Below are 57,671 nucleotides of genomic sequence, written 5' to 3'. Positions count from 1 at the left end.
TGCGCAAAGGGCATGGAACCAGACTCGAACCAGCAGTCGAGCACGTCAGGCACGCGCACCATCATGGACTGGCCCGTGGGATCGTCCGGGTTCGGACGTGTGAGCTCGTCGATGTAAGGACGGTGCAGGCTCGTGGGGCGGGTGCCGAAGTCACGCGCCAGCTCGTCAAGAGAACCGTAGACGTCCACGCGGGGATAATCCGGGTTATCGGATACCCACGCCGGGATCGGCGCTCCCCAGTAGCGAGTGCGGGAGATGTTCCAGTCACGGGCGCCCTCGAGCCACTTGCCAAACTGTCCATCGCGGATGTGCTCAGGCAGCCATTCGATTTCCTCATGGTTGAGCTCCACCATGCGGTCACGGAACTCCGAGACCTTAACAAACCACGCAGGCAACGCCTTGTAGATGAGCGGCTCGCCTGAGCGCCAAGAGTGCGGATAAGAGTGCTCTATGGTGACGTGACGAAGGACGCGACCGGCAGCCTTGAGATCCTTGATGATGTTCTTGTTGGCACCAAAGACTAGCTGGCCGGCGTAAGGAGGTACCTGGGAGGTGAACTTACCATCCTCGTCGACGGGGATCACCAGCTCGATTCCGTACTTGTTGCAGCTACTCATATCGTCTTCACCAAAAGCCGGGGCCTGGTGAACAACACCGGTGCCGTCCTCGGTGGTGACATAGTCTGCTTCGATGATCTGGTAGCCGTTCTTCAGATCCGGGAAGAAGTCGAAGATTGGCTGGTAGCGGAAGCCAGCGAGCTCAGAACCCTTGAAAGTAGCAAGAACCGGCGCGTCTTTGCCCAGCTCCTTGGCATAGGCCCCACGCAGGGCATCTGCCAGAATCAGAGTCTTTCCGGCGAAAGCGCCCTCAGCGGTGACCTGGACCAGAACATAATCAATGTCAGGATTAACGGCCAAAGCCGAGTTGGATGGCAGCGTCCACGGCGTGGTGGTCCACGCGATGAAGTCGGCCTCACCAAGCTCAGGGTGCTCAGCCAACGTAGTCTCCGCCGCAGTCCCCGGCAATGCGCCAACGACCGGGAAGGTCACCGTGAGAGTCGGATCCTGACGCATTTTATAAGAGTCATCGAGACGCGTTTCCTGATTAGACAGCGAGGTATGCTCTGCCCAAGAATAAGGAAGAACCCTAAATCCCTGGTAGATAAGGCCCTTGTCGTAGAGTTCCTTGAAAGCCCACATGACCGATTCCATGTAGTCAAGGTCCATGGTCTTATAACCGTTGTCGAAGTCTACCCAACGCGCCTGGCGCGTGACGTAGTCTTTCCACTCATCGGTATATTCCAGCACGGACTTGGCGCAGTACTCGTTGAACTTGGCCAGACCCATCTCCTCAATCTGAGCCTTGTCGGTGATGCCTAGCTGCTTCTCCGCCTCTAGCTCAGCAGGAAGACCGTGGGTATCCCAGCCGAATACTCGCGGCACATAATTGCCCGCCATGGTGCGATAGCGCGGAACGATGTCCTTGACATAGCCGGTAAGTAGGTGACCATAGTGCGGCAAACCATTAGCAAAAGGCGGGCCATCGTAGAAGATGTACTCCGGGCAATCCTCAGTCCTGGCCAAGGAAGCCTTGAAAGTGTCATCGTCCTTCCAGAACTTCTGGACCTGCTCTTCCATATCCGGGAAACGGTGGGAACCGCCTGTCATGTCGACCTTGGGATACACCCCGCCCACGTTGTTTACGCTCATCTGTGCAATCAATCCTTCACTCGTCATCTACGGTGCACAGGGACGCATCCACAAAGATGCGCGGTACCACCCTGTTTGGCGCCTGCTCTAGGTGCCCGCTTGATTGGCAGTGAAGGAGATTTCGGTCCCACCCGCTCGGTTCTAATGATGCCTGCGCTTAGCGCCGACACTTTCTTCCGAAATGCTCCCACGGTGATAGCCGGATCAATGCATCTGCGAAGAGTATAGCGCGCTTGTCAACACACAGTGCACTTGAGGTGGGCACCCAGCGCAGAGTCACGCATTCTCTTCAACTTGGAGTGCACAACAGAATCAAGCAGAGGGAGGGCTTAGACAGAGGGGCTGTTTGGACCAGGTTCCCCTGAGTCGCTCGTGGTTTTTCCAATGCCGGGAAACTCGCGACTGTGGCTGCGAGAAGATGGATGGTGCTCAGGCTCTTCTTCCTCGTGTGTGCCGGAGACAGCCTCAAAGGCTTCCACTTGAGCTTTCTTTGCTTTGTCTTGACGCTGTTTGCTCGTCCAATCGATAACAAAAAGAATAAGCCCTAGGCCTGCAGTGACAAATAGCACGACGAGCGACCACGTAGCGGGGTTCAAAATGTAGTTAACAAAGGCAACGAAGGACACGAAGGCCAACACGAGGGTGGCTATGAGCATGTGGGTGCCCTTCCTACTCAGGGGTGGTGGCTGCGATAAAACCACAATAGCGCCCCCAGCCACTAAGTGGCGGGAGCGCTACACGGAGAGCGGAGATAATCTACCGCTAGTTATGGGACTTTCCAGCGTCACCGTTGGGGGCAGCGGTGCCGCGGGTCTCCAGCTCCTCGAGCTGGGACTGCAGGAGAGTCTTGAGGCGAGTGCGGTACTCACGCTCGAAGGTACGCAGCTCGGAGATGCGAGCCTCGAGTGCAGTCTGCTGCTGCTTCACCGTGTTCATGACCTCGGTGTGCTTCTTCTCAGCATCTGCCTGGAGCGCGGCAGCCTTGTCCTCTGCCTGGCGGATACGGGCCTCAGCACGGGCGTTGGCCTCGGATTCGGTTTGGCTAGCCTTCGCCTCAGCGTCAGAGACGAGCTTCTTGGCGCGGTTACCAGCGTCGAGCAGCTGTGCATCGTACTTCTTCTGTGCGTCAGCCAGCTGAGCCTTGGAGCGCGTGTCCGCCTCAGAGAGCTGCTTCTCGGCAGCAGCGCGGGCATCCGCCAGCATGGAGCTGGAATCGGCCTTGGCCTCGGAGGTGAGACGATCTGCCATTTCCTGAGCCAAGCCCAGGACGCGGGCGGCCTGCATGTGGGTATCCGGAGTGGCAATGCCACTAGCAGCAGCGGAACCAGCCGCAGCAGCGGTGCTGGCCGCAGCTACGCCGCTGGCCTTGGCCGGCGTAGCCTTCTTCAGATCCTCGACCTGCTTCTTCGAGCGCTCCAGCTCGCGCTTGGCCTGTGCGGCCTCAGCGCGTGCTGCCTCTAGCTCCTTCTTGGCCTGCGCGGCTTCCTCACGCGCAGACTTTAGATCGGCATTTCCTGCGGAGGACGCCGCCGCGAAAGCGGAGCCTGCAGGGCGCTCGGAGGCAGAAGCCTGCTTGGCCTTAGCGGCCTCAGCAGTTGCGGTCTTAGCCTGCTCCTGGGCGGTGCGAGCCTCGTCCTTAAGCTTTGCAATCTCCGACTTGGAGTCCGCCAGCTTAGTCTCATATTCCGCGCGCAGCTTGGACTCAACCTCGTGGCGAATCGCAGCCTCGTCAGCGCCCTTGGCGGGAGCTGCACCGGTACCTGACTTAACCTGGGAGGTGAGATCCTCGACCTGCGCCTGCAAATCATCGTTCTCATCCTGCAGCTGGGCAAGGGTGTCCTCTACGAGATCGAGGAACTGATCTACCTCGTCCTCGTTGTAGCCACGCTTGCCAATCGGCGGCTTGCTGAAAGCGACGTTGTGGACATCAGCTGGTGACAGTGGCATTGACTTCTCTTCCCCTTCAAGTCGGTTCGGCCCCGGTAGTTCCAGAGCTGTGAAGATGCAAACCCTTCCCGCGCTAACACACGGGTCGAATCCACAATCAATCTTGTGCGGTCAATAATACGTATTGTCTTAAATCATTGTAACCAATCGCTAACATTATCCCACGTTGGCCACAGTCTCAATATCAACAAAAGGGTTGGGGTTTAGGATTTGGGCCCCTAGCGCCTCTCGACGCACGCGCGCCCTATCCTCTCGCACCCACGGACGTACACAGCGTTTTAAACGCTGGCGGCCCGAATCTATCCAAAGAAGATGATGCGCAGAACGATGGAAAGCAAAGACAAAATGAGGAATAAAACGATGATGGAAACATCGAGGGCGACCCCACCCAGGCGCAGCGGGGGAACTATCCTGCGCAGGGCCTTAACTGGCGGATCCGTGACTACAAAGAGCGGTTCAGCCAGGACCATAAACCACCGCGGCGGGTTAAATTGCCGCGAGAAAGACTGGACCATCTCGATGAGGATGCGGGCGATGAGAATCCACGTATAGATTCTCACCAAGAAAATTAAAATGATTCCAAATTCAGTCACGTTTAACGAGCCTATCGGAACTACCCCCGTCTTTGCAGATTTAGGCCAGTCCCGTTGCGTCTCGCCGCACGCCGGCCCGAGAGCGCGCCACTAACGCAGGCCGGCCTCGTGCTCAAGTTCCGCGTTGCTGAAGTCTGCGTCCTTGGGAACGATGGCAAAAACCTTGCGGTCAGTCTTTAGCACCTTGGTCAGGTTGATCATGCGCCCTTCCAAAGCGAAGCACAGGCCTGCTGCAAAGTCGACGAAGCGCTTAGCCGCACCGCGCTCAGCATCGGTCAATTCGAAGACTACGGCATCTCCCTCACGGAAGGGTTCGCCCACTCGGGCCGCGTCATTGAAAGAAGTCAGGGAGATGGCAACGATGCGGGGCACGAATTGCTCCTCCTCAACAACAGCGACAGAGCCATAAGCAGAACGCGGGGCATAGGCCGCAGCACCGTTGCTCTCGTAGCGACGATCCTCCGCGAAATAAGCCTCGTCAGCTTCGACGTCCATCGGCCCCAGGCCGAAGAACTCTTTCGTCTTGTTGAAAAATTCCATTGATGGGTCTCCCTCGTGACCGAGAACGCTAGTGCCAGAATCCCAAAAAATACCGGCAACTAAAGTTGCTATTGTTACTGATGTTACTTGAGTGATTTATACCGTGAAGTGCGCGTTTACGATGATTTTCAAACTACTGGCCGAGGCCCCATGATGCCGGTTCCGACACGCACAATATCGGTGCCCGCGGCGATGGCAGCACCCATATCCGCACTCATTCCGGCAGAAAGCAAAAGCTTGCGACCCAAGCCCTCCGTCATCTCATCGGTGAGCGCACGCGTCTGTTCAAAAACCTCACTCGCATCGCCGCCGAGAGGGGGAACAACCATGAGGCCCTGGAGACTAAGGTGCTCTAGTTTTTCTACCTCAGCCACCAAGTCACCGACGCCCGCGACAGGTACGCCACCGCGTGCAGTGTCAGCATCGGCAGAAACCTGAATGAAAACGTTTAGGCCCCCTTCCCTCTCACCGCGTTCACATGCAAGGGCTACCCCGCGGTCGAGGGCTTGTGCGAGCTTTAAAGAATCCAAAGAATGTACGCTTCGAGCCCAGCGCGCAACGTGATTAGCCTTCTTCGTCTGCACTTGGCCAATCATATGGAAACCGATCTCGGGCAACTGCGCCGCCTTGGCTCGGGCCTCTTGCTCGCGATTCTCGGCCACATCTGTGATGCCAAGCTCCCCCAGTAAGGCGATGTCTTCCGCGGGATGGAACTTCGTCACCGGCAAAAGCTGCGGTTGTTCCCTGCCCGCCGCTTGAGAAAGCTCCGCAATGCTGGCCCGGGTGCGCTCCAACCCCCGACGCAGCTCCTCTTTGCGCTTGCTCGCCGCTTCCAGTGTCAAGGCAGTGGATTCCTGCTTGCTCATTAGTGTTTTTCCTTCAGTCCTTTTCTATGCTTCTATCGGCCTCTGTTACAGGCCTAGTCTTGCGCCGCCTCGAGCCAGATAACCCCAGCTTGCCGGCCGGTTGTTCCCTCGCGCCGATAGGAGAAGAAGTCCTCATCCTCAATGGTGCAGCGCGGATCAGAGTGAATCGCCGTTACGCCGAGCCCGAGCAATTGGCGCACAAGTCCACGGCGCACATCGACGCCCCATGACCCCTTAGGGGTGCGCACCTTAGACCCGGGCAGGTGCTTGTCGACGTCTACTGCCATCGCTTCTGGGACCTCGTAATTCGCCCCGCACGCAGCAGGCCCCATGAGCACCTGGATAGCTGCGGGCCGCGCGCCAAGGTCCACCATGGTGCGAACAGTCTCCGTGATTATACCGTTGCGCGCGCCCAGCCTGCCCGCATGGGCTGCGGCTATCACCCCAGCCTCGACGTCGACAAGCAGGACCGGGGTGCAGTCAGCCACCAGCACCGCCAACCCGAGGCGGCGGCACTGAGTAACTATGGCATCGCTCGCGGGCACTGGGTCCTCGCGCGGGCCCTCGACCACAGTGACTGTGTTGGTATGGAGCTGTTCCATCCACACGATGTCCTCGAGGCCTAGGACACGTGAGAGCCGCGCCCTGTTTGCTGCGACGGCCTGTGGATCATCACCCACGTGATCTCCCAGGTTGAAAGAATCATAGGGAGATGCGGAAACCCCGCCGGCACGGCTCGTAAAAACCATGCGGACGGGGCGGGAACGCGCATCTGGCGCGGTGAAAGGTGCTTCCTCGTTTACTGGCATGCACTCCAGATTAGCGCGTTAGAGTAACGCTTAGCGCATGAAGGAAGGCACGTCGAGGTCATCATCACCATCGTCATCGTGGCGCGCGGCAGGGCGTGAGAGACGGTAGTCATCACGACCCTCCTCGCGGCGATCATCGCGCTGGAAACGCTCGGAGCTGGTAAAGAGGCCGCCCGACTCGCCCCCACGGCTAGGAGCCTGGGGCTCGCGCTCGCCAGCGCGAGGCTCATAGGAGTGGCGCGGTGCGTAGCGGTCCTGAGCCGGATCCTCGGCATAGGCTGGTGCCGGGGCCGGGGTAACGGGCTCGGCCTCGCCACGGTCGCGGCTATCAAAAAGGGAACCGGGCTTGCGCTCCGCCTCCGCCTTATCCTGCTGCTGCGCCTGAGCGGCCATATTAGCCTGGGCATCGAAGCCGGTTGCGATGATGGTAACGCGCACCTCGTCACCCAAGGTGTCATCAATGATGGTGCCGAAGATGATGTTGGCATCCTCGTCCGCGCGCTCTTCAACCATCGATGCCGCGGAGTTGACCTCGTGCAGGCCTAGATCAGAGCCGCCAGCGATGGAGAGCAACACGCCCTTGGCGCCTTCCATGGTGGACTCAAGCAGCGGCGAGTTGATGGCCTGCTCTGCGGCGGTCATAGCGCGGTTGTCGCCGCGGGCAGAACCGATTCCCATGAGGGCGGAGCCCGCATCCGACATCACGGAGCGAACGTCCGCAAAGTCAACGTTGATCATGCCCGGAATGGTGATGAGGTTCGTGATTCCCTGCACTCCGTTATGGAGCACCTCGTCCGCGGCGCGGAAGGCCTCGACGATGGAAAGCTCCTCTCCGCCTAGCTGCATGAGGCGGTCGTTGGGGATGACGATGAGGGTATCGCACACCTCGCGCAGCTCCTCTATGCCGGCCATGGCCTGGCGGGTGCGGCGCGCACCCTCGAACTTGAAGGGACGGGTAACCACGCCGACGGTCAGCGCGCCCATCTTCTTCGCGATGGAGGCGACTACCGGCGCAGCACCGGTGCCGGTTCCGCCTCCCTCACCCGCGGTAACAAAGACCATGTCGGAGCCCTGCAAGGCTTCCTCAATCTCGGTTTTGTGATCCTCGGCGGAGGTCTTGCCCACCTCGGGGTTGGCACCGGCGCCCAGGCCACGGGTGGCCTCGCGTCCGATATCGAGCTTGGTATCGGCATCAGAGAAGATCAGGGCCTGGGAGTCGGTGTTGATGGCGACAAACTGAACGCCTTTGAGGCCTTCTTCTATCATCCGGTTAACGGCGTTAACGCCGCCACCGCCGACGCCGACGACCTTGATGTCCGCAAGGTTGTTGCTGGAAGAGATCATGTGAGGTGTGCTCACCTTTCGCTAATAAAAACTGCAGTTGCGTAGACCGTAAACGAGGAAAAATGCATTCCGCATCCGTGCGCCCCTTTAAGCCAAGAAGCGGTTGCTTCCATCTTCGATGAATGTGGCGGAAAATTCGCGTTCATTTCGCCGCGTGTCGGTACCCTCAAGGACTACTTTAGGGTTGCTGACGTGCGGGTATTCAGATCACACCCGCCACATCCGCCACAGCAATGCTTGGCGACGTCGCCCTTTAGTCCCGCGCGGTGACTAGCTCCGGGTTGGAAATATTCCAGTGCTGACCATCCATCTTTAGCACCGTGGCAAAGGCACGGGCCTTGTTTGCATCATCGCCATCACTGGCCCCCCAAAAGACACTGCGCCCATCCCGCAAATTAAAGCTAAGAGAGTAGGCATCTTTGACTTCGAGGCTCTCGACCTGCGCACGCAGCTCCGGGGAAAGAGCGGAGATAGCAGCGGCTGCTTGGGCCATCTGCTCACTGCCAGGTTCAACAGAGCCTGTTATCTCTACAGTGCCTTCCGGCGGGGTCTCGCGCACAAAACCTTCACCGGCGCCGTCGATGAGCTCGGAATCATCGCCTTCTTTCTTGAAGGCGATGGCCTTGTGTTCAACCAGCTCAACCTTGAGTTTCGAGGGAAAAGAGCGAGACACCGTGGCCGATTCCACCCAGGGCAAGGAAGCAACCCCGGCCGCCGCTTCGCGCGCATTGACCCGCACGAGGTTTGTCCCTATCCCAACCCTGGTTGCCTCCTCCACTGCGGCGCTGTCGATGTGTTCATTGCCTTCCACAACAAAGCCGCCGACACGCAGGATGGGGAAAACCCACAACGCGGCGCCCACAAGTAGCCCTACAGCGACTATCGCGGCGATGACGCCTGCAATCCTTTTGGCGGGGCTTCGAACGCCCTTGTCCTTGCGCACTTTAGCCCTTCAACTTATCCAAGATTTCAGCGGCGACTAGAGTAACCGAGCCGGCCCCGATCGTCAGGACGAGATCGCCAGGGTGCACCAAAGAAACTACGTCTGCCGCCGCCGCTGAGAAGTCTGGCTCAAAAATGACCTGCATGTCCTCCGGCATTTTATCCGTGATAATTCGCGAGGTAATGCCCTCGACCGGCTGCTCGCGCGCACCATAAATGTCTAGAACCACCGCGGCATCCGCCAACGAAAGTGCCTGAGCAAACTCAGCGTCGAAGGCCATGGTGCGCGAGTAGAGGTGTGGCTGGAAGCACGCGATGACGCGCCCACCTTGGCCTGCCGCCTCTACCTTTTGGCGCGCGGCCTTGAGCACCGCAGTCACCTCCGTGGGATGGTGCGCATAATCGTCGAAGACCTGCACGTCAGGGCCCTCATGAAAGGAGACGGCCCCTCGGAACTCAAAGCGCCGGCGCACGCCGCTAAACTCCTCCAAGCCCTGGGCGAGTTCTGTGGCATCGCCTCCGGCCAAAGCTGAGGCCGCCAACGCGGCCACGGAGTTAAGAACCATGTGGTGGCCCGGAATCTGCAGCCCGTACTCCGCGTGTTGCTCCGCGCTGCCTGGCAGGCGCAGGCGAACCGCTACGTGCATTCCAGTCTCATCGATGTGTTCGCCAACGAGAGCGCCGGCCAGTGGAATCTCTGGGTACTTCTCCCCCGCCTCCTCGCTGCCATAGCCCAGCACGTTGACGCCTCTTTCGAGAGCACGCTGCCCGATGGCTGCTGCATGCGGATCTTCTAGGCACACCACTAGGTATCCGGTTCCTTCGGTCACGCGGTTTGCGAAGTCATCGAATACCTGGAAATAAGCTTCAGGAGTCTTAAAGAAATCGAGGTGATCGGGTTCAGCGTTGGTGATGACCGCAATATCCGGGCTGTAGCGCAGAAGTGAGGCATCCGATTCATCGGCTTCCGCGACGAAGGCTTTACCCGTACCAGAGTGGGCGTTGGTACCGGCCCGATTGAGCTGCCCGCCGATAGCAAAGGAAGGATCCAGGCCCGCACGCTGCATAGCACTCACGGTCATCGAGGTGGTCGAGGTCTTGCCATGTGTGCCAGCCAGCAGAATCTGTGTGTGGCCGACCATCAGAGCAGCCAGGAGATCAGAGCGACGAATGACTGGGATCCCCCGCTTCTTGGCTTCTACCAGCTCGGGATTGTCCTGTGGAATGGCGGCAAAGGAAGTGACTACTGTCGTAGGTTCTTGGCCCGCGAGCTCAAGGTTCTCAGCACGGTGACCAATGGCGACCTTGGCTCCCATTGAACACAAGACCGCAACCGGGGTGGAATCTTTAACATCGGAGCCAGTAACTACGCAATCGCGGGCGGCGAGGATGCGAGCGAGTCCCGACATCCCAGAACCGCCGATTCCAATGAAGTGCACCCTCGTGAGGTCATAAGGCAAAGCGTCTGCCATGTTACTTTCCTTTCTCTTCAGTGCCTGCTGTTTTGCTTCCGCGCCCAGGCTTGCGGGACTTATCGTGTTCTTGTTTCACTTCGCGCCCTGCTCTAGTGACGCTGCTGGCAATGCGGTCTGCCAAGGTGTAGGCCACGTCCCCCGCGCTAGCGCGCGCGACGGCTTCTTGCATGGCCGCCAAGCGCTGCGGATCCCCGAGAATTGAGCGAACCTGGTCAATCAAGCGTTCTGCACTCAACTCGGCATCGGGGATGTGCACGGCCGCACCGGCCTCGACGAGCTCACGGGAGTTAAAAGCCTGCTCACCGTTGCCAAAAGGCAGCGGAACATAGATAGCAGGAAGCCCTGCTGCGCTGACTTCCGCCACTGTCATGGCCCCAGACCTGCACACAACTAGGTCCGCGACTGCTAAGGCCCCTGCCATGTCTTCGATATAGGGAAGGGGAACATAGTTCTCGTGGGCTGCGGGAGCCTGGTTCTTCTTACCGTAGGCATGCAGAATCTGATAGTCCTTGCTCAGGTTCTCAACAGCACCTGCCAGAGCGCTGTTGATGCTCACCGCGCCTTGAGAGCCGCCGGTGACCAAAATCGTCTTCATGTCATCGCGCAGGTTCCATTTCTTCCGCGCAGCAGCAGCCACGCTGCCATCTGGATCGGTGGCTAGGCCAGGGCGCACCGGGATGCCAACGACCTCACCGGGCATCCCGGAATCCGCGTGGGCATTGAGCCCAATTCCCCCCAGCCTGACGCCCAGTTTATTGGCCATTCCGGTCAAGGCGTTGGTCTCTAGAACATAGAAAGGCACACCCAATGACTTTGCGGCGAGGTAGGCCGGTGCAGCGACGTATCCGCCGGTGCCAAAGACCACGTCTGCATCGACGTCCTTGAGCACTTGGCGGGTCTGGCGAAAGGACTTGGCCACGTTAAAGGGCAGTTTCAGAAGGTCCCCATTGAGCTTTCGCGGGACTGGCACCGGGGTTATCAGGCGCAAATCAACTCCGCGCCCCGGAATGATGTCCCGCTCAAGGCCGCGGGACGTGCCGAGCGCCGTGAGCCGAGCACCGTGTCGATCCCGCAATGCCTCCCCTACTGCAAGCGCTGGTTCGATGTGTCCGGCAGTGCCACCACCTGCGATGACGACGGAAATGGGCAGAAAATTCATAGAAACTAGGCTACCAGCGCGCCCTGCCTAGAAGATCACTCGCCGCGCGAACGATGGCGGATGCGCGGATCACGGCGCACCCGCGGGGCTTCTGCACCCCTAGACTCGCGGCGCGACGTTGATTCGCGGTAGGAAGAACGGCCCTGCCCGCGCTCGGTGACGGGACGCCCGTAGCGCCGACGCCGCTCCCCTTCTTCGTGGGCCGCAGAGCCACGGGGTCGTGGCTGGGAAGCTGTGCGCGAAGATCCATTCGGCACGCTCGCGGCTGGGCGCGAGCGCCTGCCATTGCCGCGCACTATAACCTCCGGCGCCGTGCGTGGCTCCGGAATCCCCAAGACACGGTCGAATATAGGACGGCCAAAGTTCTGCATGGCTGAGACCTGCATGGGCTCGTGCCTGGCTACGTTGCACAATATGCCCATAGAACCAATCGTGATGATGGCTGCCGTGCCGCCCGCGGAAATCATGGGCAACTGAATACCGGTAACCGGCAAGAGGCCGATGACGTAGCCGATGTTATAAAAGGCCTGGCTGACCACGCCGACAGTCAATGTGGCTGCCAGCAGAGCCTGGTACTGATTGCGAGCCCTGCGAGCGGTGCGGATGCCAACATATCCCAGCGTGGCGAAGAGGAGGATAACTAGAGCACCGCCCCATAGACCCAGCTCTTCCCCGATGACTGCGTAGACGAAGTCATTCTTGGCTTCCGGAAGATAGAACCACTTGGCGCGGGACTGGCCTAGGCCCACGCCCCAGAACCCGCCGTCGGCAAGCGAGAGGAAGCCCTGATAAGCCTGGAAGCCAGCGCCCTGGGTATCTTCGATGTTTCCGCGCAGAGCATCAAAGTAGGTGTGGAAGCGGTGCGAGCGAAACCCGCCGCTAAAAAAGAGAAGCACAGCACCAAGGATGCCCAAGCCCGCGATGGGAATAAACACCCGCCAGTTGACGCCGGCGAAAGCCAGGGTGAAGATGACAACTAGGGCAAAGGACATGGCCATGCCGATGTCGCCCTGCGCCATGATGAGGATCAACATGAATCCGGCGATCACGGCATAGACCAGAAATGGATTAGATAGTTTCCAGCCATTCCACACTTTATCCGCCAGCGCTGAGGCGCCGAACAGGCCGACGACGACGCGAGCAACCTCGGAGGGCTGAAGGGTTAAGGGTCCGAGAACGATCCACGACTGGGAGCCGACGCTTTCCCTACCTGTACCAATGCCAGGGATAAGAACAGCGATGAGCAACAGCACCGCCACGACCAAAGCTAGGGGCACGATTTTCCGCAAAGAATCCGGCGGAATGCGCAGGCCTACCCAGAAGGCAACCAGGCCCAAGGCGACCAAGAGCATCTGGCGCATGGCCTCGCTCCACACCGTGCCGCTCTCTGCCAAAGAGGTGGCCATCGAGGAGGAGAAGGCCATGAGGATACCTATTGACACCAACGCGACCACGCAAAAACGCAGCAAGGTGTAGTCCAGACCCGCGCGGGTACTCAAGTGCGCGCGTAGTTCCACAAGGCGTTGGGACAGCGACTGATTTGCCGGCCCAGGCACCTCGCCTTGGGGCTGCGAAGAAGTGGCTGTCATGGTGTCTCCTACCTACCTGGAAGAACAACTACAACTAACGCGATACAACTAGCGCGGGCGATACTTGTGTTGTCAAAGTTTCTCGTGGTGCTGACGAGTCTATAGCTTTTGAGGTTCCTAGTGGTCGAGGCGCCGCGCAGCGTGGGCAAACATGTCGCCACGCTCGCCCATCCCGCTATACATATCCAACGATGCCGCAGCAGGGGCCAAAAGGACGGTATCCCCGGCCACGGCGTGATGCAGAGCAAAGGAAACTGCTGCGTCCATCGCCTCCTGCGGGTCAGTCGAGTCGATGACTTCCACTGGGACATGCGGCGCGAGTTCCTGCAGCGCCTGTGCAATGAGATGCCGGTCAATTCCCAAGACGACGGCAGCCTTAATCTGCCCGGCGTGGCTCGCGATAAGGCGATGCACGTCCGCGCCCTTGAGTTGGCCACCGGCCACCCAGACAACGGAGTCCAAGCCGCGCAGCGCCGCGTCAGCCGCGTGAGGATTGGTCGCCTTAGAGTTGTCGATGAAGTCCACCCCCGCGTGCCGGTGCACTATTGCGCCTCGGTGACCAGCCACGGTGAAGTCATGTAGCCCTTGATCAATAGATTCTGGAGCAGCACCGGCCAGTGCCGCCACTGCAGCGGCTGCGGCTGCGTCAAGGGCGCCTGCCCGACCGGGAGGCTCAATTCCTTCGATGGGGCCGAGTTTTACTCGACCTGGGGTTTCCAGATCTTCGGCGACGAGGGCTTGCCCGGCGATGCCAACCTGGCCAGGACCGGGCTCCCCCGCGCCAAAAGAATAGAGGTGGCTGGCCAACTGCCCGTGCTCTTTAGCGAGCTCGACATAGTGGCACACCCTAGAGTCATCGCGCCCATAGACAGCGACCTGGCCGGCTAGGACCTTCGCCTTGGCGCGCGCATAGGCGTCGAAGGAGCCGTGCCAATCAATATGATCCTCTGCCAGATTAAGCAGCACGCCCACAGCGGGGCGCAGCTGCGAAGACCAGTGCAGCTGGAAAGATGACAACTCGACGGCCAGCACCTCAACGCGCGGGGTAGCGCGCAAGGCGTCGAAAGGAGAAGTCCCGATGTTGCCCACTGCCAAGGCGCGGCGGCCAGTGCGCTGGGCGTCGACCTGCATGATCTGAGCCAGCATTCCGGTCGTTGTGGTCTTCCCGTTCGTGCCTGTTACCACCAGCCACTTACGCGGGGCACCAAAGACGCCCGCGCGATCCAGCCGGTAGGCCAACTCGACATCGCCGATGACCTCCCGATCTGCTTGTGCGAAACCCACGAGCAGGGGCGTATCGGGGCGCCATCCCGGCGAAGTAACAACGAGATCGAAATCGCCGGTGGCTTGCAACGCTTCCGCGGGGCTAAGCGTGTCAACTCCGAACTGAGCTTCCATGGACTGACGTGCGTCCGCATTTCCATCAGCGACCGTCGTATCAATTCCTAGCTCGTGCAGGACGCGCACGCATCCCCGCCCAGACACACCCGCCCCGGCAACGAGAACCTTGCCGCGCAGACTGGCGGGAACACGCGAGGCATCATAGATGTCCATCAGGAGGATTAACCGAGCCTTTCAGTAGTCATTGGGGAGAATCCAGTGGAGAAGCCATTGGGAACTTGGAAACTAGATCCCAAGTCCGGATTTGAGAAGCCAGTCACCGTAGAAGATGGCGGTGCCGGCCATCGCGGCCATTGCCGCCAGCAGCCAGAAGCGAATGACGACGGCGGTTTCCGCCCAACCGCCATTTTCAAAGTGGTGGTGGATGGGTGCCATACGGAAGAAACGCTTGCCGGTGGTGCGGAATACTACGATCTGGATAACAACGGAAACAGTCTCCACCACGAAGATTGCTCCGATGATGACCATGAGCAGCTCGGTTTGAGTGGTCACCGAAAGCCCGGCTACAAGGCCACCCAAGGCGAGCGAACCGGTATCACCCATGAAGATCTTGGCTGGGGCGGCGTTCCACCACAAAAAGCCTAGGCAACCGCCCAGTCCGGCAGCGGCAAGAACCGCCAAATCCAGGGGATCGCGGACTTGGTAGCACCCAGCGCTGAGCGCGGTGGCGCAAGAATTGCGGAACTGCCAGAAAGTAATGATGGTATAAGCGCCCATGACCATCGCCGTGGTACCAGCAGCTAGGCCATCCAGGCCATCGGTCAGATTGACGGCGTTGGACCATGCCGCGATGAGCAGGTACATAAAGATTAGGAAGATAATCGTGCCTACGATCGCGCCGCCGACTGCGATATTGAAGGTATCAATCTCACGGACAAAGGAAAGATTCGTAGACCCCGGCGTGAGCCCGTTGTCATCCTTAAATTGCAGAACCAGCCAGCCAAAGCCCAGTGCGAGAACAAGCTGACCCAGAAGCTTCGCAGTCTTGTTGAGGCCGAGGTTACGGGCTTTAAAAAGCTTGATGAAGTCATCGGCGAAACCAAGAGCACCCAGGCCCAGCGTCAATCCGAGTACAAGGAGCCCGGAGGCAGTAAAGCCCCCTATTCCCTGTATCTCGCCGTAGATGCCCACCACGACATAGGCAACGACGATGCCCGCCAGGATCGATAGCCCGCCCATCGTTGGCGTACCGCGCTTGCGCAGGTGAGACTTCGGCCCATCTTCGCGGATCTCTTGCCCCTTGCCCAAAGCGGAAAAGTAGCGGATGAGAACCGGGGTGCTAAAGATCGCGACGAGGAAGCTCACGACTCCGGAAATAATAATCTGAGTCACTGGTTAAAGTCTTTCTAATTCTTTTTAGTCACGGCGGTAACTAACGTGTGGAGAATGCGCTGCTTATCGGCGCTGCTTGTGGGTGGTAGCACTTAACGCACAAGAGCATCAGCCACCTTCCATAGATGTTGGGCATTGGAAGACTTGACCAAAACAACATCCTTAGCGCTGCGCCGATCCCAATCCTCCGCGGAGATCGGCGGCGTGCGCAAAATATCCTCGACGGCTTGAGCCGCCTGCTCGACATCCGCGCAGACAGTAGTATTTATACCCTGTGCCTCGGCGGCCTGCGCCATTGCCTGCGTATTCGGGTTCGTTCCTACCGCGACGAGATACTGCACGTTGTACTTGGCCAGCTCAGCCCCCAGCTCGCTGTGCGCCTCCTGAGCCTCGTTGCCCAGCTCCCCCATCTGTCCCAGCACCGCAATTGATCGCACGTCAGGGCGGGCGGCCGAGGTATAGGCCAGAGCCGCAATCGCCGCGCGCATCGATTCCGGGTTCGCGTTGTAGGAATCATCGATGATTGTCACGCCATCGGCGCGGGTATGCACATCCATCCGGTGCTTGGAAGCTATACGATGCCCCGATAGAGCGTGCGCAACAAGCGCCGGATCCACACCGGATTCGATAGCCCCTGCCACTGCCGCGACGGCATTGGAGACTTGATGCTGACCAAAGACCTGCAGCTTTATCTCAAAGGCCTCGCCCTGCGGGGTATGCAGGGTAAAGGATGCGCGGGCGACGTCGTCAAGCTGGACGCCCGTGGCATAGTACTGTGCCTGCGAGGCCGGCGGAGTAGAAGCGGAGTAGTAGACCACCTTTGCCTGGGTGCGCGGGGCCATGGCGGATACAAAATCATCGTCGGCGTTGAGCACCGCAACTCCGCCTTCGCCGGCGGAAGGCAATGCCTCAACGAGTTCGCCCTTTGCCAAGGCAATGTTCTCACGGGAGCCAAACTCGCCCAAGTGGGCGGTCCCCACGTTAAGCACGATCCCCACCTTTGGCGCGGTGATGGACGCCAAGTGCCGAATATGCCCAATTCCCCGCGCCGACATCTCAGCCACAAGGTACTTAGTATGCTCATCACAGCGCAAAGCCGTATAGGGCAGCCCGACCTCGTTGTTAAAAGAGCCAGGGGGTGCAACCGTATCCCCCGCAGCGCGAAAGATGGTGGCGATGAGATCCTTTGTGGATGTCTTTCCCGCGGAACCCGTAATACCTACGATGCGCAGTTGGTGCTGAGCGGCCAGGCGTTGGGTGACGGCACGCGCGAGCGCAGACAGCGCCGCTACAACCGCCGCGGCCGAACCATCAACGTCGTGCGCATAGATGTCAGCATTAGCGCCCTCCCCGGAGATTTTGCCGTGTGGCTCAACCACAATGGCGGGGACGCCCACCTGCCGTGCGGCTAGGACGGCCACCGCGCCCTTTTCTATTGCCTGCGCGGCGAAGTCATGGCCGTCAACATGCTCGCCGGGCAGGCAGAGGAAGAGCCCGCCAGGAGTTACCTTGCGAGAGTCGAACTCGACGAACCCGCTCACCTTTTGGTGCGGATTATCCACGTGGTCGAGCGTGCCGCCGGTGATATCGGCGATCTCCTGCAATGTCAAGGGAATCATTTCTGCTCCTCTATGTCAGTGACGCCATTTTCGTCACTTCTCGATTGCGCGGATGGGGAGTTCCCAGCCGCGCGGGCAATCCGATCCTCGATTGCCTGTGAAAGTTCCTCGCGGTCGTCGAAGTGATAGATGTGGTCTCCGATGATTTGGCCTATTTCGTGGCCTTTACCCACGACAATAACCGCATCTCCAGGCTCTGCCCATTCGACAGCAGCCTGAATTGCCTGCGCCCGGGAGCCAATCTCACGGACCTCCCGCGCGCCACCTTGGTGCCGCGCGCCTTCGAGTACCTCAGAGCGAATGAGAGCAGGGTCCTCGCTGCGCGGATTGTCATCAGTGACAATCACCAAATCAGCACGCTGGGCCGCTGCGGCACCCATCAACGGGCGCTTGGTGGTGTCGCGGTCACCGCCGGCTCCGATGACCACCGCGATCCTGGCAGAGTCTGTTGAAAGCTGCCCGCGCAGGGTATCGAGCACCGCAGCCACGGCCGCTGGCTTGTGGGCATAATCCACGATGGCGAGGAAGTCCTGGCCCTGATGGATAGCCTGCATCCGCCCAGGCACCGAGACATGAGCCAGCCCTGCAGCGAATACTTCACTATCGACGCCAATGGCGCGCGCCATTCCCAGCGCCAATGCCGCGTTCGCGATGTTGAACTTCCCTGGCAAAGGCAGACGGAAGTCCACCTCGCCATGAGCGCTGCGCACCTCTACCTCTTGGACGCCGGATGCCTCCGCGCGAACCTGCTGAGCAAAGTAGGTTGCTTCATCCTCCTGTGCAGGATCAGTGGCCACCGAGCTAACCTCGAGCCCTGAGTCGCGGGCTACGTGCTCCATCTCTCGGCCCCACTTATCGTCGATGCAGACGACGGCCTGGCGGGCAGCCTGCTCACCGGAAAACAGGCGAGCCTTGGCGTGGAAGTAGGCCTCCATGGTCGGGTGAAAATCTAGGTGATCCTGGCTCAGGTTAGTAAAGCCTCCCACCGCAAAGCGGGTTCCGCGCACTCGTCCTAGCTCCAATGCGTGCGAGGAGACCTCCATGACCACGTGTGTCACGCCCTGCTCGAGCATGCGCAGGAAAAGCTCCTGGAGCGTCGGAGCCTCCGGCGTGGTCAGCTTAGTTGCCACAGGCTCGCGATTAATTCGGGTGCCGGTGGTCCCAATGAGCCCGACCGAAAAGCCGGCGTGAAGCAGACCCGCCTCAAGCAGGTAGCTGGTGGTGGTTTTTCCGGACGTTCCCGTTACCCCTACCACGGTCAGACGCGAGCTCGGGTGATTATAAATCTCGGCCGCTATCGTGCCGAGCACCGCGCGTATATCCTCCACGGCTATTATCGGGCGCTGCTCCCCTGCCTCTGAGAGAATCTCTAGGCCCGCGGCATCCGTGAGGATCGCCGCAGCTGGAGTGTCTGCCGCAAACTTGGCACCGTGCGCATGGGTTCCGGGCAGGGCTGCAAACAGCGCTCCTGAAGCGATACTGGTGGAATCAAGGCCACACGAGGAAACCTCAACACGCGCGTCACCGATAACTCGCCCGCCGGAGATCTCCGCAAGTTTGTGGAGTGTCACTGCCATTTTCTTCTTCTCGCTCCCTGTATTCCGAGGATTTCCTTTTAAAGCAATTCTTATAAGTCTTTATTATTCGCCTCTGTGGCGCCTCATGCTTGCGATCACTGCGCTCGCAGTGTCAACTGCTCCGCTGGTTCAGTGGTCGGAATGTTGTCGCGGTTGAGCAGCCAGGAAGCGATGTCTTTGAACACGGGCGCAGCCGATTGCCCGCCCGATCCATCATCGTTGACCCCGGACTTCGGCTCGTCGAGCATGACCGCGACGACGAAGCGAGGATCGTTGGCCGGCGCGATGCCGGCAAAGGTAATCCAGTAGGCGGAATTGGAATAGCTACCGGTGTTGGGATCAACTTTTTGCGCCGTACCCGTTTTGCCCGAGAGCTGGTATCCCTCGATCGAGTTCCCGCCGGCCGTTCCGTTTTGGATGCCACTGGGATCCGATTGGAACACAGAGCGGAACATCTCAACCGTGGTCTTCGCAGTCTCGGGGCTCACCACCTGGGTGGTCTTAGGCGCGGGCCCCTCGTGCTCTCCGTCCTCTCCTGCAATCGAGGAGATGATGCGCGGCTCAATCCTTTCACCGCCATTGGCCAAGGCCTGGTAGACGCTGGCCATCTGCAGAGTTGTCCATGACTGACCCTGCCCGATGGGCAGGTTGGCAAAAGTTCCGCCTGACCACTGCTCTAGAGGCGGCACCAGCCCAGAAGACTCGTTAGGGAGCTCAATACCGGTGGTCTGGCCCAGGCCAAATGCCTCGAGATATTGCGAATACTTTTCCTGACCAAGCTTTTGGGCGAGCATGAGCGTGCCCACGTTGGAGGACTTACCAAAGATACCGGTGGTGGTATAAGGCTCCACGCCGTGCTGCCAGGCATCACTCACGGTGACGCCGGCCATATCAATGGATCCAGGAACCTGATGCACTTCGTCCGGGGTGGTCACCCCTTCTTGCAAAGCTGCGGCGGCAGTGATGACTTTAGCTACGGATCCGGGCTCATAAGGGTGGGAGACGGCGCGGTTCTCGAAGTCCTTGCCTTCCTTAAACTGCTTTTCGACGTCCTTATTAGGATCCACCGTTCCCGTGTTCGCCATGGCCAGGACCTCGCCCGTGGCCACATCGAGGACCACTGCCTGCGCTCCATCGGCCTGAGAGTTAGCCTTGGCCTTCTCCAGCTTCTGCTGGACGTAGGTCTGGAGATCTAGATCAAGGGTTAAGGTGATGTCCTTGCCCTCGACTGCGGGAACCTCGTCGCGCAGCGTACCGGGGATGACCTGTCCGTCAGTCGATACGTCTTCGGTGGAGCGCCCGTCGATGCCGGTCAGCAGTGAATCCCCGGATGCCTCGAAGCCGAATTGTCCTTGACCATCCATCGACACCTTGCCGATGACGTTCTCGGCGATAGAACCATTCGGGTACTGCCGAATGTCCTGATGGTCTGCCGCAACACCATGAAAGCGGTTGGATATGCTCACCGCAATATCGGGGTCGACGTTGCGAACGAGGACCTCGTACTGGGTATCCGCCTTGAGCTTGGCTAGGATCTGCTTTGATTCGACGCTGCCTGTGGCCGCCCCAGCTTCCTTGATCATCTCCGGAATTGCAGTGGCCATCTCGTCGAGAGTTTCTTGTACAGACTTGTCGAGCGCCGCCTCGCGTGAAGCCTCATCCATGCCGTTAAACTTGCCCTCGGCCACACCCTCGAGTTCTGCTTGCTCTTTGAGCTCCGAACGCAGACGCGTGGGAGACACCGTCAGCGACCTCGCCTGCATAGTGTAGGCAAGACGTTGACCATCGCGGTCTACTACTTCGCCACGGCGCGCGGGATCAAGATAGACCCGCGAGCGCTGTTCGACGGCCTTCGCAGCTAGGTCCGGACCCCACACCAATTGAATCCAGCCCAAACGGCCCACGAATACAACAGTGAGTACCAACAATGCCGCGATAACGACCCTAAAGCGCTTGCGCATGATGCCCTTTTGCGTGGGGCTCGCCGCGCGGGCACTTGTTCGCGGCTGCGCGCTGGCCTGGGGACCCGGTGCTGGCCGAGTGCTACGGTTAGCACCATAGCGACGGCCGGCATCACCTGCTCGCCGACCACCCGGATTCGGTGGAGTCACAGTCCGCGGTCTCCTTCCCTTGCACTCACTTGAACGATCTGCCACATATTTCCAGCAAATCTGCTGATGTCATTGTGCCCTAGCAAGCGCTAAGGCTCGCGCAACCACGCGCGAGCCGGGCGATATTGCTACAGCCAGCATCACTTCATCTGCTCTCCAAGTGCGCTTCTCTTATCTACCGGTTTGCATAGGGCGCGTTAGCGGGAAAAGCAGGTGCCTCGGCGGCATCATCTGCTCCCGAGTCGCTTCCTGCAGCAGGCTGATTTCCGGCCTGCTCTGCCCTATCGCGCTCACTGTTCTCGCCTCGCTGCGCATCATTGCCCGCGTGCTGATGGCCCTGCGGAACAGCCGAGAGACTGTTGCTGATGTCTGAGGTCTCGCGCGGATCGCTCGAGGCCTGTCCGGGGCGAATCGGCTCTCCGTTGACGTCGTAAAGCGATTCCATTCCAGGCTGTGCCTCACGCTTGGTGTGCACCTCGCCGGAACCATCGACCTCGACTATGCCAGGCGTGGTGGGCACGCCCAGATTCCTGTCCTCTGCACGACGCGCAATATCTGCCGAGGAACGGACGTTCTCCAAATCGCGGTTGAGTGTCTCCAGCTGGTTGCCCAGATCGGACTCTTGGACCGTGAGCTGCTGAATCTTAAAGGTCTGCGCCGCCGAGACCCCAGAAAGCGCTATCGAAACGATCACTCCGACAACGAGAAGGAGGATAGCTACTCCGCCCAAGCGCGCGAGGTGCGCATACTTGGCCAAGGGCTGGTGTATCTGGCGTCCGCGCCTGCTGACGACCTGCTTAGAGCCTAACCTCCGCGTAGTGCGGCGTGGCAGCTCCGGCCGGTGGACAGTTCCCGCGCGACGTGGCGTCCCCCCCGGCGCGGAGTAAGTTCCGCGCTCAAGCAACGCCGCGGAAGCATCTCCCTCGCCTCTGCTCGTGAAGTCACGGCTAGCGCCCATGGTGCGGCGGCCCTCTCTAACGCTGTATCGGCTCTCAGTATCTCTGGCTTGTGTGGCACTCATCGTTGACTCCTCGGGGCATGAAAGTCTGGTTGGCCTTCTACTCGCTCGATAGCCCTGACCCGCACAGATGCGGCTCGAGGGTTCTCTTCTATTTCCTGCGCACTAGCCTTTTCCGCTCCACGCGTTACCGTGTGAAACTTCGGGGCTGTGCCGGGAAGGTCCATCGGCAGCCCGGGAGGCGTGGTTGAAGCGGTCAACTCTTTGAAAGCCGCCTTAACAATGCGATCCTCCAAAGACTGGTAGCTCATGAACACAGCCCGACCGCCGAGCGCCAGCGCATCCGTTATCACCGGAAGCACGTACTCGATGGCCTCCAGCTCGCGGTTTACTTCAATCCGCAAAGCTTGGAAGGTCCGCTTGGCCGGGTGCCCCCCAGTACGGCGGGTGGCCGCGGGAATGGCCGCGTACAAGAGCTCAACTAAACGCTCCGAAGTCTCAAAAGGCTGCTTCTGGCGCTCCTCCAAGATCGCGCTGGCAATCTTGCCTGCGAAGCGCTCATCGCCATAAGTCTTAAGGATGCGCGCCAAGTCCCCGTGACTGTAGGTGTTGAGCACGTCAGCGGCGGTCATTCCCTCTGAGGGGTCCATGCGCATATCCAAGGGCGCATCCGCTCGATAGGCAAAGCCCCTTTCCAGCTGATCTAGCTGCATGGATGAGACTCCGAGATCAAAAAGTGCTCCCGCCACGCCGTTTTCACGGGCGACGGCACAAATCTCGGAGTCTGCCTGCGCGATCTTCTCCCCCACTTCATCGAAGCGGGCATTGATGCCTAGGAAGCGCTCACCAAAGGGCGCCAACCTGCGCGTGGCTGCGGCTAGCGAAGCCGCGTCTCGGTCTACGCCAATGACGCGCACCTGAGGGAAGCTGCGGAGAAAATACTCCGTGTGTCCACCCGCGCCGAGGGTTCCATCGACGATGACGGCATCTGCGCCGAGCTTGTCGACGCCAGGTCTCACCAACTGCACCATGCGCTCACGCATCACAGGAACGTGGCCGTGATTATGCACTACGTCATAGTCAACTCCCTCGCTAGCACCGCGGTTGCCATTGAACCCGCTCTCCGCCTGAGAAGCCTTGGTCATTTTCTTCACCGCCTTTCCGTGGTTGCACTTTTCCTACCGAGATTTTTTGCTTCAACTTTTATTTGGGCTAGCCCCAATAGACCTTGGAATAGAAGTTAAGTGCGTATAGGGCCCTGTCCGAGGCAGGTTTCTGATATCGGGGAAGTACACCAGAGCATCCACCTCGGGCAGAGTCCTTACACACACTTGTCTTTGTGTCAGCGGCTAGCTCACTAGAGCAGACCAGCCAACACATCATCAGCATCTGCTGTTGAATAGGCATCTTCAGTTTGCGCCTGGTACTCGGCCCACGCGCCCGCGTCCCAGATTTCAAGGAAATCGACTGAACCTACGACCACACACTCCTTGCTCAGGTGCGCGTACTCGCGATGAGCCGCCGACAACGTAATCCGCCCATGTCCATCCGGCCTTTGCTCATCCGCACTTGCTGCCAAGTTACGAATGAACGCGCGCGCATCAGGATTTGTGCGTGATACTGCAGCCGCTTTCCTCGCCCGTGAGGCAAACTCCTCCCGCGGATACACCGCGAGCGAGTGGTCTTGGCCCTTGGTGACCATCAGGCCACCGGCCAGTTCCTCACGAAACTTCGCTGGAAGCGTCAGCCTTCCTTTGTCATCCAGTTTCGGAGTGTAGGTTCCGAGAAACATCCCGGGTCCCCCCTCCTTAACTCGTGACGCCAGATTCCTCTAGCGGCGAAAAGCACGCCTGAGAGACATAACTTCCTCCGCTGCGCCCCACTCTACCCCACTTTCCCCCACTTCCAATACCCCAGAGGCAGATTTCCCCATAAACAAATCCTAAAAACCGAGTAAAATGAGGGGTTTCCTTGTGGGAGAAAAGCCCGCAAAGCTTCCTCGATCCCACTCCTATGCGGCACGGCAGATCACCACTGCCCCATGTTTAAGAACTACCCCACATCATCTCTTCTGACCCTAGAGCCACGCGCGAACAGGAACAATTGCCCTTTCATCCGCATTGAAGAATAAGCATAACCCCCGCAGGTGCCGCCTCAATCTCCACCAAAATCTAGTATGTGGGGGAAAGTGGGGAGATAAGGGAGAGTACAAGAATGCTCAGCAAACCAGGCATGAAAAAGGCTCCGGCCCTCACTGCACTTTCGTGCGGTGAGGGCCGGAGCCTTTTCCAGAAACCTAGAAGCTGGAAGCTCCTTGGTGAGAGAACAATGAGGCGGGGCTTTCGCCCCTACCCCATGTTTCTACTTCTCCTCGAAACGCCGACGGAAATTCTCCTCGAGCTTGCCAGAGACTCTGCCGCTCTTCTGCGGAGCCCGCTTCCTCGACCCCGAACGAGGCGACCGTCCCCCTGCCGACTCCCCCGAGCCGCGAAGCATCCATACCCCGGAGCCAAACATGAGCAGGAAGCCCACTATAGAAATGCCGATGAACCAGATGCTCTGTTGGGCCAAAGCGACGCCGCCCACCAACATTAGGAGACCGACGACGACTAATGCCACGCCCCGAAGGGTTAATGCACCGCCTCTGGGGTTACCAAAGGAGGAAGCCGTGCCAACTGAGGCGCCAAATTTTGGATCATCCGCGAGCAAAGACTGCTCAATTTCGCGGAGAGCGCGCTGCTCCTGCTCTGAAAGAGACACTGTTCCTCCAACCAAGTGTGGGTTTTATATATCTACTAGCTTCAACGCTTAGACTAGCGAGTTAGTTCCCACAAATACAGACGAGTTCTTTTTAACCCCTAGAACCAAGCGAAGCGCCGGCCGGATTAGCACCCAATACCGCGCTTGGCTAAGCCGCTAGGTCATCGAACTCCCCGTCAGAAACGGTTGCGTCCAAGAACTGCGCCGCAAGCTCAAGCACCGCAAACACAGTTTCTGAAGAAGGAGCATCCTCCAACCCAGAGGCCACACGCGAGCGAATACGGGAGTAACGCGAGAACTCTGCGGCCCATACTTTATCCGCGGCGGAAACCAAGGACAGCTGCTCCCAGGCGCTACTAGGAAGACGGCGCCGCTTAGCCACCGGAGAGACCGCGACGCGGGCGCCGGCGGTGCGTAGACCAGCCTGGTAAGCCAACTCCAATGCCCGGTCCCAGCGTTTCTCCGCGGCAAAACCGCGAGCAGAGGCAATCAACTCGCTAGCCTGCCGAAGGAAGCGATCTCGCTTCAACTCCCCCGGTGCTTGACGCCCAGCTCCCTTGAGCCTGGCCGTTGCGGAAATAATCTGAGCCATCATCTTCCTCCTTTACACTCCACGCTTTTGCTTCACTTGGTTTCTTTACTTAGTTTCTTTGCTTGGTCTTTGACACAGAGACTAAGCAACAACCACGACAACTACCCTCATTTTAGAGCGTATGTTCTAATTTATCAAGGGTTTACCCTCCTTAGGCGGCCTGTTTTCGAACACAGGCTCCCTGGCGATTCTCAATAGCGCGCAGACTGAAGAACAATTCTCTTCCGAAACCGCGGATTAGGAGTGGCTAATCTGCTGTTATTGAATACGTGAGTATCACGATCCGCCGCCTCAGCCCGCAGGAGTTTTCCTTGCTGGCCCCACAATTGGTTGAGATTTATATCGAAGCCATGGGCTATAGCCCCAGCATTCGTTCCAATAGAGTGAGCTCGTGGCGCGCTGAAGTCATCAAACCTGGCTTTAGCGCGATCATCGCAGAGGACGGCGAGGGGATCCTCGGCATTGCCTATGGCTTCCTCGGCTCCCCCGATACCTGGTGGGACCGGCAGCTGCGCCGAGGCTTCTTCGAGGCCGGCGGGCCTACCCCGGAAGACTACGAGATTCTGCACAGCTACTTTGAGCTGGCCGAGATCCATGTTCTCCCCAGCTACCAGGGCAAAGGAATCGGACGTAAGTTGCTGGAGAGTCTGGTGTGGAACATCCCTGCCCGCTTCGTACTCTTGTCCACCCCAGAAGTCGCTCATGAAGCTAATTCAGCTTTTGGGCTCTACCGTTCAGTGGGTTTCTTTGATGTTCTTCGTAATCTGGAGTACCCCGCAGACTCACGTGCTTTCGCAATTCTGGGCGCCACGCTGCCGCTGCACCCGCCTGCCTGACCTAATAAGGCGCGCCAGCCGGTATCCTCAACTTCGTGACTTTGCACCATACTCCCAACCTCGATGAGATTCCCGGGGCTGTCCATCAAGAGCTGTCAGCGTTTGTCAGTGCGCAGCGCCCCGAGATCGAGAAGATCGGCGCCCCAGTGGTTAACGCCACGGCTTTCCTCGAGTCCTTTGTCTTAGGTGGCGGAAAGCGCATACGTCCGCTTTATGCATGGGCAGGCTTCGTCGGCGCCGGAGGGCTCGATGGAGACGAGGATCCTGAGGCCATGCTCCGTGCTGCAGCGTCCCTGGAGTTCATCCAGGCATCCGCCCTCATCCACGATGACATTATTGATGGCTCTGATACTCGGCGCGGGCAACCCACCGTGCATCGAGGAGTTGAAGCCGTCCACCGCAGCCGGCAGCACCTAGGTGATCCGGAGGCCTTCGGAGAGTCTGTAGCGATCCTCGTGGGCGACATGGCCCTTGTCTGGGCAGAGGATATGTTCCAAGACTCGGGATTGAGCTTCCAAGCGCTGCGCCGAGCGCGCGATCCGTGGCGTGGCATGCGCACCGAGGTGATCGGCGGCCAGCTACTCGATGTATCCCTCGAGGCCGCTGGTTCAGAGGACGAGAATCTGGCGAATTCCGTCAACCGTTTCAAGACTGCCGCCTACACCATCGAAAGGCCACTGCATTTGGGAGCTGCGATTGCAGGAGCCGACGAGGCCCTCATCGCCGCTTTCAGGGGCTATGGTCGCGATATCGGCGTCGCTTTCCAGCTGCGCGATGATCAGCTAGGAGTCTTCGGAGACCCGGAAGTCACCGGCAAGCCAGCCGGTGATGATTTGAGGGAAGGAAAGCGCACGGTGCTGCTAGCTCTCGCTCTCCAACGTGCCGACGAAAGCAACCCAGCTGCGGCAGCGGAATTGCGAGCGAAAATCGGCAGCGTTGAGGACCCAGCAGACATAGCGCGCCTCGCGCAGATCATCACGGACTCCGGCGCCCCTGCGCTCATCGAGCAGCGAATCGCAGCGCTTACGTCCTCAGGGCTACGCCATCTGCGTGAGTCCGGGGTGGCCCCAGAAGTGACTGAGACACTCGAAGCGCTCGCGTTTAAGGCCACCGCTCGTCGGAGTTAGGTGCTTGTTTCTGCACTTGTTTTGCCTGCATTTATTTAGCCACTAGCCCCATGTCGAGCTTGTCGAGCTACTGACCTCCATGTTTTGTTTCCGTCCGAGTCCTGAAAAGAGAAGCGTTAATATGGCCTCCTCCTCCACCAAGGTCCGTATAAGAATCCCCCAGGCCTTAACGCTGGGGGTGATGGCATCAGTCGTGTTGATGCTGGCCTCTTTCTCCGGTGGCGCAACCCGCAACCGCGGCGGGCTTCTTGAAGTTCTCAACGTGGGCTTCCTTGCCTATGGACATGGCCGAAACCTCGGCATGGTCGCGTACTGGGTGGGACTTTTTGGACTAGTAGCGGCCTGGATTTTGGCTGGCCGCCAAGTGCTTGCCCCTCATCTCAAGTCTTCTTCGCCCAAGGATGACGAGAGCTTTCGCCGCATCCGCACCATGATGTGGGCGTGGGTCCTTCCGCTGCTTCTTGCAGCTCCGCTGGCCTCCCGCGATGTTTACTCCTATCTCATGCAAGGAGCCATGGTGCGTGACGGCTTCGATCCCTACACGGAAGGCGCCGCGGTCAACCCCGGCCCTTTCCTCCTCGAGGTCTCCCACGACTGGCGCAATACCACGACGCCCTACGGACCCCTCCACCTGTGGATGGGAGAGGGCGTTACCCGGCTCGTCGGCGATAGCGTGGCAGCGGGAATCATCACGTATAAGCTGATCTCGGTTCTGGGCTTTGCCATCATCGCATGGGCGATTCCCAAAATCGCCCGGGCACTAGGCGGAGATCCCACGCTGGCGTTGTGGCTGGGCGTCGCTAACCCAGTGGTGGTCTTGCACTTGGTGGGCGGCATGCACAATGAATCGGTCATGGTCGCGCTAGTATCTCTAGCTCTCCTCGCCGCGCTGCATCGCCGTTTCCAGGTTGGATTCGTGCTCGTAGGAATTGCCGTGGCGCTGAAAGCCACCGCGATTTTTGCCATGCCTTTCATTGTCTGGCTGATGGTCTTGCACTACGCGCCACAACAGCGTGGCCGCATAAGGCAGTGCATAGCATTTGTTGTCTCAGGAATCATCGCGGTGGTCGAGATTGCAGCAACGGTGGCTCTCATAACCTGGGTTTCTGGATCTTCTTGGGGCTGGCTGAGCCAAATCAGTGGCAACTCAAAAGTGGTCAACCCGCTCGCCGGCCCCACTCTGGCAGCCGACATCGTAGTTCCACTAGTACAGGTCTTTTCCCCGGACGCCACTTATAATGCGATCCTGTCCGTGCTTCGCAACGCCTCGATGGTGGTCATGCTCCTCTGCTTGGCGGTTGTCTGGTGGCTCAGCCGCCGCAGTGCACGACGCGCCATCGCGGGAACCGCTGCCGCCTACCAGGCAGCATTCCTCTTTAATTCTGTTACCCTGCCGTGGTACTACGCCTCCGTGCTCACCCTCATGGGCACATTCCGCCCGCCACTATGGCTGGTCAAATTCACCACCGGTGCCACAGTCTTTATCGGGCTCTCCTTCGCTGGAGACGGCAACCACCAAATGTATAACTGGTGGTGGGACATCGGCCTCATCATTGGAGCTTGGTTTATGACTCAATGGGTTTTCGCCGGCGTTGCCCCCTCCTCCGGTGAGGAAACTCCTTTAGGGCAAGCGGTAGACAAAGAAAATGATGGCGTTACCGAGAAAAGCACTCCAGTGGGCGGCGCGCAGAGCTAGAAAGCTGCTGCCTGCGCGCGGCGAATTACCTCGCGCGCCAGATGCCCCTGCAGGCCATCAATCGGCCGCCCGGGAAGTGAGTCATCCGCGCTGAAAAGGTGGGCAAGAATCTCTTCATCGTTGTATCCGCCATCGCTCAAGACCGTAATGACGCCAGAGACATACTTATTGATACTGCCCTTGTCGTTGAAGAAAGACGCCGGCACGAGCCTGGTGCCTTCCGGGCTACGCCACGCAATGAACTTGCGGTCATTGAGCAAGTCATAAGCACGGGTGATGGCTAGATCTAGCCTCTCCGCGACGTCTGCGAGGGTAAGTAATTCTTCTCCGGCCAGCAACTGTACAAGATCCGGCGCGGAATCCTGCGAGCGATTATCTAGATTAGTCACTCTCCTTACCCTAGTGCGATAACCCAAATGAGTAGTAGTGCGGGTAACACATTTGCCCTCAAATCCACCATACTGGTTGCTATGACTGGCTTAGAGGTGGGAGATATTCTTGAGGATCGCTACCGCATCGACCGTGCGATCGCGCGGGGCGGTACCTCGACGGTTTACCGTTGCATAGACCTACGCCTCGGCAGGGCCGTAGCAGCGAAGGTTATGGATGAGCGCTACGCGGATGACCCAGTCTTCCTGCAGCGTTTCAAGCGCGAGGCTAGAGCCATGGCACGCCTCCAGCATCCCAATCTCGTAGCCGTGCATGACTTTTCGGCTGATGGCGAGCCCATCTACCTCATCATGGAACTGATAACCGGCGGCACTCTGCGCGAGTTGTTGGCAGAACGTGGCCCAATGCCTGCGCATGGCGCAGTGGCCGTCATGCACTCTTTGCTCACGGGTTTGCAGGAGGTTCATGACGCGGGCTTTGTTCACCGAGACATCAAGCCCGACAATGTTCTCATTACCGCCAATCACCGCATCAAGCTCGGAGACTTCGGGCTCGTGCGTTCCTCCAACGCACACCAGCTCACGTCTGGACAGATAGTCGGCACCGTGTCTTATCTCTCTCCAGAGCAGGTAACCGGGGAGGCAATCACCCCCGCCTCTGACGTCTACTCCGCAGGAATCGTCCTCTACGAACTTCTCACTGGCACGGTCCCCTTCCGCGGCGATACTCCCCTTTTGCACGCGACGGCGCGGCTGCAGGGCGTGGTCAGTCCTCCATCCGCCCGCGCCACCTACGAGGTTCCCACGCTTGTCGACGCCCTCGTGGCCACAGCCACCGCGCGCGATCCGCATGAGCGCTTTTCCGACGCCGGCGAGTTTCTCGCCGCCGTAGATGATGTGGCCCGCGAACTTTGCTTTCCGCCTTTTACTGTGCCGGTTCCTAAGAACTCTGCTGCCGCCAGAACCGCTGCAGCACCCACCAGCTTCAGCGTTTCAGGCAACACAGGAATCTTCGATGCCACGACGAATATCCCAGCACCCACGAAACCCCCGGCAGTTGGCCCCCACGAACCGGAGAGTCTATCCCCGAGTCCGGATCTCACACGAGATTTCTCGCAACGCACACCGCTTGGCTTCGAGACACGTCTAGATATGCCGCAGGCCCCCGCTGCGATCCCGCCTGCCCTGCCCCCTGCCACGCCAGTGCCCAACGTGCCCGTTGCTTCTCCTGAGAGAGTTTCACCCAGGCCCGTCGGAAGCGCGAGCACGGCACTAGCTACGGAGGAAGAACCGCCAGAACGCCCGCTGAGCAACCGCGGGCCGCTAGCCCTGCTGGCATTCTTCATCGTCGTAGCGCTAGGCGCAGGCGCCGTAGCCATAGGAGCCTGGTGGTTCGGTTCAGGCTCCTATGGCGAGATTCCGGTGCTCTGGCGCCTTTACTAGGCCGGCGGGATCGGCAGAGCCTAATCCCGCCGGCCAGTTCCCGGAAACCAGTTCCAGAGATTAGTTCCGGAGCATCTCCGCGATGAGATAAGACAGCTCAAGAGACTGCTGCGTGTTCAAGCGAGGATCCACGGCGGACTCGTAGCGACCCGGCAGATCGACATCGGTGATGTCCTCGGCGCCGCCCAAGCACTCGGTGACGTCCTCTCCGGTGAACTCCAAGTGGACTCCGCCTGGGTGAGTACCGAGCTCGCGGTGCACCTCGAAGAAGCCTTGAACCTCATCGAGGATCTTGTCGAAGTGGCGGGTCTTATAACCATTGGAGGCCGTGAAGGTATTGCCGTGCATGGGATCTGACTGCCAGACCACCTTGTGCCCGGATTCCTCAACAGCTTTGACGATGGGAGGCAATACAGTGCGTACCTTGTCGTGGCCCATGCGCGCGATCATGGTCAGACGACCAGGCTCGCGGTTGGGGTCGATGCGCTCGGCGTACTCTACGGCCTGCTCTGGAGTCACGCCAGGGCCAAGCTTGATGCCGACGGGGTTGCCAATGAGAGCAGCGAAGTTGACGTGGAAGTCCTCGAGGCCACGGGTCCGCTCACCGATCCACACCTGGTGTGCGGAAAGATCATAGAGCTTGGTCTCGCCATTGGCGTCTTGGCCAAGGCGCAGCATGGAGCGCTCATAATCCTTAAGGAGTGCCTCATGCGAGCAGTAGATGTCTGCCGAGCGCAGGGTCTCGTCGGAGACGCCACAGGCATTCATGAACTTAAGGCCGTTCTCGATCTCATCCGCCAGTGCCTGGTAGCGTGCACCGGCGCTCGACTGAGCAACGAACTCGCGGTTCCAAGAGTGGAGGCGGTAGAGATCCGCCGTGCCGGAAGCCGTCAGAGCACGCACCAGGTTCATGGCTGCGGAGGAGTTTGCATAAGCGCGCACCATGCGGGCCGGATCGTGGCGACGGGCTTCCTCGGTAGGTTCCACGCCGTTGACGATGTCACCGCGGTAGTTAAGCAGGCCGTTTGCATCCATATCGGAAGAACGCGGCTTGGCGTACTGGCCGGCGATACGTGCCAGCTTGACCACTGGGGTCGAGGCGCCGTAAGTCAATACCACAGCCATCTGCAGGAGGGTCTTAACGTTGCCACGAATGTGCGGCTCGGTATTGGACTCAAAGGTCTCGGCGCAGTCGCCACCTTGGAGGAGAAATGCCTTGCCCAAAGCGACGTCGGCGAGCTTCTTCTTCAGAACCTCGATTTCCGGCGCGACAACGATGGGAGGCACAGATTCAAGGATCTTCCGGACGTTGTCAGCCTGCGCCTGATCCCAGCTGGGTTGCTGCTTGGCATCACGCTTGACCACGTCCTGAAAGACCTCTTCAATGCCTTCCGGCAGGGGAGGAAGATCGGGAAGGGCTTCTTTGGGAATATCTACTGTCCAACTCACACCAGCTATTTAACCATTCAGAGATTAGTTATAGGAAGTTAAACAGGTTTTCGAGACTCGATTCCCCTTCTCGAGGGGGAGTGCAGCCGCGCACACTTTGAACTTCGCAAGGTTGTGCCTGGCGTCGACAAGCGCGTCATGGTTGCCCCTAGGTACCTCCGGAAGGGCCGGACGACCGGCAAATTCCCAGTATTGCTTGAGCTCCCTGGTATAGCGCGGCAGCCTCTTGGGAAGCGACTTCATATCGCCCCATAACTGCGCGATAACCACATGGTCATAAGCCCCTACCCACGCCCACAGCTCAACTGGAGTCGAGTGTTTGTTCAAAAAGGCATACACATCTTCGCGGATGGTGCGCCGGGATTTCCACACCGAATCAGAAGGGCTGGGAAGCTGCTGTAGAACATTCTCGCGCACCCACGCATTCGCCCTTTCGGGATGAAACTCCGTGGAGACGGCATAGTACTCGCTGCCGTCCTCCCCGACGATGCCGATGGAGACGAGCTCTATGGTCTCACCGTCTTCGATGAATTCGGTGTCATAAAAGTAACGCACGGACTATATAGTAGCCGTCGTGGTCCTGCCGGAGCCGTTTGAGGGTGCTCATGCTTTTTGCGCAGCTTATGCAACTGTATAGAATTGGTCAAGTGAAAAAACTCCGCTGGTACCAGCTCTTTCCCCTCTTCATCAGCATCGCGATCGTTACCGCCCTCATCGTCGATTTCTCCTCTTGGAACTCTCCACAAGGGTTTCGGCTGGCTTATTTGATCGATCTTGACGTTTATCGCAAGGGCGGGCAGGCACTGCTCAGCGGCGAAAACCTCTATGGGCAGGACTACGTCGTTGGAGACCCCCGCCATAGCGGATCCATCACGTTGCCTTTTACCTATCCCCCGTTTGCCGCCGCACTTTTCGCCGCCTTCGCCTGGCTGCCTTATGGTCTCAACTCTTTGCTGCTGGCCCTGGCTTCCTTGGCTCTGCTCTTTTGTATTTTGTACCTGTTTGTCCGCAGCGCAGCGCCAGAAAAGAGCACTGGCGCAACCCTGACTTGGGCCTGTTGGCTCCTCGTGGCAGCGTGCCTGACCGAGCCGGTCACCCAGACCATCAACTTCGGGCAGATCAACATTATCCTCGTTGCTCTCGTCGTCATTGACATTCTCGCCGTCCCCAGCACTTCACGCTGGCGTGGCGTTCTCACCGGCATCGCCGTGGCCATCAAGCTCACTCCCGCAGTTTTCTTGGGATACTTCTTCATCCGCAGGCAGTGGAGGGCAATGGCTACCACGCTTGTCTCTTTCGTAGCGTGTGCTGCACTGGGTTTTCTGTTCTCCGCCTCAAGTTCTCTGCAGTACTGGACTGAGACTCTGCGCAACTCGGAACGGATCGGTGGCTTGGCCTACGCCTCCAACCAGTCCTTAAGGGGATTCTTCTCCCGCGTCGCCCCTGAGCACGCTAGCGCCGCGTGGCTCATCACCTGTCTAATCGTGGTCGCAGCGTTGTGGTGGATCATGCACCGCGTCTCTCAAAGCGGCCTAACTCAGCCGGCCCGTCCGGAGGCGCCCAACAGCACTGTGGGCGACGTCGAGCTGCTTCTGTTGGCTTCTGCAGCGGCGTTGCTATGCTCACCCGTGTCGTGGTCGCATCACTTCATCTGGCTCACCTTGGCCGCCGCCTTCCTTACGGTGCGGCGCTGCTACTGGGCGGCAGCACTCTCGTGGCTCGTGCTTTTCGCTCGCGGACACTGGCTCGTGCCGAGCACGAACGATCAAGAACTGACGTGGTCGCTGTGGCAGCAAGTACCAGGCAACGACTATCTTTGGCTTACCTGCGCTCTGATTGCGCTGGCTGCGGCTTCGAGCTTTTCTGGCTCGTCCACTCGCGAAACTGCCGATAACGCCCAGCCAAAGGCGGTGGCGTGAGGGACCACTTAAGCACCGGAGTCTTGCCTATCAACCACAGCACTAGGCCGGCTAAGCCGGAGCACACCATGCAGGCAGTCAGCCAGAACCAGGTATTGTCCATAGGCCAGTCCCCCGCAAGGGAGATGGCCCGTGGGTTCCACGCCAGGTAAAAGCCGACGCCGAGAGTCATCCCAATGGGATGGCCCAGATAAATGGGCAGCGTGTGGCGCCCCACAAATTGCAACGCCTGGGATAGTCCTCCAAGGTGAGAAATCACTACGGCAAGCAAAACCCCGAGTGGCACCTCTAGGAGCTGCTCCGCAAAGCGAATTAGCACGTTGAGGTCATCATGCCCCAGCATGTCTGCACCGGGCAGGAGCCACGGGAAGAGCACCTCATCACCCTGTTTGTCCCACGCCCGGCGCAGAATGAATCCTGTGGCATAAGCCACGAACGTGCCGCCATACGCCCACAGGCTTAAAGCGTTCAGCCTGCTGTGGAAAGGCACAGCAAGGGCCTGTGCATACTTCGTGATGAAGTCCTTGAGATAGGCCGCACCGATAAAGATCGGAAGGAACATCACGGCTTTAGAAATGAAGCTAAACTGCGCATTCCACGCTATAAAGAGCATGGGTAGAAAGCTCAGAGCAATGGCGAGCCATGCGGGAAGCTTGCGAACCGCCCACAGGAAGATATTGAAGGCGATGAGAGCATGCAGGAACCACGCCATGGTGGAGCCGAAAAACAAAGCGCGGAACAGGTCCTCTTTTTGCAGCAGCGGAGTATCGAATACCCAGTGATACTCAATCTTCTGCAGCCACAGCTCAATGCCGGCCCAGATGCAATAAGGAACCAGGAAGAACCAGAGGCGGCGAGTGAAGAGTTCCACGAAAGAAAAACGCAGCACCTTGGTTGAGAAATAGCCGCTAACTAAGAAGAACAGCGGGAGGCGGAGCGGGTCGAGCCAGACATTGAAATGCGCAAGCCACGTATTTTGAGCCTCGGGCACGGCTAGGGTGACATGGAGTAAGACCACGCCCAAAATGGAGATTCCTTTGGCCACATCCGGCCAAGCTAAGCGAGTTGTAGTACTAGAAGTCACTGACTAGCGCGCCTCCGTCTCTCTCGGTCCCCCTGGCTCAGACCCGGCCGGGTAACCATGCCCCGCATTAAGTGATGCTTTCACGTCTGATGCATAAACGTCTACGTAAGGCTTGCCGCTGAGCTCCACCAGCTTGTCCATGATGAAGTTGGTGAACTCGCGTGCCGTTTCGCGGCTGTTGACATCGAGGTCACGCTCTTTTGCCCACTCCCAGGGAGCTATGGAATCCCCTACTTTCATCCCCACCTTCTTCGGGCGAGGGACCCAGGTACCGATGGGGTTAGCTTCACGGGTACCAAACATGGCCAAGGGGATCACGGGAACGCCCGTCAACATAGCCAAACGAGCCATGCCAGTTCGCCCGCGGTAGATACGCCCATCCGGGGAGCGCGTTCCCTCCGGATAGATAGCGAAAAGATCGCCCTTCTCGAGAACCTTCTTCGCAGCAGAAATCATGGCCTCTGCTGCGGAATCTGCACCGCGCTCGACCGGCAATTGGCCAACAGCCTTGAAGAACCATGCCTGCGCCCTTCCCACCAGACCGGGGGAATTGAAATACTCGGCCTTCGCAAGGAAGGTGATCTGCCGCGGGCACATGAGCGGGAAGAAGAAAGAGTCCATCACCGATTGGTGGTTGGATACGAGGATCGCCGGACCGCGGTCGGGGATATTATCCATCCCCTCTGTCCACGGGCGGTTCCATAGGCGGAGAGCCGGCCCGAAAAAGACGTACTTAAAGGCCCAGTACCATTTGTTGTTCATCGAGCGTCCTCAACGTTTCTTCTCAAAGGTGCTATCGGTTTTCTCGAGCGAGGTCAGCGACACCAATCATACCTGCCGCAGATCCCAACTCGGCGACCGCTACGCGCGCTAAGGGCCGGTATCCGGCCCCCACTATCTCCCGGGACATTGCCTGCCGCGAAATATCGAGAAATAAGTCTGCGTCCTTGGAAACTCCGCCGCCAAGAACTATGAGCTCGGGGTCGAGGACATCGGCCACAATAGATAGCCCTTGTCCCAGCCAGAGGCCGAAATCATTCATCACGGCTTGGCCCAATGCGTCACCTTCGCGCGCCCTCTGTGCAATTTGCTCGCCGGTTGGAGCGCCTGGCAAAGATGTCTCGTAATACGGCTTAAGCTCGGCAAAGGTATCAGGCAAGGCGGTTCCGGAGGCGTATCGCTCTAGACAACCGCGCTTTCCACACGAGCATTCCCGCCCACCTGGAACCACCACGAGGTGTCCAAATTCAGGGGCTGTACCAAATGCTCCCCGGTAAATCTTGTCCTCGGTCATCAACGTAGCGCCGATGCCGGTGCCTACCGCGAAAAATACCCAGTCTTTAGCGCCTCGGCCTGCTCCATAACGCCACTCCCCCCACGCCGCAGAGTTTGCATCATGCTCGAGCCTGACTCGCACTCCGAGTCGGTCGCTCAAGATTTGGCGAACCGGAGAATCCCGCCACGGCAGGTGGGGAGCAAAGCGGACGTTCTCGCAGCCGGGATCCAAAAAGGCGGCTATCGCCAGCCCGACACCCGAAATGCTGTACTTGGCCCCTAAGTCCTCTACTACCCGGACAATATCGTCCTCTAGAGCGCGCGCGTCCTGGGATGTGGGGACGGTGCGAGTCTCCAGGACGGTTCCGTTCTCATCAACTACCCCACCCCGCAGGTTGGTGCCGCCGATATCGAACCCGATGCTCAAGCAGGATCCGTCGGCCCCCGCGGCGGGGCGAGTATGTTCAAGCATGAACAAAAGGATATACCGCAACGCGGCCTTGGGTCACATTCATCGCTCTTTCGCTAGGATCTCTCTAAGCCGACTACCCATAATGTCCCAGCTCCAGTGCTTTTCTACGTTATCACGCCCCGCCACCCCCATGGCCCGCACTCGCACCGGATCACTAAGAAGAGCTATGAGAGCAGCCGTCAGTTCCGGCACGCTAGCACCATTTACCACGATGCCAGTGGCCCCCGTTACGGTCTCTGGTGCGCCACCGGAATTTCCTGCCACGACAGGCAAGCCTGCCGCTTGGGCCTCGAGATAGACAATTCCCAGCCCCTCCACATCAAGGCCGCCCCCCCTAGTACGCGCAGGCATGGCGAAAACATCAGCCGCGTGCAGAGCTTGCGCTAATTCTTTCGAGTCTTTGGCCTCATGAATTACTGCTCTGGGAAAGTATATGCTGGACAGCTTTTCTATAGTTGCGCGGTAGCGCCCGCGCCCGACAAGGAGAAGCTGCGCGTCAGGAAAGCGTTCTAGAATCTCTGGCATGGCACGCAACAGCTGATCTTGGCCCTTGCGCGGAACCATCCGCGAAATACACACGATGAGTGGGCCATGCTCCTTAAGGCCGAAATGCCGGCGGGCGGCGAGTTTTTGTTCTGCGGTGCCCGGGTGAAACTCCTGCGAGTCCACGCCGGAGGGAAGATGCACCCAGCGCGGATGCGGACCAAAAGCCGCCACGAGACGCCGCTTGGTGTACTCAGAAATGTATGTCACGCAATCCGCACTATTGCCGATAAGACGCAAGGCCGTGCGGGCGAGGGGAAGCATGGACCAGCCCACCTCATGCCCATGGGTGGTGGCGACAACCTTCCTCGCCCCCGCATCCTTAGCAGCCCTGCCCATCAATGCCAACGGGGCTGCCGCGCCGAACCAAACGATCTCTATGTTCTCTTCCCGAATGATACGCTGCATCTCTTTTATAGTCGCCGGAGTGGGAAGCATGATTCTGCGCGGCCAGCGAATAACACGATAGGACAATCCGGCGTCATAAGAGGCCGCCGCGGCCTTATCCTGGGTCGAAGCGAATACGAGAACCTCGGCCGGGTCTAGGGTGTCGACGAAGTCACGTAAGTAGGACTGAATGCCACCGATAGTGGGCGGGAAGTCGTTGCTGACGAGAAGGATACGAGCCATAAGCCCCTACCCTAGTAGCGAGCGGTACCGGTGATGGGCATCGAGTTGAGCGGGACGACCTGAACCGGTACTCCGTAAGTGGATGCATGAACTACCTGACCATCGCCGATGTACATCCCAACGTGGGTAACACCCTCGTAGTAGCCAACGATGTCTCCTGGCTGAAGCTGAGCAACTGGAACCGGGGTCCCTCCCGCAATCTGCGCCTGAGAGGTACGCGGAATGCTCTTGCCCATCTGTTGATAGGACCAAAGCATGAGGCCTGAGCAGTCAAAGACGTCTGGGCCGACTGCTCCCCATCCATAAGGGGCGCCGAGCTTCGTGAGAGCTGCTTGTACCGCTGCAGAAGAAGATCCACTTCCCAGTGAGGCAAGATCAATCTTGGTGGAGCCGCCGAACTGAGACTCCCAAAGGGCGCGCTGTTCAGGGCTGAGGGCGTTGACCTGAGCTTCGATGTCCTGTTGCTGCTTATTGAGGCTCTCCTTTTCCTTGAACAGCTGCTCCTTTTGCTTGGCAAGATCCTCTGCCTTTGCCTGGGCAACCTTTACGGCCTCATCTGCCGCACTCTTCTTCCCCCGCGCGTCCCTTGCTGCGGCGGACATTGCATCCAACTGCTTCTTAGCCGTCTGCGAAATTGCGCCCAGGTAACCCATGCGCTCTACCGCCGTGGCTGGGTCTTGGGCAGCCAATGCGCCGCGGACAAAGTCACGGGAGTCACCGCGGTAACGGGATTGTGCTATTCCGTCGACGCGACCCTGCTTCTCGGCGACCTGGGCGGCAGCTGCCTCCGCAGCGTCCTCGGCTTCCTGTGCTTTGCGGGTGTAGTCATCGACCTGAGCTTGCGCCTCCCCCAGGCGATCCTCCATCCCTTTTACTTCCTCATTTTTGGCCGAAACCTTCTGCGCCACGTCAGACACGCGCGCGACGAGATCCGCCACGTCTACGCTAGCTGCAGACTCCACAGTCTCCTGAGCAAAGGCAGCAGGTGCAGTGGAAACGCAAGAAAGAAGCATGGCCGAAACGGCGGCACCGCCGACTACGCGAGCAGAAAGCAAGCCGCGGCGAAAGTAAAAAGCAGACACAATTAAGCCCTCAACTTAAGAAAGTGTAATAACCGGCTAAAGAGTACCCCAAAGAACGAAGGTTGCCAGTAAAAACTAAAAAATAACTATACCCCGCTTCCCAACGCTGCAACAACGCGGGATAACGGGGTGTAGTTAGGGACTAGCGCAGCCGCTTAGAACCGAACCGCCGAGTGGATCGGCATGTAGTTCAACTCGCGCTCCTGAACCGGAACGCCGTCATTCAGAGCGTCGATGATGGTGCCGTGGCCGGTGTAGATACCGACGTGAGATGCACCGCCATAGTAGGCAATGATGTCACCCGGCTGCAGCGCATCCAGAGAAACCTTCTGGCCAGCACCAGCCTGTGCCTGCGAGGTGCGAGGAATCTCAACGCCAGCCTGGCGGTAAGCCCAAGAAGTCAGACCAGAGCAGTCAAAAGCACTGGGGCCGGCAGCACCATAAACGTATGGGGAGCCAATCGCGGAGCGAGCAGCCTCAAGAGCCTTCTGACCAGCAGTCTGCGCGGCCGGTGCCGGTGCAGCTGCAGGAGCAGCAGCTGGTGCAGAGTAGTTGTTAGCCTGGTTCTGGCTGGGAACGTAGGTACCGATGTTAGGGACCTGGTCGATGTTGGGGACGTTCTCCAAGCCGGCTACCTCGAAACGGTAGTCAGTGTTAGGGACGACGACCTCGGCAGCCTGTGCGACACCAGGAACGGTGACAGCAGCAGCCGCAGCGACAACTGCGCTGGTTGCGAAACGACGGGTAATGATTGCGCCCTGACGACGGTGCTTAGCCACGAATAAAACTCCAAATCTTTAATTTCACCTACCCCGCGCAAAAGAGAACGGCAACTCTTTAAAGCTGCCTTGAAGTCACTCTCTTTTTGGTCCCATCTAGGACTGCGAGGCTCTAACCCGTGGACGGGCCTAGCGTTCGACGACAATCCATTCCTTTAGGACTGTCTCCACTCGGCCCCCAATTGAAAGGGGCCAGATGCGGTGTTCAAGTGTTTAGTTCTTATTGGGCAACTCATCGGTGAGTAACTCAATGTCTCAATCAGGTTACGAAATCATCACGCATCATGTCGAATTTTCGAGGCCGGGCAGCATCGTTATCTTCCCGTTATCAAAAGTAGACCCTACCGAAACGGAATGCCGATCGGCAACACATGTATATAGACCATTAGCGCATTGTCGCCGTATAACCTGCACGGTTGTTTACAAGACAACCAACACCTTTGAAACCCAGTCGGGCGCACTTCACGAACTCCTCGAGCGAAATCTTTACTGATGTGTTCTTGCTCACATGCCCTGTTGGAATCTTTAATCTCGCAACATGGTTCACATCAGCCACCGGTATACGGCGGCCCCGGGCGGCGAATGATTCTCCAGATCTTCATCACAACTCAGGGACCGTGGGAACTTCGGGCGGGTTCAAAACAGGGGTGGCAACACCTAAGAACAGAGGGTTGTCACAGGAACGTTTTCGGCAACGTGGCGACTAGTTCTCTATGGATATTGCAATCAGTCCGGCACGGGAGCGACCGCGTCGACCAAACAAAGCAACAGCGAAGCGCTGGCAGCTCAGCGTAGAAGGCATGGTGCGCCGAATCCATATCTTAGCTGGCATTTTTGTCGCCCCCCTGCTTTTCCTCGCTGCCCTAACTGGGTTGTTCTATGCGGTGACCCCAACGGCCGAAGCTTGGGTCTATCGCGATGCCATGCACGCGAATCCGGGCATTCCTGCGCAATCACTGGAGTCCCAAGCCGAGGTGGCTCAGGCCCTTCACCCAGAGCTTGCTATTTCAGGAATGCAGGTATCCGACGACGAATCGACTACTACCCGAGTTCTCTTCACCGATCCGGCGTTTCCGGGCTCGAGCTACAAGAGAGCAGTGTTCGTCGATCCAGGCAGCCTCGAGATCAGGGGCGATCTCGTTCAATACGGATCTTCCCAGGCCTTGCCGCTTCGGACGTGGATTTCCGAGGGCCACCGTTCACTATGGATGGGCGAACCAGGGCGCGTCTATTCCGAGACCGCGGCCTCATGGTTGGGTGCCATCACTCTGGCCGGTGCATGGGTCTGGTGGTCGCGGAGACGTCGCCTAGCAGCATCCGCGCGTACCCGGAAACCTGGCGCCCGCAGGCGCCTGGAGAAACTACACTCCCGACTAGGTCTGTGGCTCCTACCTGGCTTCCTTATCCTCACCGTTACTGGATTGACGTGGTCAATGGTCGCTGGGGCCACCATAGGCAACCTTCGCGCCGAATTGAACTGGCTTGAGCCAAAGCCGGCAACCTCCTTGAGTGCCTCCTCGACTAGCGTTCTTAACAACGACCATAGCGAACACAAAGCTCACGCCGAGCACTCTGGACACGGGGCGCACGAGGAACACAGTAATCATTCCCTCCACGAAGTACACGCAGCTCACGATATAGTGGCTTCACAAAGCAGTGCCGTGGTGGACAATGTGGTCCACGCGGCGCGCGCCGAAGGTCTAAGCGGGCTACTCGACGTCACCGACCCAGCAGGCTCCAACAGCGCGTGGGTGGTCAAGGAAGCTCGCCAGCCATGGACGTTCAGCAACGACGCAGTATCCATTGATGGGTCCACTGGGGCGGTCGTTGAAAAGGTCGAGGCCGACCAGTGGCCCATCGCAGCAAGGCTCTCGAACTGGATGATTCAGATGCATATGGGAATGCTGTTCGGCTGGAACAATCACTTGGCTTTGGCAATGGTCGCTGCCGGTCTCCTGGCCATCATTTGTCTGGGATACCGAATGTGGTGGATGCGAGGGCGCGACAAGGGGTTTGGAAGCCTCCCCACTGCCGGACAATGGAAGAAGGCGAGCCCCTTGGCACGCACGGTGGTAGTTATCCTCCTCATTGCCTACTCACTGCTTGCTCCACTGTTCGGGCTTAGTTTGCTCGCCTTCGTGCTTGTCGATGTCGCATTCGCGCAAGCACGGCATCTCCTCCAGCTCCGTAGCGAAGCCACAGCAACCCAATAGCGTTCCTCCCTACACATAAAAACAAAAAGCTCACCGGCTCCCTACATATAAGGGAACCGGTGAGCTTGTGAGCGTGTTAAATAAGGCGGTCGGACTAGCTGCGACCGTTCTCCTCGTCTTCACGGCGGTTTGCCTCGTTGAGACGACGGAACATCTCCGCCTCCTCTTCATGGTTCTCCTCATGAATTTCGTGGACGCGGTCCATCAGCTGCGGATCATCCGGCGAGAACCAGCCCTGGGTCTCAGAGTCTGCGAGGCCCAACTGGTTGAGCTGCTTGGGAACCTGAGCGCCCGCGTACTCGAGGGGCACTGGATGCCCGTTCTCATCCACCGGGCCGAGAGGCTGGTGGATCTCGATGTAGGCGCCACTCGGGAGTCGCTTCAAGACACCAGTCTCAATACCGTGCTCGAGGACCTCGCGGTCAGAGCGCTGTAGACCAACGCAGATGCGGTAAGTCATGAAGTAAGCAATCGGAGGCAGAACAATCAGGCCGATACGTCCCACCCAGGTCATTGCGTTGAGCGAAATCTGGAAGAAGTGCGCGACGTGGTCGTTACCACCAGACATGGTGACCAACAGGAAGAAGGTGATAGCCATGGCACCAATCGCGGAGCGAACGGGGACATCGCGAGGACGCTGCAACAAGTTGTGGTGCGCGTCATCACCGGTGAGTTTCTTCTCGATGAACGGGTAAGCGAACAGCAGTACAACCATGAGACCACAGAGCAGAGCCACCCAGAAAGCGGAAGGAATGGTGTAGTTACCCAAGTACAGCTCCCACGCGGGCATGACACGAGCCACACCGTCAGTCCAGAGCATGTAAATATCAGGCTGGGAACCAGCAGAGACCTGCGAGGGGTTGTAGGGTCCGAGCAACCAGATGGCGTTAATGGTGAGGACGCCGGCCATAAGCGCCAGCACGCCAGCAACCATCATGCCCATGCCAATAGCCTTGGTGGCGAATACCGGCATGATGCGCACGCCGACAACGTTGTTCTCAGCACGGCCAGGTCCGGGGAACTGGGTGTGCTTCTGGTACCAGACGAGGATAAGGTGTGCGGCGATCAGGCCGAGAATAATGCCGGGGATGACAAGGACGTGCAGGATGTAGAAGCGGTCCAGCATGAGATCCGAGGGGAAGTCACCGCCGAAGATGGCCCAGTGCAGCCAGGTACCGATAATCGGCAGCCCCAAGATGATGGCCGACATAATGCGCAGACCAACACCGGAAAGAAGGTCATCCGGAAGGGAGTAACCGAGGAAGCCCTCGATCATGCCCAAAAGAATGAGCGAGCAACCGATGATCCAGTTGGCCTCGCGGGGACGCCGGAAGGCGCCCGTGAAGAAAATACGAAGCATGTGGGCAATCATGGACATCATGAACATGAGCGCTGCCCAGTGGTGCATCTGGCGAACGAAGAGTCCACCACGGACCTCGAAGGAAAGATCGAGGGCGGTTGCATAAGCGCGGGACATCTCAACGCCATTGAGAGGCGCGTATGTACCGTCATAAATGACCTTGGTGATCGAAGGATCAAAGAACAAGGCAAGATAGACACCGGTCAGCAGAAGGATAATGAAGCTGTAGAGCGCCATTTCACCCAACATGAAGGACCAGTGGGTCGGAAAGACCTTGTTGAGCTGTGTACGAATCATCCCCGCTGCGGTGTAGCGGGAATCAATATTATTGCCAATCTTGGCGAGTTTCTTGCTCATTATGATTTACGCTCCCAGAATGCCGGGCCGACAGGCTCAATGAAGTTACCCTGCGCGACGAGGTATCCCTCTTCGTCCACGGTGATCGGCAGCTGCGGAAGAGCACGGGCGGCAGGACCGAAGACCGGCTTGCCGTAATGCAAAGCATCAAACTGCGACTGGTGGCACGGGCAGAGAATACGGTTTGTCTGCGCCTCGTAGAGAGAGGTCGGGCAGCCAATGTGTGTACAGATTTTGGAGTAGGCGTAGTAGTCGCCGTAGTGGAAGTCTTCCTGACCCTCGCGCTCAATAGCCTTCTGTGCGTCAGAGTGACGCAGGCGGATGAGCATCACGGCGTTACGGTTGCCGTGGATGGAGTGCATGTGATTCTCGTAGACTTCCTTGTCCTTAGACCACTTGTCACCATCGTTGACGTCCTGCTCCGCAAGCGGAAACACGGTCTCCATGCCGCCGGCAGCCAAGTCCTCTGCACGTACGCGCACCAGACGGGCAAGGCCCTTGGTGCTGTAGTGCGAACCGGATTCGCCATCGTGCATCTCGGCGATGGTGCTGGTGTCACGAGCAAGGTAGAGCTTGACGCCTTCGTTTGCCAAGGTCCAGCCGGAGGTCCACAACGTGCCGTCACCGGAGTAATCAAGATCGTGGCGAACCTTCCAAGGGTTGCGGACGGTGCCGCCGAGGGGAGCAATGACGGTCAAACCGAAGAGCACTCCTGCTCCGCCGAGCAGACCCTTGATGGTGGTACGACGACCCAAGGTCGAGGTCTTCCAAGAGTCATTGAGAAGAGCGGTCAGTGTACGGCGGTCAACTTCATCCGAAGGACCATCATGGCGACGCTGAACGGAGATTTCCTCTGGGAGGATCCGCTTAACGTACTGGACAATGGCAATACCGAGTGCACAGATAGCCACGAAGGAAGTAATTCCGAGAAGCGGCGTATAGAGAGTGTGCCACCACAGACCATCCTCGCCAAGGGACTTGTACTCCCAAGGCCAGAAAAGGTAGACCCCTAGGAAGGCCAACCCGCCGAGCACGGAAAGCACAAGCCAGATGATGATGTTGGCGGAAGCACGCTTCTCTGCCGGATCACCTTCAACAGGGAAACGCTCTTTCCGGAAGGCAACGGTGACGCCATCGAGCTGCGTCCCGAGTGCAGCGAGTTCGTCATTGTTCATGTTATTGAGCTCGGCCTCAGTGTAGTTCTTCTTTACGTTGCTCATGAGCGCGATCCAATCCACATTGCGGCAGCGCACAAAACGCTAATGCCAATGATCCACATTGCTAGGCCCTCGGCCACTGGTCCGAGGCCACCCAAATCCCAACCTGCCGGGGAGGGCGTTTCCTTAGCCGACTTGATGTAGGCGATAATGTCCTTCTTCTCATCAGCAGTGAGCTGACGGTCAGAGAACTTCGGCATGTTTTGCGGACCGGTGAGCATGGCCTGGTAGATCTCCTGCTCATTCGCCGGTGCCAGCGCAGGCGCGTACTTACCAGAGGAAAGCGCACCGCCTTGACCGGTGAAGTTGTGGCAGGAAGCGCAGTTCATGCGGAAGAGCTCAGAGCCCTTTGCCACATCCTCGTTCTGGATGTTGCCGTCGAAGTTGGCGCCGCGCAGAGACTCCTGTGCGATGTTTCCGTTCTCGTCGTAGACGATATCGGGGCCGCCACCATTGGCAGCCACGAAAGCGGCAAGAGCAAGCGTCTGCTGCTCGGTGTAGCGAGGAGTCTTACGCTCGGCCTGAGCGTCGTTGCTCATCATGGGCATGCGGCCGGAGTGCACTTGGAAGTACACGGAACCAGCACCCACGCCGACCAACGAAGGTCCACGCTTATCGATGCCCTGCAAGTTTGCACCGTGGCAGGTAATGCAAGCGGTGTCGTAGATGTCCTTGCCTTCTTGAATGAGGGCCTGGTCATCTTTCTGAGCGGTGGCTACCTGTGCGTCTGGCGTCAATGCAGATGCGAGGACGCCCGCCCCGGATAGGCCGACCGTAAGAGCAAAGGCGCCGGCTAGAGTGCGCTTGACCTTACGACGGCGACGGGTCTTCTTTGCCGAGTCAGTCGAGGCTTCCACTGAGACGGTCTGCGGATTGTTATCCATCATTTTCCTTTAGATAACTCGTACACGGAAATGAATGGCTGTAGGCCGAGGAATGAACTTCGGCATTCTACGGCCTACTGAATCAAGTAAATGACAGTGAAAACGCCGATCCAAACAACGTCGACGAAGTGCCAGTAATAAGAAACTGCCATCGCTGCCGTTGCCTGTGCTGGCGTAAACTTGGACTTAGAAATACGTGCCAAGATGATGGCAAATGCAATAAGTCCTGCTGTCACGTGCGCGGCGTGGAAGCCGGTGATGATGTAGAACACCGAGCCAAACACGCTGGATTGCACGGTCACACCGTGAAGAATAAGTTCGGTCCACTCGAAGGCCATGATGCCCAAGAACACGACACCAAGCACAAGAGTCACGGAGTACCAAATGCGAAGCTTATAAACGTCACCCCTTTCTGCTGCAAACACGCCGAACTGGGAGGTAACGGAAGAAGAAATCAACACTGCCGTGATGAGAAAGCCCATCGGCACGTTGATATGGGCGGTATTCTCCGCCCAGTCGCCTTCCATACCGTTAGCTCGCGAGGTGAACCACATCGCGAACAGTCCGGCAAAGAACATCAATTCCTGAGACAGGAACACAATGGTGCCCACGCTGACCATATTGGGTCGGTTCAGCGAGGCTACACGTGGTGCTGCCATACCTTGGTTAGAAACTACGCTCGTCACGCATATAAGTATGGACGGGAGCGCCCCCTAAGTCACTTCGCTTCCCCCCGTTCCTTTAATCCTTTAACCGACCCGCCCCGAAGCCTCCACCAAGCCATGCCACATACAGCTGCCATCCTCCCCCCGGGGAACTATATGGCATAGGTCACGAACCCACATCAGCGCAGGTAGCGCACGCGCGCTAGGCCTAACAACACAAGGAATGTCAATAAGGACTAACCCCGGACCAACCAAGGAGCAATCTTTGCAAGCGGTTTGCCCAAAATAGTCCATGAGATAAATCACATTTGCACACCGGCGCATAATTGCAGGTTTGCAACTTTCGTATGACCCCCAACAAAAATGCCCATCTACGTGCCCATACTCCCCTAGACGCATGCGCGCATATCCCGCGCGCACTCCCCTCTAGCTGTCACAGCTAGAGCACTCCCCTGAACTTTTTCCAGATCGTTTGGAACTTTTCCTGACCTGTATACGACGCGAGATCACCAAAGCCCTTTCCCGACCAAAAAGGCCGGGAAAGGGCTTGAGAAGTGTGCGAAAGCTAAGCCGAAAGTATGAGCGGCTTTAGTGCTTTTCCTTCGGCAGACCGTACTGCAAGGATAGTCCGGTTACGGAAGCAATGAGGCAGACAGCGCCCAAAGCAATCAACCAGAAGTACAAGAAGATGATGCCCAAACCGAGGACAGCCACCGAGCCGGTCATAGCGAGCGGCCAAATGGAGCTCGGAGAGAAGAATCCGAGGATGCCTGCACCGTCTTCAGTCTCGGCCTCCTCCCAGTCTTCGGGAGCAATGTCTACACGCTTATCAGTGAAGTGGAGGTAAACACCCAGCATGATGCACAGAAGGAAGGAAAGGGCCAAGGCCACTATTCCCGCCCACTCCGGGCCGTAGAGGTAACCGTCATCCTTAACGAGGTTAAGGCCGAAGATGTAGACGATGAGGGAAACAAACAGGTAGGTCGCAATTGAATAGAAGACCATGGATGTTGCGCGCATTTGTTTTTCCTTATCTCTTATGCCGCGGCGTTGTTAGCGTCAACGAAGTTGTCTGCATCGGCGGTGTCACGCTGTGAGCTAAATGGTGAGGTGCTCACTGCATAAGGCTCCTGACCGATCTTTTCCAGCGCCTCGGCGTTGGTCGCGTCCGGGTTCTGCTCACGGAAGGCCATGTACTCGTTGAAGTCCTCTGGGGATACCACGCGGATTTCGAAGTTCATCATGGAGTGGTAAGTACCGCACATCTCAGCACAACGGCCGACGAAGGCGCCTTCTTCATTGATTTCCTCAACCTGGAAACGACGCTCCTGAGAGTTGTTCTCGGGGTGCGCATAAACGTCACGCTTGAACAAGAACTCCGGAACCCAGAATGAGTGGGATACGTCGCCGGAAGCCAAACGGAACTCAATTGGAGTTCCAGAAGGAAGAACCAAAACCGGAACTTCCTCGGTGGTTCCTACAGTCTCAATCTTGTTGTAGTTCAAGTAGGAAAGGTCACCCATGGACTTGCCGTGAATCGGGTTGGCGTTCTTAACGCCTTCCGGATCCTTGGCAGATTGCTCAGCCAAGCGCTGACGCTCGGTATCAGCACCGTTGTAGTTCTCGCCGTTAACCTTGTTCTCGGCGTAACCAAACTTCCAGTTCCACTGATAAGCGGTGACGTCAACTGTGACCTCTGGGTTCTTGTCCAAGGCCGTAACCTTCTGCTGCGCCTGAACGGTGAAGAAGAAGAGGCCCATGATGATGAGGATCGGGACGATCGTCAGCACCATTTCTAGCGGGATGTTGTACTGCGTCTGCTTCGGGAACTCTCCCTTGCCGTCCTTCTTGGCCTTCTTCGCGCTCCAGCGGAAGATAGCAGTAAGGAAAAGACCCCACATGACGAAGCCGACGATCCACGCGATAACCCATACCCATATCCAGAAGTTGTACATCGACTCAGCCTCTGGGGTAATTCCCTTTGGCCAGCCAAAGCCTAGAATATTCTCGACCGCGGTCGGTGCCGCCGTCTCACAACCTGCCAAGGTAAGGCCGCCAAGTGCGAGTGCGCCGGCGATGCCTGCTTTCCGGGCAAGGTTGCGCTTTTTACGCTGTCCCACGTGTGTTCTGCCTTTCTGTCCACACAAACTTCTCGAATACTCACAGAGCATCCCTACCCAACTAGGATAGTTGATAGGAATGCTGCCACAGACCTTTTAACGGCCCTCGACCGCAGGGCTTACACCGCCCCACGACAGTCAATGCGGAAGATGCTACCGCCCCACCTGCACAATGCCATAACGCAAGCATATAGGCCCGCCGCTATTCTGTGTGCCAATTCACAAAGAGGCAGGGAGGTCATCATACGAAAGTTCGCACCATTACGGGGAAGATTCTCAGGCTTCTCTGACCCGCGATGCGCCCGATGCCGCTTCGCCTCCCCGTGGCGTGTTGCGGGAAATGGCAGAGATAGCCGTAAAGTGTTGCCTAGAAAGAACCTCATATTAAAGGAGTAGACATTCTATGTGCGGATTGTGCGGCTTATTAGCGGCTAAACACAACGCTGAGGACTTTGTGGAGGCCGTAGAAAAGGCCCTCCCCTGCATGCGTCACCGTGGGCCTGATGCGGCAGGAACCTGGCACGATGCCGACGCCGCCTTCGGTTTCAACCGGCTCTCCATCATCGACATTGAGCATTCTCACCAGCCACTGCGCTGGGGACCCGCCGAGAATCCTGAGCGCTACGCCATGACTTTCAACGGGGAGATCTATAACTACATTGAACTGCGCGAGCAGCTGAAGAAGGAAGGTTATTCCTTTAATACTGAGGGCGATGGCGAGCCCATCGTCGTTGGCTTCCATCACTGGGGCGAGGACGTAGTCAATCACCTACGCGGGATGTTTGCCATTGTCATCTGGGACACCGAGACGAAGACGATGTTCGCCGCCCGTGACCATTTCGGCATCAAGCCTTTGTACTACGCCACTACTGCAGCAGGCACCGTCTTTGCCTCCGAAATGAAGTGCATCCTCGAGATGGCGGAGGCTCTTGGTCTAGAACTCAACCTTGATAAGCGCGCCATCGAGCATTACGTCGATCTGCAGTACGTTCCCGAGCCGGAGTCTCTGCACGCCCATATTCGCCGCGTCGAGTCTGGCTCCACCGTTACCCTGCACCCGGGAGAAGATGTTGTGGCCAAGCGCTACTTCCGTCCCACCTTCCCTGTTCAACAGGTTCCTAAGGGCAAGGAACAGGACCTCTTTGACCGGATCACCCGGGCCTTAGAAGACTCCGTCGAAAAGCACATGCGCGCCGATGTGACTGTCGGTTCCTTCCTTTCCGGTGGCATCGATTCCACCGCCATTGCCGCCCTGGCCAAACGGCACAACCCCAACCTTTTGACTTTTACTACTGGATTCGAGCGCGAAGGCTACTCCGAGGTCGACGTGGCCGCAGAATCTGCTGCCGCCATTGGCGTCGAGCATATTGTCAAGATTGTCTCGCCCGAGGAATACGCGGATGCCGTGCCGAAAATCATGTGGTACCTCGACAATCCTGTGGCCGATCCTTCCCTCGTTCCCCTGTATTTCGTGGCGCAGGAAGCACGCAAGCACGTCAAGGTAGTGCTCTCCGGCGAGGGTGCGGACGAGCTCTTCGGCGGGTACACCATCTACAAGGAACCCCTTTCTCTAGCTCCTTTTGAGAAGCTACCGTCCCCGCTTCGCCGTGGACTGGGAAGGCTCTCCAAGGTTTTGCCCGATGGGATGAAGGGAAAGTCACTCCTAGAGCGTGGCTCGATGGATATGGAGGAGCGTTATTACGGCAACGCGCGTTCCTTCAACTTCGACCAGCTCCACCGCGTCATGCCTTGGGCCAAGCGCGAGTGGGATCACCGCGAAGTTACCGCACCGATTTATGCGGAATCTGAGGGGATGGATCCCGTCGCACGCATGCAGCATCTCGACCTTTTCACCTGGATGCGCGGAGATATCCTCGTCAAGGCCGACAAGATGAACATGGCCAACTCTCTCGAGCTGCGCGTGCCTTTCCTAGATAAAGAGGTATTTAAGGTGGCGGAGACAATTCCTTATGACCTCAAGATTGCCCACGGCACCACCAAGTATGCCCTGCGCAAGGCCCTTGAAAACATCGTTCCGCCACATGTTCTGCACCGCCGCAAGCTCGGGTTCCCCGTACCCATGCGCCACTGGCTCGCCGGTGAAGAGCTCTACGGCTGGGCTCAGCAGACTATTCAGGAGTCCCAGACCGAGAACATCTTCAACAAGAAGGCAGTCTTAGAGATGCTCAAGGAGCACCGCGACGGCGTTTCTGATCATTCCCGGCGGCTGTGGACGGTTATCTCCTTCATGATCTGGCACGGAATCTTCGTGGAAAAGCGCATCGACCCCAAGATCGAACAGCGCGACTACCCCGTCAGGCTCTAGCCGCCGCACACCCTGCGCGGTACCGCCGCAATAGAAGCAAAAGGCCCGCACCTTGACTGTCCCTTTCGATTAAGAAAGAGCACGTCAAAGTGCGGGCCTTAAACCTATGTGAAGCACAATGCGAAGCTAGATTTCTCCGCTTGAGATGCGCTGAGCAGGTTCCTTAGTTGAAGGAGTCGCCGCAGGCGCAAGAGCCGCCCGCATTCGGGTTATCAATGGTGAAACCCTGGGATTCGATGGTGTCCGAGAAGTCAATCTTCGCGCCACTGAGATAGGGCACCGACATCTTGTCAACCACGAGGCTCACTCCGCCGATGGTATCGACCTTGTCGCCATCAAGCGTGCGATCATCGAAGTAGAGCTGGTAGCGCAGGCCGGCGCAACCACCGGGCTGTACGGCAATGCGCAGCGAAAGATCATCACGGCCTTCCTGCTCCAGCAGGGCCTTAGCCTTAGCTGCTGCAGCATCGGTCAGGATAACGCCAGTTGCGGAAGTTGCGGAAGTTGGAGCGGTCATTTCTTCTCCTCAAACAAAGACTTGATTTCGAATACTCGTTATCGATATTCGGTTTCGACGTGTGGAAAATTTCTTGCCACCATCCTACCCTCCCACCTAAGCCGAGAAAAGATGAAAAAGAACGGAGGCAATGGCTATGTGTAGTTCAACACTCTCGGTCGCGGGCCTATTCCCACTCAGGGCCGGCAACCTTGTAACCTAAATGACGTGAAACTACCGTGGCAAAAAGACAATAAGACCTCCGACAAAGCTGCAGCGCACGCGGGGGCGGAAGACACCGAGCACCCGGAGGTGACCTACCCCAAGGGATTTACCCCTCCTAAAGGCAGGCCCACCCCCAAAAGGCATGACCAGGAAATTGCCAAGGGCGTAATCCGCGATCCCAACCGCGCGAGCGATCCACAGCGCCGTGAGCGGCGCAAGGAACTCAAGGCCTCCATGTCTAAAGAAGAGTGGAAAGCCTATAAGAAGAAGGAACGCCAGGAAATCCGCGAACGCAACCAAGTTGCGCAGAAGCGCATGGAATCCGGGGAGGAACAATACCTCTTACCGCGAGATAAGGGCGAGGTACGCCGCTTCGTGCGTAATTGGGTGGATTCCCAGCGCTTCTTGACCGAATGGGTCATGCCTTTCGCCCTTATCCTGCTGCTCTTTACCTTCTTGGGTAGCTCCAACCCCACTTTTGCCAACATCACCTCTATCGTCGCCATGGCTTTCATCGCGGTCTTCGCCTTCGAAGGCATCTTCCTGGGCCGTCGATGCAACAATGCGGTTCGCCTCAAGTTCCCGAACACCACTGAGGCCGGCTTCGGGCTAGGCTTCTACGCCTACTCCCGCGCAACCCAGCCCCGGAAGTGGCGCACTCCCCGCCCCCAGGTCGAGCGCGGCGCAAGCGTCTAGTTCCAGTTAAAGGTAACGTCCAATGCTTAAGTTTGAGTCCATTCCCGGCCCCGACCTCGAGGCACGGTCAGCGATGGAATTGGGGCTTGCTTCCTCACCTCGCGGCGCTTCTTTCGGACGCCTGCGCTCAGTCGCTCAGTGGTACGCCGGCTGCCGCGGGCAGGTACCCGCTGAGCAAGTTCAACGCGCGCGCGTTGTGGTTTTTGCTGGCGGCCACGGCATTGCCGGCAGAACCTTTGAAGGGGTCGGACTATCTGCTTTCGCCCCCGAGGCCGATGCGGAGATTCTCCAAGAGCTCAATGTCGGCGCTGGTCCTACGCACGCCATCGCGCGCCGCGTCAATGCAGGAATTAGAGTAGTCACCCTGCCCAGTTCCGCCCCCATTGATACTGAGGACGCCATGTCGGCGCAGGTACTCAATGAATCGCTCGCGGCGGGCCAGCATGCGGCCGATGTGGAGATCGACGAGGGCGCTGACTTGCTCATCCCAGCGGAGCTCGGCGTCGGCGCAACCACAGTCGCCGCAGTCATCATGGGAACCTTGAGTTCAACCGAGCCTGTGGCCATTGTTGGCCCTGGCTCGGGCACCACGGATTCCATGTGGAAGACCAAGGTTACGGTCATCCGTGATGCGATGTTTAGGGCCCGCAATCTCGACCCTGAAGAGCTTTTGGAAGTCTCTTCCTCCCCCAGCACTGCAGCGCTGGTTGGCTTCATCATTCAGGCGGCGACTCGCCGCACGCCCCTGCTTGTCGACGGCCCCTTGGTTGCCACCGCTGCCGTCATCGCCGAGCGTCTCGCTCCCGGCACCAAGAAATGGCTCTACGCAGCGAGTGAAGGTCTTGAGCCTGCCCACCATTTGGCGCTCGAAGATCTGGGTCTTGAGCCACTCCTTCGGCTTGAGCTTCGCGCCGGCCAAGGCTGCGGAGCCTTGCTTGCTTTGCCCTTGGTGGAAAGTGCCCTTGACCTAGCCGCAGATGAGGTCACAGCCATAAGCTCCCAGCTGGACTAGGCCAACTGGGAGCTTGGGCTCTTCCTCACCCCTTATCCTGCAGCGCCCGCCTCTTGCCCCCAACGAGGCCCGCGAACAGGAACAGAAGCAAGAATTACTTGGTCAGCGGGTAGAGCCAGCCGTGCTTGTCAGCGACAGTACCGCGCTGGATTCCGGTGAGCTCTTCGCGCAGCTGCATGGTGATCGTGCCAGCCTTGTTGTCGTTGACTTCGAACTCGCCATCATTGCTCATGACGCGACCAACCGGAGTGATGACTGCAGCAGTGCCACAGGCGAAGGCCTCGGTCATTTTGCCTGCGGCGACGTCCTCACGCCACTCGTCGATAGTGATGCGGCGCTCCTCAACCTTGTAGCCCAAATCTTGGGCGACCTGCAACAGAGACTGGCGGGTGATACCCGGCAGCAAGGAACCAGACAAAGCCGGGGTGACGATGGTGGCATCCGCGCCAGATCCGTAGACGAACATCAGGTTCATACCGCCCATCTCTTCGATGTACTTGCGGTCGATGGCGTCGAGCCACACAACCTGATCGCAGCCCTTCTCCTCGGCTTGAGCCTGGGCCAGCAAGGATGCGGCATAGTTACCTGCGAACTTGGCGGCGCCAGTACCGCCTGGTGCGGCACGAACGTAGTCAGTTGAAACCCAGACCGAGACGGGGTTGATTCCACCGCTGAAGTATGCGCCTGCCGGCGAGGCGATGACCATGAAGCGATAAGCGTTTGCGGGGTGGACGCCAACGGAAACCTCGGTAGAGATCATGAACGGACGCATGTAGAGGGAAGCTTCTCCGCCTGCAGCCGGGGTCCAGGCCTTATCGACCTCAACCAGCTGGCGCAAAGACTCGATGAAGTCCTCCTGAGGCAATGGCGGCATGGCCATGCGCTTGGCGGAATTGATCATGCGCTGAGCGTTCTGGTCAGGGCGGAAGGTGACGATGGAGTCATCTGCCTGGCGGTAAGCCTTGATGCCTTCGAAGATCGACTGCCCATAGTGCAAAACCGTGGTGGCCGGGTCGAGCTCGATAGGGGCATAAGGACGAACCTGTGCGTCGTGCCAGCCTTCTTCTTCGTTCCAGTCGATGGTCACCATGTGATCAGTGAAGTACTTGCCGAACCCAGGATTGCTAAGAATCTCTGCGATTTCGGCCGGGGAGGTGGGATTATCAGTGCGGGTTACCGTGAAATTAAGCATGCCTACACAGTACTCCGCAGGCCACGCATACGGGCTAAAAGGCCCCGAGAGGACCTCCTCGTCCACGCGTATGATGTTTGAGGTAATCGAATCTTTCAGTTCTCAGGAGGAAAATGGTGGCTACTTCCACGTTTGCACTACCGGCTCGCGGCGTCTTTCCCGGCGTCGAATTACTCAAGAAGGCCCCCAAGCACGCGGAAGCTCTCATCGTGCTTGCCGTCAAAGGCGAGGACGGCCTCGAGCTTTGCGCTACCTCACTGCTGGATGCCGGCGCCACCCGCACCGTATTTGATTCGCTCGTTGCCGTTGGTGCCACCGGCAAGGCAGGTGAACTCAAGCGCGTACCCGCCCCTGCCAAGTCCGGCTTCACCTCGGTCGTGGCCTTGGGCCTAGACAATATGGAAGACTTCGACTCGGAGCAGGCGCGGCGCACACTAGGTTCCGCGGCACGCCACCTACGCAAAGTGGAGACCGCAGTAATTGACGTCCCCGCTCCCCTACTTGCTTCATCAGTAGAAGGCGTTCTCCTCGGCGGCTACGAGTACCGCGGAATCCACTCGCCCGAGTCCTCTGACAAGGACAAGGCAAAATCCAAAGATAAGGCCAAAGATGAGGCCGCCGAGAAGAAGCAGCCTGGAACTTTCTACTTCATTGGTGGAAAGGACCAAAAAGACGCCTTCGAGCACGCAAAGATCACTGCGGAATCCGTCATCCTAGCCAGAGACCTCGTTAACGCTCCGGCCAATGTCCTCTACCCCGAGACCTATGCGCAGTTCATCAGCGCCGAGGCCAGGGAAGCCGGTCTGGATGTCGAGATCCTCGACGAGAAGGAGCTGGAAAAGCAGGGCTTCGGTGGAATCCTTGCGGTAGGCAAAGGCTCGCAGCGCCCCCCGCGTCTTGTTCGTGTGACCTGGAGCCCTAAGAAGGCAAAGAAGACTGTCGCGCTGGTTGGTAAGGGAATAACCTTCGATACCGGCGGAATCTCCCTTAAGCCTGGCAACGGAATGTGGGACATGATCTCTGACATGGGCGGATCCGCAGCTATGGTCGCTTCCGTACTGGCCGCCGCCAAGTTGGAAATCCCCGTCAAGGTAGTTGCTACCTTGCCACTCGCAGAGAACATGCCTTCGGGCTCTGCTACCCGTCCGGGCGATGTCATCACCCACTACGGCGGAATCACCTCCGAGGTGCTCAACACCGATGCAGAAGGCCGCCTTGTCTTGGCCGATGCCATCGCCCGCGCAAGCGAAGACGACCCCGATTACCTTATTGATACTGCCACCTTGACCGGTGCCCAGATCGTCGCTTTGGGTAGCCGCACCGCCGGAGTGATGGGCACGGCAGACTTCCGCGATCGCGTGGCCGAAGTGGGTCGAGAAGTCGGCGAAAACGCTTGGGCCATGCCACTGCTCGAGGAGCACGACGAGGAGATCTCAACCCCCGCCGCTGACATCCGCAACATCCACGTCAAGCGCGAGGGCGGAATGGAGTTTGCAGCCACCTATCTCCAGCGCTTTGTCGAAGAGGACATCGCTTGGGCGCACATCGACGTCGCTGGCCCAGCCTGGAACGGCAGCGGTCCCCGCGGCTACACGCCTAAGCGCGCCACTGGCGTACCGGTACGCACGGTAGTGGCCGTCTTGGAAGAAATCGCAGCACAAGACAAGAAATAGAGAAACAACGAAGCATCAGCAGCAATAACAGCGATAGCAGTAATAACTGCTATCGCTGTGGCCGCGCCTAGGACTCGGGGGTCTCGCCCCGATTAAACCTGGCGCGCCTTTCGCGTTGTTCTTCCCTGCGGCGCAGAATCCTCTCGCGTTCCATTCGCTCACGCATGCGCTGTGGGTAGCCGGTCTCCTCGACGTCATATACGGCGCAATCAAGCAGCTTTGCTACAGCATCGATCCCTTTTGGCCCCCCGATTCTGCGGCGGGTGAACTCTCCATCGTGGTCCACCACCACAACAGACATCTCGTTGAGGACGGTCTCGGGCTCGATGAAAGCCTCGATAAAAGCCCTCCCAGCAGCCCATTGTTGCAACGCGCGCGCATCTTCCGCCCTGATGGTGTCTCCCGGTGCGCGCGGGGGACGAAGCTGCGATCGGGATTGATTGCGGCGGAAGATATTAAACATAAGTTCACATCTTACCCTCATGAGGGTAACTATCAGACCCAGATATACGCGCTGGTTTCAATGACGCTGTAGGATTGGTCGACAGCGATATTTAATTCCAACTTCCGAGGAGTCTTATTACTCATGGCGCACTCCGTTGAGATGCCCGAACTGGGCGAATCCGTCACCGAAGGCACTATCACCCAGTGGCTGAAGTCCGTCGGTGACACCGTAGAGGTCGACGAACCACTACTCGAGGTTTCCACCGACAAGGTTGATACCGAAATCCCCTCCCCGGTAGCGGGTACCCTGATAGAGATTAAGGCTGACGAAGACGACACCATCGAGGTCGGCTCCGTCATCGCCATCATCGGTGATGAAGGCGAATCTGCATCTTCCTCCTCTGAAGAGGAAGAAAAGCCTGCCGCTTCCGGCGATGCCACCGACGTCGAAATGCCCGAACTCGGCGAATCCGTCACCGAAGGCACTATCACCCAGTGGCTGAAGTCCGTCGGCGACACCGTAGAGGTCGACGAACCCCTACTCGAGGTTTCCACCGACAAGGTTGATACCGAAATCCCCTCCCCCGTCGCAGGAACCCTCGTAGAGATCCTCGCCGACGAGGACGACACCATCGAGGTCGGCTCCGTTATCGCCCGCATCGGTGATGCCAACGCACAGCCGGCACAGGAATCCGCGCCCGCCAAGGAAGAAAAGCAGGCAAAGCCTGAGGCAGAAGCCAAGGA

At 58.4% G+C, this 57,671-nt stretch carries 51 protein-coding genes (1 of these 51 only partly in view); 11 read left to right on the top strand and 40 right to left on the bottom strand.

Features of this window, described 5'->3' with window-relative positions:
* The 22 genes from ileS to B2696_RS05935 form a co-directional block, all read right to left on the bottom strand.
* Positions 1-1,709 carry the 5' portion of an isoleucine--tRNA ligase gene (gene ileS / locus B2696_RS06040; protein ID WP_286954453.1) on the bottom strand. 1,477 nt of this gene lie to the left of the window's left edge, so only the first 1,709 of its 3,186 coding nucleotides appear in the window; it begins with the start codon at positions 1,707-1,709; its stop codon lies off the left edge, out of view.
* A 329-nt stretch (positions 1,710-2,038) separates the two neighbouring features.
* Positions 2,039-2,365, bottom strand: a complete 327-nt coding sequence (locus B2696_RS06035) for a hypothetical protein (protein ID WP_075730111.1) — start codon at positions 2,363-2,365, stop codon at positions 2,039-2,041.
* Positions 2,366-2,471: 106 nt separating this feature from the next.
* The gene (locus B2696_RS06030) at positions 2,472-3,656 is read right to left on the bottom strand and encodes a DivIVA domain-containing protein (protein ID WP_286954451.1); all 1,185 of its coding nucleotides are present in this window, start codon (positions 3,654-3,656) and stop codon (positions 2,472-2,474) included.
* A gap of 299 nt (positions 3,657-3,955) precedes the next feature.
* Positions 3,956-4,249 carry a YggT family protein gene (locus B2696_RS06025; RefSeq protein ID WP_075730113.1) on the bottom strand — a complete coding sequence of 98 codons (294 nt, stop codon included), beginning with the start codon at positions 4,247-4,249 and terminating at the stop codon, positions 3,956-3,958.
* Positions 4,250-4,339: 90 nt separating this feature from the next.
* Positions 4,340-4,789, bottom strand: a complete 450-nt coding sequence (locus tag B2696_RS06020) for a cell division protein SepF (RefSeq protein ID WP_075730114.1) — start codon at positions 4,787-4,789, stop codon at positions 4,340-4,342.
* Between the two features lie 128 nt (positions 4,790-4,917).
* Positions 4,918-5,655, bottom strand: a complete 738-nt coding sequence (locus B2696_RS06015) for a YggS family pyridoxal phosphate-dependent enzyme (protein ID WP_286954448.1) — start codon at positions 5,653-5,655, stop codon at positions 4,918-4,920.
* Positions 5,656-5,708: 53 nt separating this feature from the next.
* Complete coding sequence (pgeF, locus tag B2696_RS06010; protein ID WP_286954447.1) at positions 5,709-6,464, bottom strand: peptidoglycan editing factor PgeF; 756 nt, start codon at positions 6,462-6,464, stop codon at positions 5,709-5,711.
* A gap of 30 nt (positions 6,465-6,494) precedes the next feature.
* Positions 6,495-7,808, bottom strand: a complete 1,314-nt coding sequence (gene ftsZ, locus B2696_RS06005) for a cell division protein FtsZ (protein ID WP_075730117.1) — start codon at positions 7,806-7,808, stop codon at positions 6,495-6,497.
* 253 nt (positions 7,809-8,061) lie between these two features.
* Positions 8,062-8,751, bottom strand: a complete 690-nt coding sequence (locus B2696_RS06000; protein WP_286954446.1) for a cell division protein FtsQ/DivIB — start codon at positions 8,749-8,751, stop codon at positions 8,062-8,064.
* 1 nt (position 8,752) lies between these two features.
* Positions 8,753-10,222, bottom strand: coding sequence for a UDP-N-acetylmuramate--L-alanine ligase (gene murC, locus B2696_RS05995; RefSeq protein ID WP_286954444.1), 1,470 nt, complete (start codon positions 10,220-10,222; stop codon positions 8,753-8,755).
* Between the two features lies 1 nt (position 10,223).
* Positions 10,224-11,384 (bottom strand): undecaprenyldiphospho-muramoylpentapeptide beta-N-acetylglucosaminyltransferase, encoded by a 1,161-nt coding sequence (gene murG, locus B2696_RS05990; protein WP_286954443.1) that lies wholly within the window; start codon positions 11,382-11,384, stop codon positions 10,224-10,226.
* Between the two features lie 35 nt (positions 11,385-11,419).
* A complete protein-coding gene (locus B2696_RS05985; protein WP_286954441.1) occupies positions 11,420-12,973 on the bottom strand; it encodes an FtsW/RodA/SpoVE family cell cycle protein in 1,554 nt (517 codons plus the stop codon).
* A gap of 117 nt (positions 12,974-13,090) precedes the next feature.
* Positions 13,091-14,527 (bottom strand): UDP-N-acetylmuramoyl-L-alanine--D-glutamate ligase, encoded by a 1,437-nt coding sequence (gene murD, locus B2696_RS05980; protein ID WP_286954439.1) that lies wholly within the window; start codon positions 14,525-14,527, stop codon positions 13,091-13,093.
* Between the two features lie 72 nt (positions 14,528-14,599).
* Positions 14,600-15,706 carry a phospho-N-acetylmuramoyl-pentapeptide-transferase gene (gene mraY / locus B2696_RS05975; protein WP_075730123.1) on the bottom strand — a complete coding sequence of 369 codons (1,107 nt, stop codon included), beginning with the start codon at positions 15,704-15,706 and terminating at the stop codon, positions 14,600-14,602.
* 92 nt (positions 15,707-15,798) lie between these two features.
* On the bottom strand, positions 15,799-17,325 hold the full coding sequence (locus B2696_RS05970; protein ID WP_286954437.1) for a UDP-N-acetylmuramoyl-tripeptide--D-alanyl-D-alanine ligase: 1,527 nt from the start codon (positions 17,323-17,325) through the stop codon (positions 15,799-15,801).
* On the bottom strand, positions 17,322-18,902 hold the full coding sequence (locus B2696_RS05965; RefSeq protein ID WP_286954435.1) for a UDP-N-acetylmuramoyl-L-alanyl-D-glutamate--2,6-diaminopimelate ligase: 1,581 nt from the start codon (positions 18,900-18,902) through the stop codon (positions 17,322-17,324). The genes B2696_RS05970 and B2696_RS05965 overlap by 4 nt, the downstream gene beginning before the upstream one ends.
* 95 nt (positions 18,903-18,997) lie before the next feature.
* On the bottom strand, positions 18,998-20,863 hold the full coding sequence (locus tag B2696_RS05960) for a peptidoglycan D,D-transpeptidase FtsI family protein (RefSeq protein ID WP_286954462.1): 1,866 nt from the start codon (positions 20,861-20,863) through the stop codon (positions 18,998-19,000).
* 325 nt (positions 20,864-21,188) lie between these two features.
* Positions 21,189-22,034: a hypothetical protein gene (locus B2696_RS05955; protein ID WP_286954433.1), complete on the bottom strand. Its 846-nt coding sequence runs from the start codon at positions 22,032-22,034 to the stop codon at positions 21,189-21,191.
* Entirely contained in the window at positions 22,031-23,116 is a 1,086-nt protein-coding gene (rsmH, locus tag B2696_RS05950) for a 16S rRNA (cytosine(1402)-N(4))-methyltransferase RsmH (protein ID WP_276622579.1), read from the bottom strand. The genes B2696_RS05955 and rsmH overlap by 4 nt, the downstream gene beginning before the upstream one ends.
* A 212-nt stretch (positions 23,117-23,328) precedes the next feature.
* Positions 23,329-23,763, bottom strand: a complete 435-nt coding sequence (gene mraZ, locus B2696_RS05945) for a division/cell wall cluster transcriptional repressor MraZ (protein ID WP_075730129.1) — start codon at positions 23,761-23,763, stop codon at positions 23,329-23,331.
* Positions 23,764-24,332: 569 nt separating this feature from the next.
* The gene (locus B2696_RS05940) at positions 24,333-24,731 is read right to left on the bottom strand and encodes a DUF3040 domain-containing protein (RefSeq protein ID WP_286954430.1); all 399 of its coding nucleotides are present in this window, start codon (positions 24,729-24,731) and stop codon (positions 24,333-24,335) included.
* Positions 24,732-24,879: 148 nt separating this feature from the next.
* Positions 24,880-25,323 (bottom strand): SAV_6107 family HEPN domain-containing protein, encoded by a 444-nt coding sequence (locus tag B2696_RS05935; protein WP_286954428.1) that lies wholly within the window; start codon positions 25,321-25,323, stop codon positions 24,880-24,882.
* 269 nt (positions 25,324-25,592) lie between these two features.
* Between B2696_RS05935 and B2696_RS05930 the strand changes: the two genes are divergently transcribed.
* The 3 genes from B2696_RS05930 (at position 25,593) to B2696_RS05920 (ending at position 28,982) form a co-directional block, all read left to right on the top strand.
* Entirely contained in the window at positions 25,593-26,159 is a 567-nt protein-coding gene (locus tag B2696_RS05930; protein ID WP_286954426.1) for a GNAT family N-acetyltransferase, read from the top strand.
* Positions 26,160-26,194: 35 nt separating this feature from the next.
* On the top strand, positions 26,195-27,286 hold the full coding sequence (locus tag B2696_RS05925) for a polyprenyl synthetase family protein (RefSeq protein ID WP_376778861.1): 1,092 nt from the start codon (positions 26,195-26,197) through the stop codon (positions 27,284-27,286).
* Between the two features lie 121 nt (positions 27,287-27,407).
* A complete protein-coding gene (locus tag B2696_RS05920; RefSeq protein WP_276623558.1) occupies positions 27,408-28,982 on the top strand; it encodes an alpha-(1->6)-mannopyranosyltransferase A in 1,575 nt (524 codons plus the stop codon).
* On the opposite strand, the gene B2696_RS05915 is transcribed toward B2696_RS05920, so the two are convergent.
* Entirely contained in the window at positions 28,979-29,371 is a 393-nt protein-coding gene (locus tag B2696_RS05915; RefSeq protein ID WP_141255930.1) for an Rv2175c family DNA-binding protein, read from the bottom strand. The genes B2696_RS05920 and B2696_RS05915 overlap by 4 nt on opposite strands.
* Before the next feature lie 81 nt (positions 29,372-29,452).
* Here B2696_RS05915 and B2696_RS05910 point away from each other — a divergent pair, with 81 nt between their 5' ends.
* The gene (locus B2696_RS05910) at positions 29,453-30,814 is read left to right on the top strand and encodes a serine/threonine-protein kinase (protein WP_286954422.1); all 1,362 of its coding nucleotides are present in this window, start codon (positions 29,453-29,455) and stop codon (positions 30,812-30,814) included.
* Positions 30,815-30,874: 60 nt separating this feature from the next.
* Here B2696_RS05910 and B2696_RS05905 read toward each other — a convergent pair whose 3' ends face one another.
* Complete coding sequence (locus B2696_RS05905; RefSeq protein ID WP_276623555.1) at positions 30,875-32,263, bottom strand: class II 3-deoxy-7-phosphoheptulonate synthase; 1,389 nt, start codon at positions 32,261-32,263, stop codon at positions 30,875-30,877.
* Positions 32,264-32,287: 24 nt separating this feature from the next.
* Complete coding sequence (locus tag B2696_RS05900; protein WP_286954420.1) at positions 32,288-32,818, bottom strand: polyadenylate-specific 3'-exoribonuclease AS; 531 nt, start codon at positions 32,816-32,818, stop codon at positions 32,288-32,290.
* A 92-nt stretch (positions 32,819-32,910) separates the two neighbouring features.
* On the opposite strand from B2696_RS05900, the gene B2696_RS05895 reads away from it, so the two are divergent.
* Complete coding sequence (locus B2696_RS05895) at positions 32,911-34,182, top strand: glycosyltransferase family 87 protein (protein ID WP_286954418.1); 1,272 nt, start codon at positions 32,911-32,913, stop codon at positions 34,180-34,182.
* Here B2696_RS05895 and B2696_RS05890 read toward each other — a convergent pair.
* From B2696_RS05890 to B2696_RS05865, 6 genes are all read right to left on the bottom strand, one after another.
* Positions 34,085-35,266: an acyltransferase family protein gene (locus B2696_RS05890; RefSeq protein WP_286954416.1), complete on the bottom strand. Its 1,182-nt coding sequence runs from the start codon at positions 35,264-35,266 to the stop codon at positions 34,085-34,087. The genes B2696_RS05895 and B2696_RS05890 overlap by 98 nt on opposite strands.
* Before the next feature lie 3 nt (positions 35,267-35,269).
* On the bottom strand, positions 35,270-36,028 hold the full coding sequence (locus B2696_RS05885; protein WP_075730139.1) for a lysophospholipid acyltransferase family protein: 759 nt from the start codon (positions 36,026-36,028) through the stop codon (positions 35,270-35,272).
* Between the two features lie 31 nt (positions 36,029-36,059).
* The gene (locus B2696_RS05880; protein ID WP_075731221.1) at positions 36,060-37,013 is read right to left on the bottom strand and encodes an ROK family protein; all 954 of its coding nucleotides are present in this window, start codon (positions 37,011-37,013) and stop codon (positions 36,060-36,062) included.
* A gap of 39 nt (positions 37,014-37,052) precedes the next feature.
* Complete coding sequence (locus B2696_RS05875; protein WP_075730140.1) at positions 37,053-38,186, bottom strand: glycosyltransferase family 4 protein; 1,134 nt, start codon at positions 38,184-38,186, stop codon at positions 37,053-37,055.
* Positions 38,187-38,197: 11 nt separating this feature from the next.
* Positions 38,198-39,268, bottom strand: a complete 1,071-nt coding sequence (locus B2696_RS05870; protein WP_286954413.1) for a C40 family peptidase — start codon at positions 39,266-39,268, stop codon at positions 38,198-38,200.
* A 155-nt stretch (positions 39,269-39,423) separates the two neighbouring features.
* Entirely contained in the window at positions 39,424-40,047 is a 624-nt protein-coding gene (locus B2696_RS05865; RefSeq protein ID WP_286954411.1) for a C40 family peptidase, read from the bottom strand.
* Between the two features lie 713 nt (positions 40,048-40,760).
* Here B2696_RS05865 and B2696_RS05860 point away from each other — a divergent pair.
* Positions 40,761-42,260, top strand: a complete 1,500-nt coding sequence (locus B2696_RS05860; protein ID WP_286954409.1) for a PepSY-associated TM helix domain-containing protein — start codon at positions 40,761-40,763, stop codon at positions 42,258-42,260.
* 94 nt (positions 42,261-42,354) lie between these two features.
* Here B2696_RS05860 and B2696_RS05855 read toward each other — a convergent pair whose 3' ends face one another.
* The 6 genes from B2696_RS05855 to B2696_RS05830 all read right to left on the bottom strand — a co-directional run bounded on the left by B2696_RS05855 (position 42,355) and on the right by B2696_RS05830 (position 48,863).
* Positions 42,355-43,977 (bottom strand): cytochrome b, encoded by a 1,623-nt coding sequence (locus tag B2696_RS05855; RefSeq protein WP_075730143.1) that lies wholly within the window; start codon positions 43,975-43,977, stop codon positions 42,355-42,357.
* Positions 43,977-45,197 (bottom strand): ubiquinol-cytochrome c reductase iron-sulfur subunit, encoded by a 1,221-nt coding sequence (locus B2696_RS05850; RefSeq protein WP_075730144.1) that lies wholly within the window; start codon positions 45,195-45,197, stop codon positions 43,977-43,979. The genes B2696_RS05855 and B2696_RS05850 overlap by 1 nt, the downstream gene beginning before the upstream one ends.
* Positions 45,194-46,081, bottom strand: coding sequence for a c-type cytochrome (locus B2696_RS05845; protein ID WP_075730145.1), 888 nt, complete (start codon positions 46,079-46,081; stop codon positions 45,194-45,196). Before B2696_RS05845 ends, B2696_RS05850 begins: the two co-directional genes overlap by 4 nt.
* Before the next feature lie 71 nt (positions 46,082-46,152).
* On the bottom strand, positions 46,153-46,737 hold the full coding sequence (locus B2696_RS05840) for a cytochrome c oxidase subunit 3 (RefSeq protein ID WP_286954458.1): 585 nt from the start codon (positions 46,735-46,737) through the stop codon (positions 46,153-46,155).
* A gap of 594 nt (positions 46,738-47,331) precedes the next feature.
* Entirely contained in the window at positions 47,332-47,763 is a 432-nt protein-coding gene (locus tag B2696_RS05835; protein WP_276623551.1) for a cytochrome c oxidase subunit 4, read from the bottom strand.
* Positions 47,764-47,780: 17 nt separating this feature from the next.
* A complete protein-coding gene (locus B2696_RS05830; RefSeq protein ID WP_286954405.1) occupies positions 47,781-48,863 on the bottom strand; it encodes a cytochrome c oxidase subunit II in 1,083 nt (360 codons plus the stop codon).
* Between the two features lie 403 nt (positions 48,864-49,266).
* On the opposite strand from B2696_RS05830, the gene asnB reads away from it, so the two are divergent.
* Complete coding sequence (asnB, locus tag B2696_RS05825) at positions 49,267-51,189, top strand: asparagine synthase (glutamine-hydrolyzing) (RefSeq protein ID WP_286954403.1); 1,923 nt, start codon at positions 49,267-49,269, stop codon at positions 51,187-51,189.
* Between the two features lie 163 nt (positions 51,190-51,352).
* Here asnB and B2696_RS05820 read toward each other — a convergent pair whose 3' ends face one another.
* Positions 51,353-51,706 carry a HesB/IscA family protein gene (locus tag B2696_RS05820; RefSeq protein WP_075730150.1) on the bottom strand — a complete coding sequence of 118 codons (354 nt, stop codon included), beginning with the start codon at positions 51,704-51,706 and terminating at the stop codon, positions 51,353-51,355.
* A 207-nt stretch (positions 51,707-51,913) separates the two neighbouring features.
* On the opposite strand from B2696_RS05820, the gene B2696_RS05815 reads away from it, so the two are divergent.
* Complete coding sequence (locus B2696_RS05815) at positions 51,914-52,606, top strand: DUF3043 domain-containing protein (protein ID WP_075730151.1); 693 nt, start codon at positions 51,914-51,916, stop codon at positions 52,604-52,606.
* 22 nt (positions 52,607-52,628) lie between these two features.
* Positions 52,629-53,618 (top strand): nicotinate-nucleotide--dimethylbenzimidazole phosphoribosyltransferase, encoded by a 990-nt coding sequence (locus B2696_RS05810; RefSeq protein WP_286954401.1) that lies wholly within the window; start codon positions 52,629-52,631, stop codon positions 53,616-53,618.
* A 94-nt stretch (positions 53,619-53,712) separates the two neighbouring features.
* On the opposite strand, the gene B2696_RS05805 is transcribed toward B2696_RS05810, so the two are convergent.
* Positions 53,713-54,810, bottom strand: coding sequence for a branched-chain amino acid aminotransferase (locus B2696_RS05805; protein ID WP_276623547.1), 1,098 nt, complete (start codon positions 54,808-54,810; stop codon positions 53,713-53,715).
* 113 nt (positions 54,811-54,923) lie between these two features.
* On the opposite strand from B2696_RS05805, the gene B2696_RS05800 reads away from it, so the two are divergent.
* Entirely contained in the window at positions 54,924-56,483 is a 1,560-nt protein-coding gene (locus B2696_RS05800) for a leucyl aminopeptidase (RefSeq protein ID WP_286954399.1), read from the top strand.
* A 67-nt stretch (positions 56,484-56,550) separates the two neighbouring features.
* Here the strand turns inward: B2696_RS05800 and B2696_RS05795 are convergent, their stop codons facing one another.
* Positions 56,551-56,946, bottom strand: coding sequence for an oxidoreductase (locus tag B2696_RS05795; RefSeq protein WP_286954397.1), 396 nt, complete (start codon positions 56,944-56,946; stop codon positions 56,551-56,553).
* A 123-nt stretch (positions 56,947-57,069) separates the two neighbouring features.
* On the opposite strand from B2696_RS05795, the gene B2696_RS05790 reads away from it, so the two are divergent.
* The coding region (locus B2696_RS05790; protein ID WP_286954395.1) for a biotin/lipoyl-containing protein at positions 57,070-57,671 on the top strand (602 nt) is incomplete at its 3' end.

It is taken from the genome of Corynebacterium sp. UBA4397 (genome assembly GCF_002390965.1).
Lineage (GTDB): Bacteria > Actinomycetota > Actinomycetes > Mycobacteriales > Mycobacteriaceae > Corynebacterium > Corynebacterium flavescens.
The sequence above is the reverse complement of the archived record's forward strand: the minus strand, read 5'-3'. Positions and strand labels throughout refer to the sequence as shown.

What these genes read in the sequence shown, in the direction of transcription:
- B2696_RS05810 (WP_286954401.1), top strand. Translation starts at nt 52,629, where the DNA reads ATGCTTAAGTTTGAGTCCATTCCCGGCCCCGACCTCGAGGCACGGTCA.
- B2696_RS05850 (WP_075730144.1), bottom strand. Translation starts at nt 45,197, where the DNA reads ATGAGCAACGTAAAGAAGAACTACACTGAGGCCGAGCTCAATAACATG.
- murC (WP_286954444.1), bottom strand. Translation starts at nt 10,222, where the DNA reads ATGGCAGACGCTTTGCCTTATGACCTCACGAGGGTGCACTTCATTGGA.
- B2696_RS06015 (WP_286954448.1), bottom strand. Translation starts at nt 5,655, where the DNA reads ATGAGCAAGCAGGAATCCACTGCCTTGACACTGGAAGCGGCGAGCAAG.
- B2696_RS05985 (WP_286954441.1), bottom strand. Translation starts at nt 12,973, where the DNA reads ATGACAGCCACTTCTTCGCAGCCCCAAGGCGAGGTGCCTGGGCCGGCA.
- B2696_RS05875 (WP_075730140.1), bottom strand. Translation starts at nt 38,186, where the DNA reads ATGGCTCGTATCCTTCTCGTCAGCAACGACTTCCCGCCCACTATCGGT.
- B2696_RS05805 (WP_276623547.1), bottom strand. Translation starts at nt 54,810, where the DNA reads ATGCTTAATTTCACGGTAACCCGCACTGATAATCCCACCTCCCCGGCC.
- B2696_RS05795 (WP_286954397.1), bottom strand. Translation starts at nt 56,946, where the DNA reads ATGTTTAATATCTTCCGCCGCAATCAATCCCGATCGCAGCTTCGTCCC.
- B2696_RS05960 (WP_286954462.1), bottom strand. Translation starts at nt 20,863, where the DNA reads ATGCGCAAGCGCTTTAGGGTCGTTATCGCGGCATTGTTGGTACTCACT.
- B2696_RS05835 (WP_276623551.1), bottom strand. Translation starts at nt 47,763, where the DNA reads ATGCGCGCAACATCCATGGTCTTCTATTCAATTGCGACCTACCTGTTT.
- B2696_RS05970 (WP_286954437.1), bottom strand. Translation starts at nt 17,325, where the DNA reads ATGATTCCCTTGACATTGCAGGAGATCGCCGATATCACCGGCGGCACG.
- B2696_RS06035 (WP_075730111.1), bottom strand. Translation starts at nt 2,365, where the DNA reads ATGCTCATAGCCACCCTCGTGTTGGCCTTCGTGTCCTTCGTTGCCTTT.
- B2696_RS06020 (WP_075730114.1), bottom strand. Translation starts at nt 4,789, where the DNA reads ATGGAATTTTTCAACAAGACGAAAGAGTTCTTCGGCCTGGGGCCGATG.
- murD (WP_286954439.1), bottom strand. Translation starts at nt 14,527, where the DNA reads ATGGACATCTATGATGCCTCGCGTGTTCCCGCCAGTCTGCGCGGCAAG.
- B2696_RS05920 (WP_276623558.1), top strand. Translation starts at nt 27,408, where the DNA reads ATGGCCTCCTCCTCCACCAAGGTCCGTATAAGAATCCCCCAGGCCTTA.
- B2696_RS05955 (WP_286954433.1), bottom strand. Translation starts at nt 22,034, where the DNA reads ATGAGTGCCACACAAGCCAGAGATACTGAGAGCCGATACAGCGTTAGA.
- B2696_RS05880 (WP_075731221.1), bottom strand. Translation starts at nt 37,013, where the DNA reads ATGCTTGAACATACTCGCCCCGCCGCGGGGGCCGACGGATCCTGCTTG.
- B2696_RS05800 (WP_286954399.1), top strand. Translation starts at nt 54,924, where the DNA reads ATGGTGGCTACTTCCACGTTTGCACTACCGGCTCGCGGCGTCTTTCCC.
- rsmH (WP_276622579.1), bottom strand. Translation starts at nt 23,116, where the DNA reads ATGACCAAGGCTTCTCAGGCGGAGAGCGGGTTCAATGGCAACCGCGGT.
- B2696_RS06030 (WP_286954451.1), bottom strand. Translation starts at nt 3,656, where the DNA reads ATGCCACTGTCACCAGCTGATGTCCACAACGTCGCTTTCAGCAAGCCG.
- B2696_RS05820 (WP_075730150.1), bottom strand. Translation starts at nt 51,706, where the DNA reads ATGACCGCTCCAACTTCCGCAACTTCCGCAACTGGCGTTATCCTGACC.
- asnB (WP_286954403.1), top strand. Translation starts at nt 49,267, where the DNA reads ATGTGCGGATTGTGCGGCTTATTAGCGGCTAAACACAACGCTGAGGAC.
- B2696_RS05855 (WP_075730143.1), bottom strand. Translation starts at nt 43,977, where the DNA reads ATGAGCAAGAAACTCGCCAAGATTGGCAATAATATTGATTCCCGCTAC.
- B2696_RS05885 (WP_075730139.1), bottom strand. Translation starts at nt 36,028, where the DNA reads ATGAACAACAAATGGTACTGGGCCTTTAAGTACGTCTTTTTCGGGCCG.
- mraZ (WP_075730129.1), bottom strand. Translation starts at nt 23,763, where the DNA reads ATGTTTCTCGGAACCTACACTCCGAAACTGGATGACAAAGGAAGGCTG.
- B2696_RS05840 (WP_286954458.1), bottom strand. Translation starts at nt 46,737, where the DNA reads ATGGCAGCACCACGTGTAGCCTCGCTGAACCGACCCAATATGGTCAGC.
- murG (WP_286954443.1), bottom strand. Translation starts at nt 11,384, where the DNA reads ATGAATTTTCTGCCCATTTCCGTCGTCATCGCAGGTGGTGGCACTGCC.
- B2696_RS05965 (WP_286954435.1), bottom strand. Translation starts at nt 18,902, where the DNA reads ATGGCAGTGACACTCCACAAACTTGCGGAGATCTCCGGCGGGCGAGTT.
- B2696_RS05845 (WP_075730145.1), bottom strand. Translation starts at nt 46,081, where the DNA reads ATGATGGATAACAATCCGCAGACCGTCTCAGTGGAAGCCTCGACTGAC.
- B2696_RS05935 (WP_286954428.1), bottom strand. Translation starts at nt 25,323, where the DNA reads ATGGCTCAGATTATTTCCGCAACGGCCAGGCTCAAGGGAGCTGGGCGT.
- B2696_RS05910 (WP_286954422.1), top strand. Translation starts at nt 29,453, where the DNA reads ATGACTGGCTTAGAGGTGGGAGATATTCTTGAGGATCGCTACCGCATC.
- pgeF (WP_286954447.1), bottom strand. Translation starts at nt 6,464, where the DNA reads ATGCCAGTAAACGAGGAAGCACCTTTCACCGCGCCAGATGCGCGTTCC.
- ftsZ (WP_075730117.1), bottom strand. Translation starts at nt 7,808, where the DNA reads ATGATCTCTTCCAGCAACAACCTTGCGGACATCAAGGTCGTCGGCGTC.
- B2696_RS05860 (WP_286954409.1), top strand. Translation starts at nt 40,761, where the DNA reads ATGGATATTGCAATCAGTCCGGCACGGGAGCGACCGCGTCGACCAAAC.